44 protein-coding genes (1 of these 44 running past the window's edge) are annotated in these 57,671 nt (G+C 42.4%); 39 read left to right on the forward strand and 5 right to left on the reverse strand.

The window, feature by feature from the left end:
* Nucleotides 1-178: 178 nt before the first annotated feature.
* Nucleotides 179-1,840, forward strand: coding sequence for a putative bifunctional diguanylate cyclase/phosphodiesterase (locus tag BM398_RS10680; protein WP_092337664.1), 1,662 nt, complete (start codon nt 179-181; stop codon nt 1,838-1,840).
* A gap of 261 nt (nt 1,841-2,101) precedes the next feature.
* Here BM398_RS10680 and BM398_RS10685 read toward each other — a convergent pair whose 3' ends face one another.
* Nucleotides 2,102-2,989, reverse strand: coding sequence for a DegV family protein (locus tag BM398_RS10685; RefSeq protein ID WP_092337665.1), 888 nt, complete (start codon nt 2,987-2,989; stop codon nt 2,102-2,104).
* A 537-nt stretch (nt 2,990-3,526) separates the two neighbouring features.
* On the opposite strand from BM398_RS10685, the gene BM398_RS10690 reads away from it, so the two are divergent.
* The 8 genes from BM398_RS10690 (at nt 3,527) to BM398_RS10725 (ending at nt 12,247) form a co-directional block, all read left to right on the forward strand.
* The gene (locus BM398_RS10690; RefSeq protein ID WP_092337666.1) at nt 3,527-4,159 is read left to right on the forward strand and encodes a manganese efflux pump MntP; all 633 of its coding nucleotides are present in this window, start codon (nt 3,527-3,529) and stop codon (nt 4,157-4,159) included.
* A 20-nt stretch (nt 4,160-4,179) separates the two neighbouring features.
* Entirely contained in the window at nt 4,180-4,431 is a 252-nt protein-coding gene (locus BM398_RS10695) for a GIY-YIG nuclease family protein (protein WP_092337747.1), read from the forward strand.
* A 453-nt stretch (nt 4,432-4,884) separates the two neighbouring features.
* Nucleotides 4,885-5,907 carry a phenylalanine--tRNA ligase subunit alpha gene (gene pheS / locus BM398_RS10700; RefSeq protein WP_330390580.1) on the forward strand — a complete coding sequence of 341 codons (1,023 nt, stop codon included), beginning with the start codon at nt 4,885-4,887 and terminating at the stop codon, nt 5,905-5,907.
* 91 nt (nt 5,908-5,998) lie between these two features.
* Nucleotides 5,999-8,422, forward strand: a complete 2,424-nt coding sequence (gene pheT, locus BM398_RS10705; RefSeq protein WP_092337667.1) for a phenylalanine--tRNA ligase subunit beta — start codon at nt 5,999-6,001, stop codon at nt 8,420-8,422.
* Between the two features lie 29 nt (nt 8,423-8,451).
* Nucleotides 8,452-9,951, forward strand: coding sequence for an aminopeptidase (locus BM398_RS10710; RefSeq protein WP_092337668.1), 1,500 nt, complete (start codon nt 8,452-8,454; stop codon nt 9,949-9,951).
* Between the two features lie 28 nt (nt 9,952-9,979).
* Nucleotides 9,980-11,041 carry a tRNA preQ1(34) S-adenosylmethionine ribosyltransferase-isomerase QueA gene (queA, locus tag BM398_RS10715; protein ID WP_092337669.1) on the forward strand — a complete coding sequence of 354 codons (1,062 nt, stop codon included), beginning with the start codon at nt 9,980-9,982 and terminating at the stop codon, nt 11,039-11,041.
* 6 nt (nt 11,042-11,047) lie between these two features.
* A complete protein-coding gene (locus tag BM398_RS10720; RefSeq protein WP_092337670.1) occupies nt 11,048-11,812 on the forward strand; it encodes a metallophosphoesterase in 765 nt (254 codons plus the stop codon).
* Between the two features lie 84 nt (nt 11,813-11,896).
* On the forward strand, nt 11,897-12,247 hold the full coding sequence (locus BM398_RS10725; protein WP_051199198.1) for a PilZ domain-containing protein: 351 nt from the start codon (nt 11,897-11,899) through the stop codon (nt 12,245-12,247).
* A 66-nt stretch (nt 12,248-12,313) separates the two neighbouring features.
* Here BM398_RS10725 and BM398_RS10730 read toward each other — a convergent pair whose 3' ends face one another.
* Nucleotides 12,314-13,741, reverse strand: coding sequence for a right-handed parallel beta-helix repeat-containing protein (locus BM398_RS10730; protein ID WP_092337671.1), 1,428 nt, complete (start codon nt 13,739-13,741; stop codon nt 12,314-12,316).
* A 206-nt stretch (nt 13,742-13,947) separates the two neighbouring features.
* Between BM398_RS10730 and BM398_RS10735 the strand changes: the two genes are divergently transcribed.
* The 3 genes from BM398_RS10735 to BM398_RS10745 are packed head-to-tail and all read left to right on the forward strand — an operon-like array spanning nt 13,948 to nt 17,808.
* Nucleotides 13,948-15,444 carry a sensor histidine kinase gene (locus BM398_RS10735; protein WP_092337672.1) on the forward strand — a complete coding sequence of 499 codons (1,497 nt, stop codon included), beginning with the start codon at nt 13,948-13,950 and terminating at the stop codon, nt 15,442-15,444.
* Nucleotides 15,425-16,459, forward strand: a complete 1,035-nt coding sequence (locus BM398_RS10740; RefSeq protein ID WP_092337673.1) for an ABC transporter substrate-binding protein — start codon at nt 15,425-15,427, stop codon at nt 16,457-16,459. Before BM398_RS10735 ends, BM398_RS10740 begins: the two co-directional genes overlap by 20 nt.
* Nucleotides 16,460-16,497: 38 nt before the next feature.
* Nucleotides 16,498-17,808, forward strand: coding sequence for a response regulator transcription factor (locus BM398_RS10745; RefSeq protein WP_092337674.1), 1,311 nt, complete (start codon nt 16,498-16,500; stop codon nt 17,806-17,808).
* On the opposite strand, the gene BM398_RS10750 is transcribed toward BM398_RS10745, so the two are convergent.
* Nucleotides 17,796-18,812, reverse strand: a complete 1,017-nt coding sequence (locus tag BM398_RS10750) for a GntR family transcriptional regulator (RefSeq protein WP_092337675.1) — start codon at nt 18,810-18,812, stop codon at nt 17,796-17,798. The two genes, BM398_RS10745 and BM398_RS10750, sit on opposite strands and share 13 nt — an antisense overlap.
* 355 nt (nt 18,813-19,167) lie before the next feature.
* Here BM398_RS10750 and BM398_RS10755 point away from each other — a divergent pair, with 355 nt between their 5' ends.
* The 10 genes from BM398_RS10755 to BM398_RS10805 all read left to right on the forward strand — a co-directional run bounded on the left by BM398_RS10755 (nt 19,168) and on the right by BM398_RS10805 (nt 32,784).
* Nucleotides 19,168-20,289 (forward strand): ABC transporter substrate-binding protein, encoded by a 1,122-nt coding sequence (locus BM398_RS10755; protein ID WP_092337676.1) that lies wholly within the window; start codon nt 19,168-19,170, stop codon nt 20,287-20,289.
* Nucleotides 20,290-20,373: 84 nt separating this feature from the next.
* A complete protein-coding gene (locus tag BM398_RS10760) occupies nt 20,374-21,885 on the forward strand; it encodes a sugar ABC transporter ATP-binding protein (RefSeq protein ID WP_026654424.1) in 1,512 nt (503 codons plus the stop codon).
* Entirely contained in the window at nt 21,885-22,943 is a 1,059-nt protein-coding gene (locus BM398_RS10765; protein WP_026654425.1) for an ABC transporter permease, read from the forward strand. Before BM398_RS10760 ends, BM398_RS10765 begins: the two co-directional genes overlap by 1 nt.
* Nucleotides 22,940-23,971 carry an ABC transporter permease subunit gene (locus BM398_RS10770; RefSeq protein WP_092337677.1) on the forward strand — a complete coding sequence of 344 codons (1,032 nt, stop codon included), beginning with the start codon at nt 22,940-22,942 and terminating at the stop codon, nt 23,969-23,971. The genes BM398_RS10765 and BM398_RS10770 overlap by 4 nt, the downstream gene beginning before the upstream one ends.
* A 915-nt stretch (nt 23,972-24,886) precedes the next feature.
* Entirely contained in the window at nt 24,887-25,687 is an 801-nt protein-coding gene (locus BM398_RS10780) for a methyltransferase domain-containing protein (RefSeq protein ID WP_092337749.1), read from the forward strand.
* 37 nt (nt 25,688-25,724) lie between these two features.
* Nucleotides 25,725-26,138, forward strand: a complete 414-nt coding sequence (locus BM398_RS10785) for a hypothetical protein (RefSeq protein WP_139233812.1) — start codon at nt 25,725-25,727, stop codon at nt 26,136-26,138.
* Nucleotides 26,119-27,561: a hypothetical protein gene (locus BM398_RS10790; protein WP_092337680.1), complete on the forward strand. Its 1,443-nt coding sequence runs from the start codon at nt 26,119-26,121 to the stop codon at nt 27,559-27,561. The genes BM398_RS10785 and BM398_RS10790 overlap by 20 nt, the downstream gene beginning before the upstream one ends.
* Nucleotides 27,562-27,687: 126 nt before the next feature.
* Nucleotides 27,688-30,609, forward strand: coding sequence for a glycosyl hydrolase 115 family protein (locus BM398_RS10795; RefSeq protein ID WP_092337681.1), 2,922 nt, complete (start codon nt 27,688-27,690; stop codon nt 30,607-30,609).
* A gap of 121 nt (nt 30,610-30,730) precedes the next feature.
* Complete coding sequence (locus BM398_RS10800) at nt 30,731-31,915, forward strand: nucleotide sugar dehydrogenase (protein ID WP_092337682.1); 1,185 nt, start codon at nt 30,731-30,733, stop codon at nt 31,913-31,915.
* A 29-nt stretch (nt 31,916-31,944) separates the two neighbouring features.
* The gene (locus BM398_RS10805) at nt 31,945-32,784 is read left to right on the forward strand and encodes a metallophosphoesterase (RefSeq protein WP_092337683.1); all 840 of its coding nucleotides are present in this window, start codon (nt 31,945-31,947) and stop codon (nt 32,782-32,784) included.
* Between the two features lie 413 nt (nt 32,785-33,197).
* Here the strand turns inward: BM398_RS10805 and aroA are convergent, their stop codons facing one another.
* Together aroA and BM398_RS10815 are read right to left on the reverse strand one after the other, a co-directional pair.
* Nucleotides 33,198-34,529, reverse strand: coding sequence for a 3-phosphoshikimate 1-carboxyvinyltransferase (gene aroA / locus BM398_RS10810; protein ID WP_092337684.1), 1,332 nt, complete (start codon nt 34,527-34,529; stop codon nt 33,198-33,200).
* 23 nt (nt 34,530-34,552) lie between these two features.
* Nucleotides 34,553-35,647 carry a prephenate dehydrogenase/arogenate dehydrogenase family protein gene (locus tag BM398_RS10815; RefSeq protein ID WP_092337685.1) on the reverse strand — a complete coding sequence of 365 codons (1,095 nt, stop codon included), beginning with the start codon at nt 35,645-35,647 and terminating at the stop codon, nt 34,553-34,555.
* Between the two features lie 241 nt (nt 35,648-35,888).
* On the opposite strand from BM398_RS10815, the gene fusA reads away from it, so the two are divergent.
* The 17 genes from fusA to BM398_RS10900 all read left to right on the forward strand — a co-directional run.
* The gene (fusA, locus tag BM398_RS10820) at nt 35,889-37,979 is read left to right on the forward strand and encodes an elongation factor G (protein WP_026654430.1); all 2,091 of its coding nucleotides are present in this window, start codon (nt 35,889-35,891) and stop codon (nt 37,977-37,979) included.
* A gap of 277 nt (nt 37,980-38,256) precedes the next feature.
* On the forward strand, nt 38,257-39,009 hold the full coding sequence (locus BM398_RS10825; RefSeq protein WP_092337686.1) for a DeoR/GlpR family DNA-binding transcription regulator: 753 nt from the start codon (nt 38,257-38,259) through the stop codon (nt 39,007-39,009).
* 16 nt (nt 39,010-39,025) lie between these two features.
* Complete coding sequence (gene pfkB, locus BM398_RS10830; RefSeq protein WP_092337687.1) at nt 39,026-39,931, forward strand: 1-phosphofructokinase; 906 nt, start codon at nt 39,026-39,028, stop codon at nt 39,929-39,931.
* A gap of 28 nt (nt 39,932-39,959) precedes the next feature.
* On the forward strand, nt 39,960-41,873 hold the full coding sequence (locus BM398_RS10835) for a PTS fructose transporter subunit IIABC (protein WP_092337688.1): 1,914 nt from the start codon (nt 39,960-39,962) through the stop codon (nt 41,871-41,873).
* 14 nt (nt 41,874-41,887) lie between these two features.
* The gene (locus BM398_RS10840; RefSeq protein WP_092337689.1) at nt 41,888-42,151 is read left to right on the forward strand and encodes an HPr family phosphocarrier protein; all 264 of its coding nucleotides are present in this window, start codon (nt 41,888-41,890) and stop codon (nt 42,149-42,151) included.
* Nucleotides 42,152-42,167: 16 nt separating this feature from the next.
* Nucleotides 42,168-43,871, forward strand: coding sequence for a phosphoenolpyruvate--protein phosphotransferase (gene ptsP, locus BM398_RS10845; RefSeq protein WP_092337690.1), 1,704 nt, complete (start codon nt 42,168-42,170; stop codon nt 43,869-43,871).
* Between the two features lie 136 nt (nt 43,872-44,007).
* A complete protein-coding gene (locus BM398_RS10850) occupies nt 44,008-44,880 on the forward strand; it encodes a metallophosphoesterase family protein (protein ID WP_175531914.1) in 873 nt (290 codons plus the stop codon).
* A 192-nt stretch (nt 44,881-45,072) separates the two neighbouring features.
* Entirely contained in the window at nt 45,073-45,747 is a 675-nt protein-coding gene (locus tag BM398_RS10855) for a GNAT family N-acetyltransferase (RefSeq protein WP_092337692.1), read from the forward strand.
* A 73-nt stretch (nt 45,748-45,820) separates the two neighbouring features.
* Nucleotides 45,821-46,405, forward strand: coding sequence for a DJ-1/PfpI family protein (locus tag BM398_RS10860; RefSeq protein ID WP_092337693.1), 585 nt, complete (start codon nt 45,821-45,823; stop codon nt 46,403-46,405).
* Nucleotides 46,406-46,569: 164 nt separating this feature from the next.
* The gene (locus BM398_RS10865) at nt 46,570-49,545 is read left to right on the forward strand and encodes a glycoside hydrolase family 2 TIM barrel-domain containing protein (protein ID WP_092337694.1); all 2,976 of its coding nucleotides are present in this window, start codon (nt 46,570-46,572) and stop codon (nt 49,543-49,545) included.
* 226 nt (nt 49,546-49,771) lie between these two features.
* Nucleotides 49,772-51,157 (forward strand): argininosuccinate lyase, encoded by a 1,386-nt coding sequence (argH, locus tag BM398_RS10870; RefSeq protein WP_092337695.1) that lies wholly within the window; start codon nt 49,772-49,774, stop codon nt 51,155-51,157.
* Nucleotides 51,158-51,187: 30 nt separating this feature from the next.
* Entirely contained in the window at nt 51,188-52,273 is a 1,086-nt protein-coding gene (gene asd, locus BM398_RS10875) for an aspartate-semialdehyde dehydrogenase (protein WP_092337696.1), read from the forward strand.
* Between the two features lie 6 nt (nt 52,274-52,279).
* Nucleotides 52,280-53,656: an ATP-binding protein gene (locus BM398_RS10880; protein ID WP_092337697.1), complete on the forward strand. Its 1,377-nt coding sequence runs from the start codon at nt 52,280-52,282 to the stop codon at nt 53,654-53,656.
* Complete coding sequence (locus BM398_RS10885) at nt 53,649-55,802, forward strand: DNA topoisomerase (protein ID WP_092337698.1); 2,154 nt, start codon at nt 53,649-53,651, stop codon at nt 55,800-55,802. Before BM398_RS10880 ends, BM398_RS10885 begins: the two co-directional genes overlap by 8 nt.
* A gap of 32 nt (nt 55,803-55,834) precedes the next feature.
* Nucleotides 55,835-56,509: an LbetaH domain-containing protein gene (locus tag BM398_RS10890; protein WP_092337699.1), complete on the forward strand. Its 675-nt coding sequence runs from the start codon at nt 55,835-55,837 to the stop codon at nt 56,507-56,509.
* Nucleotides 56,510-56,695: 186 nt separating this feature from the next.
* A complete protein-coding gene (locus BM398_RS10895) occupies nt 56,696-57,388 on the forward strand; it encodes an iron-sulfur cluster assembly scaffold protein (protein ID WP_092337700.1) in 693 nt (230 codons plus the stop codon).
* A 22-nt stretch (nt 57,389-57,410) separates the two neighbouring features.
* A protein-coding gene (locus BM398_RS10900) for a GGGtGRT protein (RefSeq protein ID WP_026654450.1) crosses the window boundary here: on the forward strand, nt 57,411-57,671 show its start. 759 nt of this gene lie beyond the right edge of the window; only the first 261 of its 1,020 coding nucleotides appear in the window; the start codon lies at nt 57,411-57,413; its stop codon lies off the right edge, out of view.

Raw genomic sequence — 57,671 nt, forward strand, 5'->3', positions numbered from 1 at the left:
TAAAACCATTATGGAAGATTTAAGGCAAAAAACAACCCCAACCCCTCATGAGTGAGGGGCAGGGGAGTTGAAGTGCCACAGGCACTTTTTTATGCCTCTATTTGTATTGAAAAAACATAAATTTTTTATTAAAATTGTATTATATAAAACTGAAGAAAACCAATGAGGACGGGCATATATGAATTTTGAAAAGAGTTTTGAGAACTTTGTTCAGATACTTTCGGAAGAAGCCATTACCCCGGAAATATCGCCAAGTGCTATTGCGGATCTAGCCAAGGAATATTCTTTACGTTCTATTGTTTCTATAGTTTCTTATGCGAAGGGCTCAGATCATGAAGGTGAGCCTGACACCGTTATTCCTCTTTTTGGCCCTGTTCCTGAGGGTGAGCCGCCGGCATACTATTTTCAGAATAAGATGGCGGGGCAAAAGATTGTCACCTATAACATTTATCTTTATGGTGATAAACACTGGGATGATGAGGAGTACAAGAGTTTTTCGGTTCTTATAGATATTCTTTCTTTCCATATGGAGAGATTTCTTCTTAATACAGTTGTCAGAGAGAGCTCGCTGAAGCAGTATCTGACAGGTCTTCCCAATTCGGGAGGATTTTTCGTGTTCGCTAATAAACTCTGCGAGAGCGGAGATATAATGCTTTATGATTCCTTTTATTTTAATTTAAAGAGTTTTGGCCTTTACAGCAGGCGTTACGGGATTGCCGAGGGCGATGAGATTATGAAAAGATATGCCCGTAAGCTCAGAGCTTTTTTCCAAAAGGATGAGATAGTGGCTCATCTTGGAGGTGACAATTACGCTGCGCTTGTTAAGAAGGAGAGGACAAAAGAATTCCTGGAGTTTCTTTCGGGTGTTGATGTATACGGTGTCAGAAACGGCAAAGAGGAGCCGATAAAAATCGCAGCAGTGTGTGGTGTATATGCCGTCGATGATTCATTGAAAGACCCGGGGCAGCTCTTGTCGAGGTCTGCGATGGCTCTCAACTATGCCAAAAATGTGGCAAGTAAGCCGTACGTGTTTGTAAACAAGGCTATGAGTACGCGTATTTACAGGCAGAAGCAGATAGAAGACAGATATGAAGAAGCACTTGCAAGCGATGAATTCAGAATATATTTGCAGCCAAAGGTCGATACGGTAACAGGAGAGATTGTAGGGGCGGAGGCTTTATCCAGGTGGTTCTGTAACGGTATTGTTCTGTATCCTACCGAGTTTGTTCCAATCCTTGAGCAGGAGGGAATGGTCGCTTCGCTTGATATTTATGTGCTCAAAAAAGCCTGCGAATTCATTAAAGACTGGCAGAGCCGCGGAATACCCGCTGTTCCCATCTCGGTCAATTTTTCAAGGCGCGACCTAAGTTATAAGCGTATTGTAGATGAGATTGTTGAAGCGATAGACGCTTGCGGAATTGACAGGAAGTTTATCGAAGTTGAAGTTACGGAGACCGTGAGCGAAGATGAGAGGTCTCTTATGACGGGATTTTTGTCCAAACTAAGAGATGCGGGCATAAACACTGCCATAGATGATTTCGGAACAGGCTATTCGTCTCTTTCAACACTTAGAGACTTCCCTGTTAAAGTAATAAAGATAGACAGATCCTTTATAAGCAACGATAACCTCAATAAAAACGATGAGATCGTCCTAAAGAACATAATCACCATGGCAAATGAACTAGGAATAGGCGTTGTCACCGAAGGCGTCGAAAGAGAAGACCAGGTCGCTCTCCTAAAAGAAGTCGGCTGCCACATCGTCCAGGGCTTCCTCTACGACAACCCAATGCCTAAGCCTGACTTCGAGAAGAGATTAGAGAAGAAATATTACTCAGAGTAGATAGAATAAAAATAGATGTAAAATATAAAAAAAGCTCAGCGTACAAAAACTTAATCCTGAACGCTGAGTATAAGAGGTCTGTAAGGGATAAAAAATAAAGCATATGCAATATTTTGCGATTTTTTGTGCCACGGAAATGAGACCAAGTAATTGTGAATGCCTTTGCATTCGCGATTACTGCTTCGGGCTCATTGCAGTGTTTGGCACAACTTGAGCAAAAATTGCATATGCTTTAGTTTTTATTCCTTACAGACGACCGGTTTACTCAACACGTGTGTCTCCCCAGAAGAAGAGTGCGACTGTACCCGGGCCTGTATGACTTCCGATAGTTGTTCCGATATCGAATATCTTAATCTTACCCTTTGTTCCGGGAAGCTGAGCTTCGATCATATTGGCTACTGCTTGTGCATCGCCAAGGCAATCAGAGTGAGAGATGAAACAGCTGTCGCTGTAATCTGCTCTGTTCTCGCAAAGCTCAACCATTTTCTTAACCTGAGCTTTCATAACGGCATTTTTTCCCCTTACCTTTGCTTTTACGCTAAGATGTCCTTCTTTATCAATATTAAGAAGAGGGCAGATATTAAGTACATTTCCGATTGCGCCGGCGGTTTTTGAAACACGTCCGTTTCTCACAAGGTACTTAAGATCTGAAACAAAGAACCAGCTCTGAACATTGTTTTTGTGCTCTTCAGCCCAGTTATAGAGAGTATCAATATCTTTTCCTTCATCACGAAGATCTGCGAGCTTGTCTGCCAAAAGTCCGAGGCCTGCTGATGCACCGATGGAATCAATTACATAGATTTTGCGGTCAGGATATTTTTCTTTTAACTGCTCGCATGCGATGGATGCGGAATTGAATGTTCCCGATATTCCCGAGCTGAGTGCAAGATGAAGGATGTCCTTACCTTCCTTAAGGAAAGGCTCGAAGAAGTCTACATATTCTCCGATACTTACCTGAGATGTTCTTGTCATGGCGCCCTGAGCCATCATTTCGTAGAATTTCTTGAAAGGAATTGAATCTCCGAGATCGTCCGGATAATCTTTTCCGTCTATTTCAAAGTGAAAGTAAACGTATTTAATGTCTCTTTTATCAAAATGCTCACGCGAAAGATCTGCAGTGGAGCAAGTGCTAATAATATATTCTCCCATAGTGTCCCCTTTTTTGCTGTGATTAATACTTTAATATCATACAATAATAACCTTTTTGTATCAAATTAATTAAGGGTCAAATTGTTTATGCGAATTCATGGGAATTGTTTGAATTGTCTGAATATAAAAACAATTATAAAAAGATGATTGACAAAACTATAGGAGGATGGTATATTATAGTTACAATCACTTAAGAGATAAAACCTAAGTATCTGAGGTGGCTTAAGCTTCACCAAAGGAGAACGGATGGTTATCGGAACGGCTGACATCCACAGCTAGGGTGGCGATGCTTCACATGTGCCGAGGGATGTCGAGGTGCCGTTGCAGGAAGTGATTTGATATAAATAAAATTAAAAAGAGAGGACAGACCATTGGAAAACCAGACATGAGGGCGAGTGTTCATTAGTTTAATGGATGCTTGCCTTCAATTTTTTTGCGTTTTTTAGGAAACATTATCTTTAGATGTTTTGCCTATATTGTTGCTACTACGACTTAGGTTTGATATTATATAAAAATACTATTCTGTCGGAGATAATTATGGCAAATACAATATTATTTTTTGTAAACAGCGTTATGTTGGGACTAGGGCTCGCCATGGACGCTTTTTCTGTGTCACTGGCAAATGGATTTGCCGACACCAAAATGAACAGAAAAAGGAGGCTGGAAATATCCGGCGTGTATGCGGTTTTTCAGTTTATTATGCCGTTTATAGGATGGTTTCTGGTGCACAATGCCGCAAATATATTTAACGGCTTAAATGCGCTTATACCGTGGATAGCACTCTTTTTACTTGCATTCATAGGTGGAAAGATGCTGATTGAGGGATGCCGCGAAAGAAAGTGCTACAGCGGAAAGAATTGCGATACATGTAAAGAAACTGAGTGTCTTAATAAAGAAAACGGCTCTTTTTCCAAGACATTATCCAATAAAACACTTATGATCCAGGGCATAGCTACATCGATTGATGCTCTTTCAGTTGGATTTACAATCTCACAGTACGGCGTTCTTATGGTTCTTGTATGCGTTGCAATAATCGGCGCGGTTACCTGGATCGTATGCTACGCGGGACTTAAGCTCGGAATTAAATTCGGAACGAAGCTTGCGGGAAATGCGAAGATCATCGGCGGACTTATTCTGATAGGAATAGGGCTTGAGATATTCTTTGGATGAATTCATTTGGGAAAATAGAGATGAATTATACATATATTGTTGAATGCGCCGACGGCTCTTTATATTGTGGCTGGACAAATGATCTTGATAAGAGAATAAAAGATCATAACGCCGGAAAGGGCGCCAAATATACCAAGACAAGGCTTCCCGTTAAACTCGTGTATTTCGAGGAGTTTGATACAAAGGAAGAAGCCATGAGCAGAGAGTGGCATATTAAGCAGCTAAGGCGCGAGAAGAAGATGGAACTTATTGTTAAAATGAGCAAGTCTTGACAAATACGCCATCGCCAAATACAATAAGGTGTTGAATAAAGAATAAATGCTATGAAGGTGTGGGCTACGCCCAAGATGTTATGCTACATGGTTCAGAGAATGGAAGTCATCGGCTGTAAGCTTCCTACTACGGGTATATACGGAACATTCGCACCGGAGCAGTCCTTCTGAAGGCTATCTGTTTAGTATGCTTGTAGGTTGGACCGTGTTGTCTACGTTACAGATATAATGAGTGTCCGTACATAATTATATATGACGGGAACTTGGGTGGTACCGCGATAAATTCGTCCCATGTGTTAAGGTTTAGCACATGGGATTTATTATTTTGAGCAGAGCACTTAGCGAGGTATTGTCGAGCTTAGTGCGAGCCATGGGGATGTACTTAACGAGGTTCTTTCGAGTTTAGTACATATCCCAATACTGAAGCCAGATATTACAATTAGGAGGAAAAAAATGATTAGTGAACAGCTGGACAAAATCCGTGAAGAAGCCCTGAAGCAGATAAAAGGATCTGACGGACTCGAGAAATTAAATGAGATCAGAGTCAACTTCCTTGGTAAAAAGGGTGAACTTACAAGCATCTTAAAGAGCATGAAGGACGTTGCTCCCGAGGACAGACCAAAAGTTGGTCAGCTTGTAAACGAGACAAGAGAGGCAATCGAGAAAGTTCTTGAAGAGACCAAGAACAAAATGGAAGCTGCCGTTAGAGATGCCAAGCTCAAAGCTGAAGTCATCGACGTAACACTTCCCGCAAAGAAGAACAAAGTTGGACACTGTCATCCAAATACAATTGCTCTTGACGAGGTAGAGAGAATCTTTACCGGAATGGGATATGAAGTGGTTGAAGGACCTGAAGTTGAGAAGGATTATTACAACTTCGAAGCTCTTAACATTCCCGCAGATCATCCCGCAAAGGACGAGCAGGATACTTTCTATATTAACGGAGACCTTCTCCTTAGAACTCAGACATCTTCAACACAGGTGCATGAGATGGAAAAGGGCAAGCTCCCTATTAAGATGATCGCTCCCGGAAGAGTATTCCGTGCAGATGAAGTTGATGCTACACACTCACCTTCATTCCACCAGGTTGAAGGACTTGTTATCGACAAGAACGTTACATTTGCAGATCTTAAGGGAACTCTTGCAGAGTTTGCAAAACAGCTCTTCGGACCTGAGACAAAGACAAAGTTCAGACCTCATCACTTCCCGTTCACAGAGCCTTCTGCCGAGATGGACGTAAGCTGCTTTAAGTGCGGCGGAAAGGGATGCCGTTTCTGCAAGGGCGAGGGCTGGATCGAGATCCTCGGATGCGGAATGGTACATCCTCACGTTCTTGAGATGAGCGGAATCGACCCTAACGAGTACACAGGTTTTGCATTCGGTGTAGGACTTGAGAGAATCGCACTTTTGAAATATGAGATCGATGATATGCGCCTTCTTTATGAGAATGATATAAGGTTTTTAAACCAGTTCTAAGCTCTGGCGAAGCGGAACAATCCGTATATCGCTAAAACAGCGCAGCAACAAATATATCGATTATCTTTTTTACATAAATAGGAGAAAAAATATGAATTCATCAAAATCATGGATTAAAGCATATGTGCCGGATCTTTCATGCACCGATCAGGAATTCTTCGATGATATGACACTTTCCGGAACAAAGACTGAAACATATACAGCACTTGATAAGAATCTTGATAAGATTGTTGTCGGCCAGATCAAGACAATCGAGCAGCATCCCGATGCAGATAAGCTCGTTATCTGCCAGGTTGATATTGGCAAGGAGACAATTCAGATCGTTACAGGTGCAAAGAATATGAAGGAAGGCGATAAGGTGCCCGTTGTTCTTGACGGTGGACGTGTTGCCGGAGGTCATGACGGAAGCCCGAATCCCGCAGAGGGAATCAAGATCAAGGCAGGCAAGCTCCGTGGTGTTCCGAGTGCAGGTATGATGTGCTCAATCGAGGAACTTGGCTCAACAAAGGATTTTTATCCCGAGGCTCCCGAAGACGGACTTTATATCTTCCCTGAAGATACAAAGGTTGGCGCTGATGCCGTTGAGGTATTGGGGCTCCATGACACAGTATTTGAATTTGAAGTTACATCTAACCGTGTGGATTGCTACAGTATTCTCGGTCTTGCAAGAGAAGCTGCCGCTACATACAAACTTCCTTTCAAGGCTCCCGTAGTTAAGGTTAAGGAAGACGGAAAAGGAAACGTAAAGGATTTTATCGACGTTGAGATTAAGGATACAGATCTTTGCACAAATTACTGCGTAAGGGTTGCTACAGATATAAAGATCGCACCTTCACCCGAATGGATGCAGAGAAGACTTTCAAGCGTAGGAATCAGACCTATCAACAACCTCGTAGATATCACAAACTATGTAATGATGGAATACGGTCAGCCTATGCACGCATACGATCTTTCTACAATCGCAGGAAACAAGATTGTTGTTAAAAGAGCTAAGGATGGCGAGACTTTCGTAACTCTTGACGGACAGGAGAGAAAGCTCGACAGCGAAGTTCTTATGATCTGCGATGCTGAGAAGGAAGTAGGACTTGCAGGTATCATGGGCGGTGAGAACTCCATGATCACTGACGATGTTAAGACAGTTCTTTTCGAGGCTGCTACATTTAACGGACCTAATATCAGAAAGTCTGCTAAGAGAGTCGGACTTCGTACAGACGCTTCAGGATTCTTTGAGAAAGGACTTGATCCTGCAAATGCACTTGATGCTATCAATCGTGCTTGCCAGCTTATCAACGAGCTTGGATGTGGTAAGGTTGTTCCCGGCGTAGTTCAGGTAGGACTTCCCATCAAGCCTTTAAAGAGATTTGCGCTTGAAGCCGATAAGATCAACAACCTCCTCGGAACAGATATTTCCAAGGATGAGATGATAGAGATTCTTAAGAGAGAAGAAGTTGAGTATGACAAGAAGACTGATGAAGTTATCATTCCTTCTTTCCGTCAGGACCTCAACCAGATGTGCGATATCGCAGAAGAGATTGCAAGATTCTCAGGATATGACAAGATTCCTACAACTCTTCCCAAGACAAGCGCTACAACAGGCGGTATCTCATTCAAGATGAGAGTTGAGAAGAAGGCAAGAGAAGTAGCACAGTTCTGCGGATTCTCACAGGGATATACATATTCATTCGAGAGCCCCAAGGTATTTGATAAGCTTCTTTTACCCGAAGACGCAGTTGAAAGAAAGGCTATCAAGATTTCAAATCCTTTAGGAGAAGATTTCTCAATAATGAGAACAATTTCCTTAAACGGAATGCTTACAAGCCTTGCAACCAACTACAACCGCAGAAACAAGGACGTTCGCCTCTATGAAATGGGTAACATCTATGTGGCAAAGAGCCTTCCTCTTACAGAGCTTCCCGATGAGAGAATGCAGCTCACACTCGGATTTTACGGAGATGGCGATTTCTACAGCATGAAGGGTGTTATCGAAGAGCTTCTCGACAGCGTAAACATGCTTGATAAGGTTGAATACGACCCTAACGCAGGTAAGTCATTCCTTCATCCCGGAAGACAGGCAAATGTCATTTACGACGGCGAAGTTATCGGTTATCTCGGTGAAGTTCACCCTGCCGTATGCGATAACTATGACATCGATACAAGAGTTTATGTTGCCGTGATCGATATGCCTGAGGTTGTTAAGTACGCTAAATTTGATACAATATATACAGGAATTGCCAAGTTCCCTGCAGTTACAAGAGACATCTCAATGGTAGTGCCAAAGAACGTTCTTGCGGGTGATATCGAGAAGATGATCCGTCAGCGTGGCGGCAAGAAGCTTGAAGAATTAACACTCTTTGACATTTACGAAGGTTCACAGATCAAAGAGGGATTCAAGTCTATGGCTTATTCTCTTTTGTTCAGAGATAAAGAAAAGACAATGGAAGACGATGAGATCAATTCAGCAATGAAGAAAATACTTAAGGGCTTACAGGATCTTGGCATAGAACTTCGTTCATAAGAAAAAGATTTATTTAAGAGGTACACAATATGAATAAGAAGAATGTATGGACAACTTATAACCGTACACAGCTCAAGGAATGTGATAAGTTTGCAGAGAAGTACAAAAAGTTCCTTGATAATTCCAAGACTGAACGCGAGGCAATCGACACGATCGTAAATGAGATTGAGGCTGAGGGCTATAGAGAGCTTAACAAGCTTGTAAAGGAAAATACCAAGCTTAAAAAGGGAGATAAGGTTTATTCCGTGTGGATGAATAAATCCATCGTTATGTTTAAGATAGGTTCTGAGCCTTTGGAAAAAGGACTTAACATCCTCGGAGCACACATTGATTCTCCGAGACTCGATGTTAAGCAGAATCCTTTGTATGAGGATAACGGACTTGCTTATCTTGATACCCATTATTACGGCGGTATCAAGAAGTATCAGTTCGTGACCATCCCCCTTGCTCTTCATGGAGTTGTGGCTAAAAAAGACGGTACGACAGTTATCTTAAATGTCGGTGAAGATGAGGACGATCCGGTATTCTTCATTTCAGATATTCTCGTTCATCTTGCAAGCGAGCAGATGGGCAAGAAGGCTTCAAGCGTAATTGAAGGCGAAGCCCTTGATCTTGTTATAGGAAACAGACCCTTTGTTATCGAGGGAAAAGAGAAGTCTGAAGATAAAAAAGATGATTCTAAGCTTACAGAGGGCGAGCAGTACGCCGTTAAGGCAGAGAAAGAAGAAAAAGCTGAGGCCGGCAAGCTCTCAGGTGCTGTAAGAAGAGGAATCGTTGCACTTTTATACGATCTGTACGGAATCGAAGAAGAAGATTTCTTATCTGCAGAACTTGAGATAGTGCCTGCAGGAAAGAGCAGAGATGCAGGTTTTGACAGATCCATGGTGCTTGGCTACGGACACGATGACAGAGTATGTGCATATCCTTCTGCAGTAGCTCTTCTTGAGGCAGGAGACCTTAAGAGAACAGGATGCTGCATTCTCGTTGATAAAGAAGAGATAGGCAGTGCCGGTGCTACAGGTATGAAGTCAAGGTTCTTTGAAAATGCCGTTGCGGAGATTGTTGCTCTTGTAAACGGAAAATACGATGAACTTGTATTCAGAAGATGCCTTGCAAATTCAAGTATGCTTTCATCTGATGTAAGTGCAGCATTTGATCCTTGCTATGCTTCTGTTTTTGAGAAGAAGAATACTGCATATCTTGGCTTTGGCCCTGTGTTTAACAAGTATACGGGTTCAAGAGGAAAATATGCTTCAAACGATGCAAATGCAGAGTACATTGCAGCAGTAAGAAAGGTATATGACGATGCGAACGTATTGTTCCAGACTGCAGAGCTTGGTAAGGTAGATGCAGGTGGCGGCGGAACTATCGCATATATTCTTGCAGAATATGGCATGAATGTTATCGATTCGGGAGTTGCCGTTCTTAACATGCACTCACCATGCGAAGTGATCAGTAAGGCAGATCTCTATGAGTCTCTCAGAGGATATATCGCATTCCTTGAGAACATGGATTTTTGCAATGAATAAAAACGTTCTTTTTAGAAAGTAAGATATTATGTCAGAAACAACACAGATTGGATTATCAACCGCAGATTACTTCTTTGATCTGCCGCAGGAGCTCATAGCGCAGGATCCTCTTGAGAAAAGAGATGAGTGCAGGCTCCTTGTGATAGACAAAGAGACAGGAAAGACGCAGCATAAGATATTCAGTGATATCATTGATTATCTTGATCCCGGCGACTGCCTTGTTCTTAATAACACCAAGGTTATACCCGCAAGGCTCCTTGGCGAAAAGGAGGGAACAGGTGCGGCGGTTGAGATCCTTCTTCTTAAGAGAAAAGAAAATGATATCTGGGAAACCTTGGTTAAACCGGGCAAGAAACTTCGTCCCGGTGCAAGAGTTTCTTTTGGCGGAGGAATACTTACCGCAGAGATCCTTGATATAGTGGAAGACGGCAACAGACTCGTTAAGTTCTACTATGAAGGAATCTGGGAAGAAGTTCTCGACAGACTCGGTGAGATGCCTCTTCCTCCTTATATCACACATAAACTCAAAGATAAGAACATGTATCAGACAATCTATGCCAAATACGAAGGCTCCGCGGCAGCACCGACAGCGGGCCTTCATTTTACGGATGAGCTTCTTAAAAAGATCTCCGATAAGGGCATAGACATGGCCTTTGTAACTCTTCATGTGGGACTTGGAACATTCAGACCCGTTAAGGTGACCAATGTCAAGGAACATCACATGCACACCGAGTGGTACCAGGTTACCGCAGAGGCAGCAGAGAAGATAAACAGGGCAAAAGAAAACGGGCACAGAATTATCTGTGTCGGAACTACGAGCTGCAGGACTATAGAGAGCGCAGCTGACGAAAACGGCAGACTATCCGAGTGTAGCGGAGATACATCGATATTTATTTATCCGGGCTACAAGTTCAAGGTTCTTGACTGCCTTATAACCAATTTCCATCTTCCGGAGTCTACGCTTGTAATGCTTGTTGCAGCGCTTGCGGGAAGAGAGAATATTCTGGCGGCATACGAAGAAGCAATAAAGGAAAGATACAGATTCTTTTCCTTCGGTGATGCATGCTTTATAACTGACAGGATGGAGTAAGACAGCGTGGCAACTTACGTAATATCAGATCTTCACGGTCAATACAGATTATTTTTAAAACTGCTCGAAAAAGTAAAATTTTCGGGCGCTGACAAACTATATATGCTTGGAGATGCGATTGACCGCGGACCTGACGGCATAAAGATATTAAGACATGTAATGAATGCTCATAACATGCATTTCCTTTTGGGAAATCATGAGACAATGATGTTGCATGTGGCTGCTTCAGACGGAAGTGTCACTCCCAATCTCAATAAATTCCAAGGAAGAAGAGAAATCAACTGGCTTTTTCAGAACGGCGGCGCCATAACTTATCACAGATACAGGCTTCTTAGAAAGAAGGAGAGAAAAGAGCTTCTTAAATGGCTTAATTCCTGTCCTGTTTCAACAAAAGTTGAAGTGAACGGAACTACATTTTTCCTCACACATACCGCTTTTGTAAAAGAAATTATCGATACACCTTATAAAGATATTGATCCCGATGTTGCGCGTTACATTGTTTGGTATTCGCCGTTTAGGGAGGATATATATAAGAGCATTGATGACTATATCGCATGCAAACCGTGGGTATTTGTCATCGGTCACGTGCCAGCTTTTTATCTCGGAGATGATAAATGTGCTCGCCCGCTTTCATCGTATCGGGAAGAGAACGTTATAGACATTGACGGCGGATGTGCCGAGCCTGATGAGAAAGAACTAAAGGGCGGAATTATGTTACGACTCGACGATCTGGAAGAATTTACAGTTTCTTTTGCGGAACTTGAGAAGTAATAATGGCCGAAATAGTGTAAAGTAGTTGCTATTTTTTTCTAATAAGGTATTATAATAGTAACACTTTTTATCGGGGGTTTTATAATGGATAATAGAAGAAGAACCAAGAGACTGGATTTGGCAGGCGAAATACTTCTTAAGGAAATTGGCGGTGAGAGCTTCGAAACAGTAGAGATCACAATTACCGATGCATCAAGGGACGGTGTTGGATTCTCAACAAACAAGCAGCTTACAATCGGTGCTAACTACGAAGCTAACCTTACTATATGGACAAAAGAAGTCCTTCACGTATTCATTCAGATCGTAAGAGCATCGAAGAACGGAGATACATTCCACTATGGTTCGATGTTTGTCGGAATGCCCGAAGATATGAAGGCGCGTATTGATGTTTATTCAACTATTCAGGAATATAATGAAAAAAATGGCGAAAATTGATCGGATATGATTTTAAGGCTCAATGCAGTTGTGTACTGCATTGAGCCTTTTTATGCTTTGACATGATTATTTAATCTGTGTACCTGTTGAGCCGTACCCCTTAATGGCTTCGGGAGACTTAACTGTTACAACAACATTGGTATCCTTCGTGTCTTTGGAAGGAACGGAGATATTCTTGAATTTAAATGTTTTATTTTCTTTCATTACCTTAGGATAATCTTCGGAAATATCCTGATTAAACATATTGTCGACGATTGAGTTTCCGACACCTTCACCTAATTTACCGTAAGATTCTTCATCCTCGTAGTATACCTCGGCATCGCGGTCTGCTATAAAGAGGTTGTTTTTTATTACATTATCGGGATCTTTGGCAAGCTGAATGGCTACACAACTGTTTTCGGTATTATATACTGTGTTATTCATGAAAACGCAGCTTTCTGCAAAACCGTTTTCGTCTATATCCGAGCCGCCGATAACAATGCCTGCAAGGGCATCATTTTTGATAAGGGTATTATTGGTAACTATTATACCTGTTACAGTTCTGTCTTTATGCTCGGTTGCAACTTCGATTCCTATGTCACAGTTTGAAACATAGTTATCGAAAACTCTGATGCCTCGTCCGCCGTCAACATATATTCCGGCAGCGCATTTATCGCCTTCATATGTGACATTTCCTTTTGAAGAAATGTTCTTTACGATGTTCTCATAAATTCTTCCGTTACGGGCACGATCAAGCTCGACTGTTTCAGCAGGATCTTCCTTTTTTGTCTGTTCGAAACCGATCGCATCAATGCCGATGTTGTCGCAGTTATAAATGTAGTTGCCTGAAATCTCGAAATTATCTACATTTCCGTTTACTACAAGTGTTTCGCTGTTTCCCACTTTGAGATTATAAAGTGTGCATTTTTTTATCTTGAGATTGGTTATCGGATTATCCGGTGTAGCTTCCGCAAGTATGCCGTGTGCATTATATCTGTCGGTATCTTTGTTGAACTTTGAATCATATTTTCCGATTCCCATGTCGTGTACCGTGCAATTAACTATGCTGACATTGTCGGAACCGGGTGCTACATAGATTCCTTTCGGAACGATGCCGGATTTTTTGTTACTGTGTTTAAGGCCTGTTATTTCAAGACCGCTTATTGATACATCATCGGCTTCGATATAAACCATTGTGTCGGATAAATTTAGGGATTTGTCTTCAAGGTCCATGCCTTCTTCTGTAAGGACGGCGCCTTCGTCTGCTTTGATAGTCAGATCGGAAGTGGTGATACGAATCTGATCTTTATATTCACCTGCGTGAATTATGATCGTATCTCCGCTTTGAGCGCTTTCAAGAGCTTTTGATATAGCTTTTTCTTCATCGTTATTAACCTCGATGACATTGGATGACTGTCCTTCTGCTTTGATATTTAAGGAAAAAACGGATGTTGCTGCAGTGAATAATAATGCACTAAAAATGCATGGTATAACTAATGAATTTCTCTTTTTCATAAAGTTTGCCTTTCTGCCTGATTATAATGTTTTGTACTGCATGCGTGGATTAGCTAATCACGTTAATACGATAACACACTGTTACATAAAAGTGAATGAGAAAAGAACAAAAAATGAATATTAGTTTATTTGTATGCATAAATACGTAACATGACGATACACTCTTCATTGACCGGCCCATCCCTGACAAGTATACTGAATTTAGTATGAAAAATAAGCCCGATATCAATAAAACACGAGTTAAGAAGCCTCTCAAAAGAAGGCTGATCATATTGGCGGCAATGATAACCGTGCCATTCGTGCTGATCATTCTGTACATGATTTTTTCGCTTACAAATTACTCCGATGCCTACAACACAATCGTAAGTAATCTGACTGTTGCGAACAGTTACAATCTGACTTTTAAGGAGCAGATGGATGAGAGTGTGTACAGGATAATCGTTGGAAGAGATGCGTTTGGAAGCGGAGATGAGACTGATCCTTATGTGCTTGTTGCGAATATCCGTAAGGACTTTACGGAGCTTAAGACAATCACTACCGAGGTTAACAGTAGAACATGGCTTGAGACTCTTTTAAGAAACGTTGACACTTTGGAGAACAGGCTCGGCGATATCAGGAAAAGTGTAGAAGCGGGCGGCAATTACGATGAAGATGTCGAGATGCTTGATTCCAACATATATTCGCTGACAGAGCTTATTCAGGACAATATTCAGTACTACATCTATTATCAGACCAAGACCATTGAAGTCATAAACAAAGGCCTGTTAAAAGAGATGGAAGATCTTCTTGTACTTCTGGGAGTCCTTCTTCTCCTTGGAATACTGTGCACCGTCCTTACAACGGATAAGATTGCAAGAAGCATTGTTCAGCCTATCGATGCGCTTAGTTCTGCGACCAAGGAAATTGCGGAAGGAAACTTTTCTGTAAGAACGTCTTTTAATCTCGAGGATGAGATAACGCTTCTTTCCGAGAGCGTAGATGACATGGCGGCGCATCTTGAGGTACAGATGGAACAGATAAGAGAGGATGAAAAGAAAATGCGAATGGCGGAGGCAAGACTTCTTCAGGAGCAGATCAATCCTCACTTTTTATACAATACGCTTGATACTATAGTCTGGCTTATCGAAGACGGAAAAAGCCAGGAAGCCGAAGACATGGTTGTTTCTCTGTCCAAGTTCTTCAGGATATCTTTAAGCCACGGAAAAGAGTGGATAACCATAAGGGAAGAAGCCCAGCACATCCGAAGTTATCTTGAGATTCAGAGCGTGAGGTATTCCGACATACTGTGTTATTATATAGATATTGATGACAGTTTAAACAATTATAAGATCCTAAAGATGACGCTTCAGCCGCTTGTTGAGAATGCATTGTACCATGGCATCAAGAACAAGAGAGGTTCGGGACTTATAAGGATAACAGGCAGAATAGAGGACGAGCTCATTAGATTTGAAGTAAGTGATGACGGAGTCGGAATGGATGAAGAGGCACTTGACCATATCAGAAAAGAGCTGAACAAACCTGCAAAAGATACCGACACGGGATTTGGCATGGCAAACGTCAACGAAAGGATCAAGATGAATTTCGGCGACAGATATGGAATTTCAATAGAATCGGAACTTGGAAAAGGAACCACGGTATCAGTGGTGCTTCCGGCAATTTTGTTCGATAACGAAGAGGATAAGGATGCTGATAAAGAAATCTAAGATCGCAGCTCTTTTGACGGCGGTCGCGGTAGCGATAACGGGGTGCGGGCCGTTTACCGGATTTTCTGTATATGATGTCACGTCGGGAGACAGCGGTATTGAGACGATGTCTGATGATGCGCTTATAAGTGTAGGATTTTCGCAGCTTGGAAGCGAATCGACATGGAGAAGTGCGAATACCGAATCAGTGAAGGCGGCGCTTTCTACGAATAACGGCTTTTTTCTCATTTATGACAATGCAAGACAGAAGCAGGAAAAGCAGTTTAAGGCGGTCAGAAGTTTTATATCTCAAAGAGTTGACTATATAGTTATATGTCCCGTGATTCAGGAGGGATGGGATGTTGTTCTTACAGAAGCAAGAGATGCAGGGATACCTGTTATCCTGCTCGACAGAAATATTTCCGTAAATGATGAATCAATGTACACGTCTTTTATTGGGGAGGATATGTACGCTGAAGGGGCATCGGCAGGGAAATGGCTGGAAGAGCATCTTGAGAAACAGGGTAAAAGCGAGGACGACATCAATATCGTTGTAATTGAGGGTACAAGCGGATCTTCCGCGCAGGAAGGCAGAGCCAGAGGTTTTGGCGCCATTGCGGCAAGAAACATGAACTGGAAAATGATTGCATCCGCAAAAGGAGAATTTACTCAGACCAAGGGAAAGGAGACCATGGCAAGGCTCCTTAGAGAGTTTGATGACATAGACGTGATAGTATGTCAAAATGATGATATGGCTTTCGGAGCCATTGAAGCTTTGAATGAAGCAGGGGTTAAGACAGGCGGCGCAGGAGATCCTATCCTGATATCTTTTGACGGAACAAGGAAAGCGCTGGAACTTGTCAAAGAAGGTGTTATAAATGTCGATGTAGAGTGCAATCCCAATTCGGGAGAGCTTCTTGCGCAGATTATAAATGGTCTTGAAGCGGGAAAAGAAATAAAAAAGACCTATTACATGGAAGAGAAGGTATTTACAAAAGAAAATGTCGATGAGTACATCGAAGACAGGAATTATTAGGTAGTAATTGTAGTATGAAATAATGGGAAGGGGTTACTATGCTGAAGGTTTTTCTTGTGGAGGATGAAAGTGTTGTAAGGGAGAGCCTCCGAAACAACATTCCATGGAAGGAATACGGGTTTAACTTTGTTGGGGAAGCAGGAGACGGAGAGATGGCGCTGCCGCTTATAAGGAAAACGGCGCCGGATGTTCTTATCACGGATATTAAGATGCCGTTTATGGACGGCCTGTCACTCAGTCATATCGTGAAAAAAGAGTTCCCATCGATGCGCATTATCATCATGAGCGGATACGATGATTTTGAGTATGCGAAAAGAGCTATCAAAGAGGGCGTGGATCAGTACATCTCAAAGCCGATAACGAAGTCGGGAATGAAAGAGGTTCTTGACAGCGTAAAAGAGAAGATAGAGAAAGAGCGCACTCAGCAAGGGTATCTTTTGCAGTATCAGATGGAAACGCAGGAGTACGAGCAGCTTCAGAGAAGGGAATTTTTTGAGAAGGTTCTGACGGGAAGAATGCCGGTAAAAGATATTTATGTTGAAGCGGGGAAACTATCGCTTGATATCACGGCTTCCGCGTTCAGTCTGATTCTTTTTTCCATAAAAGATAAAGAGAAGCCTATTGAAGAGATTGGCTCTGTCGAGTATTGCAAAGCGCTTGAGGAGCTTATGAGTTATTTCATCAGGTTTCCTGCGTATATTTTGTCGAGATGGTCTCTGAACACTTATATAGTCGTTGTTAAGGGGGAAAAAGATATCGTCGCAGATTATGTTGACAGAGGTATTTCCAAGATCACGGAGATCTGCGGGGGCAAAGATGACAAAATAGAATGGTACGCTTCGGCGGGCGAGGCCGTTGAGAGATTCAGCGCGCTTGAAAAGTGTTTTAACGCTGTAAACCATGCATTTGCCTGCAGATTTTTTGTTCAGGATACGCATATCCTTACGGAAGAGATTGCTGCAAAATATGAGTCATTGATAAAGGATGCTCCTGTCGAGATTGAAGATGAACCGACTGATAAGCGTGGAAATAAGCTTATAAGCGATGCGATAGCATATATAGATGAAAATTACATGAATGAGAGTTGCTCGCTAAGTGATGTTGCGGAGGCACTTTCTGTAAACAGCAGTTATCTCAGCGCGATATTCAGTAAGGAGATGGATACGACGTTTGTGAAGTTCCTTACCGCAAAGCGTCTTGATAAAGCAAGAGAACTTCTTGTAAAAAAGAGAATGCACACGGCCGATGTTGCGGCTGCTGTGGGATATAAGGATTCACATTATTTCAGTTTTGTATTCAGGAAGACGTACGGAATGTCTCCCAAGGAGTACAGAAATCAGAACAGCTGATAAGGAAGGACAATCGAAATTTTTGGTTGTCCTTTTATTATTGATACGATCTTTTCTGCTATTGCAGGCGCGAGTGGACTTCTGGGGTGTCCAAAGCTTTTTATGCGAAAAGAGTTTACTTGTGAAAGATAGCTGTTATCAAAGCTGTATATTTTTTTATCGCCGTTATTTATCAGGTTCATATTTCTCAACTGTTTTACATACGGATAAGCATATTCATCGCTTCCAAATATCAGGGCATCGCTTGTTTCGCAAAGCTCAGCAATATCAGATTGTGGTTCGCCTTCAATGATATATCTGCTCTTGTCAAAAGGTAAACCTAAGTCTCTGAGTGCTGAGATGAATCCGTAGAGCATGGAAGATTCCTGAGGATTGCCGTTTCTAAATATGCCGGAGATTTTAACAGATCCGGTTGAGTGAAGGTGTGAGACTAGGCTGTATGCGGCGTCGTATGTTCCTTCCGTGACGGAAGGGAAGCTTTCCATATTTCTGTAAGTGCCGTAGAGGAAGATGACGGCGCAGCCTTTTTCTTCAAGCATCTTGTAAAGGCCTGAGTTTGGGTTGGCCATAAGTGAGAAGCACTCGGAGAGAATCGCAAGCGGCGGGTTTTTGAGAAGATCTTTTAAAATAACGCTTTCCTTGTAGAAGTCGGCATGTGTTTCAAATACAGAGACAGACACGGGGATATCAGCTGCTGAAGAAAGATTTCTTTCTATGTCGTAGATAAGCGTGGGGTATATGTAATCGTCGGGACGCGTAAGAAGAAGGCAGATCTGATTTCTTCTAGGGTTTGGATTTAGCCCTGTAAGGCGGTATCCGCTTCCCTGGCGTGAGGTTATGAGCTTTTCTTCTTTTAGCTCAGCCATTACCTTGCGTATGGTATGTCTGCTGCATGAGTATTTATCACAGAGTTCTTTTTCCGTCGGAAGGGACATGTTTCCCGATACCAATCGTTCGGATATATCTGCTTTTATTTTTTGAGTAATATTTTCTGCCTTAGTCATTTTTTTCCTCTAAATATTTAATAAATTCGGGTAAAAAAATTTGTCTTCTTGGTAATATGAAAAATATTCAACATAAAATTCTGCTTGCTTATTAAAATTATCAGATAATTTTCAAGATAAATTTAAGCGTTCTGCCAAAAAAATCCATCTTAATACAAAGAAATTCAACCAAAAAATTTCTGTATAGCAATATATTAAGAATTTGTACTTTTTATAAAAGTATAACATTTGAATTTGTATTGTCAAAATATAGAAACTTGTGCATGTTGCATCTTAATTCTATGAAGCGACCCTTGTTATGGGTACAATGTGTATATGAAACCATTATATATATCGTAAATGGAGGGTACAAAGTATGAAGAAGAAAGTATTGGCAACTATTATGGCTACAGCAATGTCAATTTCGATGCTTGTAGGATGCGGCGGATCAGGCGCAGCAGATACAACGGCAGCTCCCGATGCTACAGATGCAACGGAAGCAACGGCAGATACAGCCGATGATACCGGAGCAGCACCGGCAGCAGACGGAGAGTCAATAACAGTCGGATTTGCACAGGTTGGACACGAGTCAGATTGGCGTACAGCTTCAACAAATTCAGTTAAGGCAGCTCTTTCCAGTGAGAACGGCATCGATCTTCAGTTTGTAGATTGTGATAACGATTCGGCAGCACAGCTTGAGGCAGTTCGTAACTTTATCGAGCAGGACGTTGATTACATCGTTATCGACCCTATCGTATCAACAGGTTGGGATACAGTACTTACAGAGGCTGATGATGCAGGCATTCCTGTTATAGTAATTGACCGTACGATCGATGATTCAGATAAATATGTTTCATGGGTAGGCTCTGAGTTCACAAACGAAGGTCTTGCAGCAGGTGCATGGCTTAAGGCTTACGCAGAGGCAAAGGGCATCAAAGAACTTAATATCCTTGAGATCACAGGTACAACAGGTTCTTCAGCTGAGATCGGACGTACAAAGGGATTCCATCAGTTCGTAGATTCAGAAGGATGGAAGCTTCTTGATTCACAGACAGGTGACTTCACACAGGAAGGCGGACAGAAGGTTATGGAGTCTTACTGCAAGTCATATGCAGGCAAGTTCAACGTTGTTATCTGCCAGAACGATAACGAAGCATTCGGTGCTATTGATGCAATGAAGGCAGCAGGTGTTTCATACGGTGTTGACGGCGATGTAATCGTTATCTCATTCGATGCTTGTACCGCAGGTCTTCAGAAGGTTCTCGACAAAGAGATTAACGCAGACTTCCAGTGCAATCCTCTTCAGGGACCTGATTGCCTTAAGATAATACAGGCTCTTCAGGGCGGACAGACAGTTGAGAAGCAGACATTCATGGATGAGCCTTGGTTCGTATCAGAGGATGTTCTTAAGGATATTTCTTACAAGAACAATTCAGGCAAAGATGTAACAGAACCCCTTATCGTAGTTGATAAAGCAACTGTTGATGAAGCGTACTGATTATAGAGATTTGATCATAGAAAAACTTATAGGGTAGTTCGCGAGAACTACCCTAATTATTCAATAAGAGAAGGGTATTATTTTATGGAGCAGAATGAACTTATTGTTATGCGTGACATAGTGAAAGCCTTTCCCGGTGTCATAGCACTCAATCACGCACAGCTTACACTTCATAAAGGCGAGATTCACGCACTGATGGGCGAAAACGGCGCAGGAAAGTCTACCATCATAAAATGTCTCACGGGCGTGTACGAGCGTGATGCCGGCGAGGTTTACGTGCAGGGTGTGGAAGGAAATGTTTTTAACCACTCTACAGAGGATGCACAGAAAGTAGGAATTGCAACGGTTTATCAGGAGGTCAATCTTTGTCCGAACCTCTCTGTTGCAGAAAATCTTTTCATCGGACGCGAACCTGTTACCAAGTTCGGTACCGTAGATTGGCGTTCAATGAATAAGCGGGCAAAAGAGATAATGGACAGCCTTGGCATATCTATCGATGTGACACTGGCTTTGGAGAATTACTCACTTGCTATCCAGCAGATGATAGCTATCGCAAGAGCAGTAGATATGGAATGTAAGGTACTCATTCTCGATGAGCCGACATCGTCTCTTGATGATAACGAGGTTGAAAAGCTCTTTGACGTAATGAGAGATCTTAAGGCAAAAGGAGTAGGAATCATATTCGTTACCCATTTCCTCGAGCAGGTTTATGCAGTCTGCGACAGGATCACGGTTATGAGAAACGGAAGCTTTGTAGGAGATTATTCTATAAGCGAACTTCCGAGAGTTAAGCTGGTAGCTGCCATGCTCGGTAAGGATTTTGACGATCTTGCGGCTATCAAACCCGAGGGTAATGTTGAGATAAATCCCGAGATCATGCTTAAAGCCGAAGGACTCAGCCATAAGGGAACAGTAAAGCCTTTTGACTTTGAGATTCATAAGGGCGAAGTAGTCGGAGTCACAGGTCTTTTGGGAAGCGGTCGAAGCGAGATGGTGCGCTGCATCTACGGTGCAGACAAGGCTCAGACCGGTAAAGAGTACATGAAGGGAAAAGAGATCAATATAAAGGCACCTATCGACGCAATAAAGGAAGGCATGGCATATCTTCCCGATGACAGAAAAGCCGACGGATGTATCGGTGATCTTTCGGTAAGAGATAACATAATTCTTGCACTTCAGGCAAGAAACGGAATGTTTAAGAAAGTATCAAGAGCAAAACAGATTGAGATTGCGGACAAGTTTATAGATATGCTTCAGATCAAGACTGCGAGCAGAGAAACACCTCTTTCACAGCTTTCGGGCGGAAATCAGCAGAAGGTTATTCTTGCAAGATGGCTGTGCACTCATCCTGATTTCCTCATTCTCGATGAGCCGACAAGAGGTATCGACATCGGAACAAAGACAGAGTTCCAGAAGCTTATTTTGCAATTTGCTCAAGAGGGAATGAGTGTAGTATTCATTTCATCTGAGATAGAAGAGATGCTTCGTACCTGCACCAGAATGTGCGTTATGAGAGACGGCGAAAAAGTTGGGGAAATCGACGGCGAGATGACGCAGGAGAGTGTAATGAGTGCGATTGCGGGAGGTGAGAAGTAATGGATAAAATAAAGAAACTAACGAAGCAGCAGTTATTTTTGCCCTTCTTCTGCCTTCTTTTGGTTCTTCTTATAAATTTGATAAAGAATCCGGCATTTTTTAGCATCGGTATTCAACATGGAGTGTTGTATGGAAGACTTATAGATATATTGAACAGAGGAAGTGAGATAGCGATTCTTGCAGTGGGGCAGACACTTGTAGTTGCGGTGTCGGCAGGAACTGATATCTCGGTAGGTTCTGTTATGAGTTTATCGGCTTGCGGAACTTGTATGATGCTTGCGGGATATGGCGTTAACTCGACCACAGAACTTGCAGTTCCGATGGGAGTGGGAATCCTCTTCGGAATTTTCCTCGGCGGTTTGTGCGGTGCAATGAACGGTGCACTTGTAGCTAAATTAAAGATCCAGCCTATGGTTGCTACACTTATTCTTTTCACAGCGGCGAGAGCCATCGGACTTCTTATGTGTAACAACCAGATCACATACATCAGATACGAGCCTTATAAGTACCTTGGTAATTTCATACCGGGCTGTCCTATTCCGACGGCTATCTTCGTTACGATCGTTGTTATAGCGGTTGTGATGTTACTGCTAAAAAAGACTGCACTTGGATTGTACGTTCAGTCTGCAGGTATTAACAGCAGAGCTGCCAGAATCTCCGGTATAAATTCAGCGATGATATGCTTTGTCTGCTATGTGATCTGCGGTCTTTGCGCAGGAATTGCCGGAATGGTTGCAAGTAGCCGTATCTATTCCGCGGATTCAAACAACATAGGACTTAACTACGAGCTTGACGCCATCCTTGCGGTAGCGCTCGGTGGCAACTCACTTGGCGGAGGTAAATTCAATCTTGCCGGTTCGGTAATTGGAGCATATACAATTCAGGCTATCACGACAACCCTTCTTGCTATGGGTGTTTCGACCGATCAGGCGCCTGTTGTTAAGGCTATCATAGTTGTGATCATCGTAGTTGTTCAGGCACCTACATTTAAAGAGTGGATCGCAAACACTGAGGCAAAAAGAAAAGCACTTAAGACGGAAGGAGGTCAGGAGGCATGAAGAGTTTAAAGAAATTCAGCGGAAACACGCTGCTCCTTTTGATCACCATAGTCCTTTTTGTTGTGATGTATGCGGCAGGATGTGTTGTTTACTCGGCTAAAGGATTTACGCATGTACAGACTTTTTTAAATCTACTTATTACCAACGCGGGACTTATCTGCGTTGCATGCGGAATGACATGTGTAATGCTTACGGGCGGAATTGATATTTCCGTAGGATCGCTTGTAGCTATGGATTGTATGATACTTGCTTACGGAATGGGCGTTAAGGGGTGGCCCTGTATTCCGCTTATCATACTTATACTTGTTATTGGACTTGTATTCGGTGCTGTACAGGGATTTTTGATCGGTTACCTCAAGATTCAGCCGTTTATCATTACCATGGCGGGAATGTTCTTTGCAAGAGGTATGACGGCGGTTATCTGTACCGATCAGATTTCAATCACACAGCAGATGAATCCTACGTTTTACAAATGGGCAAATGCCAAGATCAATCTTCCGAAGTTTCTCGGATATGTAAATAAAAAAGGCAAGACGGTAGTTCCTTTTATCAGACCTACGGTAGTTATCGCACTTTTGGTTGTGGCACTTATTTTCTTCATACTTAAATATACAAAGTTTGGAAGAAGTCTGTATGCGGTTGGCGGAAACCAGCAGTCGGCTACAATGATGGGACTTAATGTTAAGGCTACAAAGATGAAGGCTTACATGCTTTCCTCATTCCTTTGCTCTATCGGAGGAATCTGTTACTGCCTCAACACTATGTCAGGTTCTGTTCAGCAGGCACTCGGTTTCGAGATGAATGCGATCGCATCAGCGGTCATCGGTGGAACGCTTCTTACAGGCGGTGTCGGAAATGTTATAGGAACGCTCTTTGGTGTTCTCATAAACGGAACGATTTCGACGCTTGTAACAACTAACGGAAAGCTTTTATCAAGCTGGAGTAACATTATGACGGCAGCGCTTTTGTGCTTCTTCATAATTTTGCAGAGTCTGTTCGCTTACTTCAAAAACAGGAACAGCAGATAATTGTATTGTGTGGAGCCCTCGCGGAGATTTCATTCACCCGCGGGGGCTTTTTATAGCGGACGACCTGTATGGCTATTTGGCGTAGCCGACCGGCGGTATCAGTTTGGAAATGCTTGTGTTCGTCTGCGCAGTGATTTTCATAATTTCATAAAACCCGAAAATGCCTCCTTTCGACGTTGCTCAGAGAAGTCGGCATTTTCGGGTTTTATTCAATTTGAAAATCATCTTGCTCGTCCGAATCTTCGCATTTCCAAACTGATATCGCCCGGCCGGCTATGCCAAATGGCCATACAGGTCTGCTTCGTTTATAGAAAAGGCTCCCTGCGCTGATTCTGAGGACTGTGCGCTGGCGAGAGGGATATATTCTTGAAAGTGGTTACTGGCATGGGGGTATATATAGGATTAATGCGGATGTAGAAGCTAAGGAAGGTGGACATGACCTTTTTAGAAATAATATTCGAAAAAGTCATGCAATAAGTGATAATTGGAATGCTTGGAAAGAGATTGGTATGACTTTTTAAGAAATAATACTCAAAAAAGTCATGCAAAAAGCGATAATCGGAATGATATGGAGGGTCAGGACATGACTTTTTAAAGTCAAAACTTTCAAAAAGGTCATACATAAAGTGAAAATCATAAAGATACAGAAGAGAATCCATGACTTTTTAGAATGAATTTGTAAGAAAAAGTCATATCGCAAGGAAAAAGTGCTTCAACGAGATTTTTTCAACTGCCGGTAGAAATGCTTGGCTAAACTAAACAGATAAGTTATAGGATATCCTGAGTGCATGAAGTATTATGTATTTAACAAAAGCGTCTGGAAAACACGCATTTAGCTGTGGAGGCGTGCAGATTTGATTATATTCAATAATGCAATTATGGAGGAGAAAATAGATGAATATAGGAAATGTGATTATGACAAAAAGAAAAAAGCTTGGATTAACACAGCAGGCGCTTGCTGATAAACTTCATGTGTCATTCCAGGCGGTATCAAAGTGGGAAAAAGGCGTGAGTTATCCGGAGATAGAATTGTTGCCGATAATAGCAGGAGTGCTGAACACTTCGTCGGATGCGCTACTTGGTTATGAATTCAAAACTCACGGTTATTATGATGACAGATACAAAGAAGATGAGTATTACTGGGGAATACAACCAAATGAAACTTGCTATGAAATCATGAAGATGAAACCTCCTGTTAAAACGCTGAAGGTGCTTGATATAGGATGCGGAGAGGGAAAGGATGCTGTGTTCTTTGCAAGGAACGGATATGAGGTGACAGCGTTTGATCTGTCAATCGACGGCATAGAAAAGGGAAAGCGGCTGGCAGAAAAGTTCGGCGTGAATGTAGATTTTTTTCAGGCGGATCTTAATGATTACAGATTGAAAGAGAATTATGACATTATCTTTAGCAGCGGTGTATTTGACTACATGAGACCTGAGCTGAGAACAGGTATAACTGAACACTTAAAAGAACACACCAACGAGGAAGGATTAAATGCGATAAAGGTTTTTGTAGATAAACCTTTTATTGAAGTGAATGACAAGAAGAAAAAAGTAAATCGCTATCCGTGGAAATCAGGTGAGATATTTACGTATTATCATGACTGGGAAATATCCCGGATGGATGAAGTGATTTTTGATTGTAACAGTGGAGGCATACCGCATAAGCATTGTATAGATATTATGATTGCTAAGAGATATGATAAAAAATTATAATCTGTATATGTTTGCAAGCGTTGGGAGAAAAGAAAAAGTGATCTTGAAAAAGGAAAAAGCAACAGTCGTAGGCATTATCTTGCTGATTTTATCAATAAGTACAGGATGTGGTCGGGATAAGGATATGGCTACAGTGGGAGCGACAACCGGGGAAGAAATTGCCGGGCAGGAAGCAAGCAGGGAGGAATTCTTTCCGATTTGCACCGATCACATATTATTCTCAGTAAATGAGAAAGGCGAAAAAGTAGGGGAGTTCCACGAAGACAAGGTAGCGGAGATCCTTGGTGTGGATAAAGATGAACGGATGAAAATGCTTACCTGTTCCGATAAGGTTGTCATATGTTCGTGTTATGACTCGGAAAAGGAAGGACAGATTTATTATGCTGTTAATGAAGGCTCCGGTAAGAGTGTGGAATTAAAGGGAGTTTCCTATGCAACACCATATATATAGCATAGTGGATTATTACAAAGGGGACTTTTATTTTACATATGATGACAAGGAGCTTATTTGCTCTATAGAAGACAGTCTTGAATATGTGGTAAAAGAGGCAGATCTGGCTGATTTTTATGATAAGCTCGGGAATAAAACCGTCATTAGGCCTCGGGAAGATAGAAGCATATCCACTACGAGGCTTTTGGATGAGGTGGGATATGCCCTTGCATCAAGTGAGTACCAAAGGGAGTTTGTTATGATACAAAAAGACGGGACAGTCACAGAGCTTCCACAGCTTGATATTTCAAAAAATCATGTTCTGAAAGATTATGACAATAAGGGAATAGTCTACGATGTTGGTGTTAATGGTGATAAGGTGTGTTGTATCAAGCTTGATACTATGGAAGAAAATGTGATCCCTCATATAACCCCGGGAACAACTTGTTATCCCATGAAAAATGGCAAGCTGTGCTGCTTTAGCTCATCAGATCAGGATAAAGATGCAGATGTAAGGGCTAAGTATACTTATCATGTATATGACGTAGAGAGTAACAGTGATTATGTGCTTGCTGAAACAAATAAGCGTCCGGGAACCGCATATTATACTGGAATTGGAAATGATTTATGTGTTTGCGGAGACAATATCTTTATTATAGATGTTGCCGATGATAAGAAAAAATGGTTCAGAGTTGACAAAGAAGGTGACAATACCTTGTTAACTGACATGGACCTTACTATAGAGACTATAAATTCCCTTAAATACGGAACCGTGAAGTATGAGGATGGTACATATAATTGTCCTTCATGTAGGAAAAAGTTTGGTACTTTTTACAAGGAATATTTTATTTTAAGCAAAGAGTATTCCGAACATGCTGAAGATATCAATACTGATTTAAAAGAAGATTTTACATATGCAAAATCTGAAGAAATAGAAAATGGATTAGAATGGAGTTCACATAAATGTGAAGTTAATTCGGATAAAGATGAGATATACGAGCTTGAATTTGATACAACGGTGAATGATGTAGATATCATAAATGACAGATATCTTGCCGTAGATATGGAACGTGAGTATTGGTGTATGAGAGGAGTTCCGCCTCAAGAAGATAATTATCAGCTTTTATATGACCTTGAAACCGGAAAAAGACTTCATAATAAAGATATTTTTAAGGGAAGCGAGGATGAGTTCAAAGATATAGTTGCAAGAGCTATAAGAAATTTCGCAGAGAAAGAGATTCAGGAAGATGCCAGAGGAGATCTTGATGAGATTTATCAATATGCCTACGAGGGTATAAGTATTGAGACCGCCGACCTTAGTTATGAAAAAGATTATGTGATTGTTAGTTATGCGGGTGAGGGATTGCCTTATTCAAGGTATCCGTTTTGTATCGAGATTTCTTATCAGGATCTTTTAGGAAAAGATACATTGGAGATAGATTAGGCAGAGTAAATAAATATTCACATTAAAGCCGTCAACTTAAATATTGAATAGGACCATGCTACGTGATAAGATGCAAATAATTAATTTGTATATATATACAAGGTAACTAAAAAGGATGGACTATTTATGGATTTTATTATTTCAAAGGCTAAGATTGAAAATGGCGGAAATGCGATCATTTATGATAAAGATGCATTGAGCGGCATCAAGAAGATTGCTGCGAAGATTTCCGGTGATATGGAGGCGGTTTTTGGAAGTGCGCCCCAAGTACATGAGGAAAAGGCTTCAGAAAGTCCTATATATGTAGGAACTGTCGGCGATGCGCTTATAGCAGGACTTGGCGTTGATATATCTGATATTGAAGGTAAAAGAGAAGTCTATAAGATTACAGTTGTAGGTGATGCTCTTGTTATTGTTGGAAGTGATAAGCGTGGAGCAATCTACGGAATGTTCAAGCTCTCCGAGATGCTCGGTGTATCTCCTTTTATAGATTGGCTTGATGTAAAGCCCGTTAAAACAGATGAATTCAAAATACCTTCTGATTACTGCATGATCTCAAAAGAGCCATCAGTCAAGTTTAGAGGATTTTTTATTAATGATGAGTGGCCGGCTTTCGGAAATTTCTGCAATAAGAGATTCGGCGGCTTTAATGCCAAAGTATATGAACATGTTTTTGAACTGTTGTTAAGACTTAAGGGCAATTATCTGTGGCCTGCTATGTGGACAGCTATATTCCCTGATGACGGTCCGGGACTTGAGAATGCGATTCTTGCCGATGAGCTCGGAGTGGTAATGGGAATGAGCCATCATGAACCGTGCTTAAGACAGGGAGAAGAGTACAAGTACCTTAGAGGCAAGGATTCTATATATGGTGATGCATGGAATTTCCTTACCAACGAGAAGGGTATAACACGTTTCTGGGAAGACGGTCTTAAGAGAAGCGGTAAGTTTGAGAATGTGATTACCGTCGGTATGAGAGGCGAAGCTGATACCGCTATCATGGGAGCGGAGGCTACTTTAAAGGATAATATCGATCTTTTAAGGAAAGTTCTTTCAACTCAGAACAGACTGATAAGGGAAAATGTAAATGAGAACCTCGACGAAGTTCCGAGAATGCTTGCGCTTTATAAGGAGGTAGAACCCTATTTCTACGGCGATGAGAATACGGAAGGTCTCATGGGCGATCCTGAATTGGATGGCGTAACACTTATGCTCTGTGATGATAATCACGGAAATTTAAGAACCGTTCCCACAGAAGAGATGAGAAGCCATAAGGGCGGATACGGAATGTACTATCATTTTGATTATCATGGTCTTCCGGTGTCATTTGAATGGTTTAATACATCGCATCTTTCCAAGGTCTGGGAGCAGATGACGACAGCCTATGACTTTGGTATAAGAGATCTTTGGATTGTCAATGTCGGGGATGTCTTCAGTAACGAATATCCTTTGGGATACTTCCTGGATTTGGCATATGATTTTGACCGCTATGGAACTTCTAATCCAAAGAGTGCAAAAGAATATACAAAGCTTATAGTTAAGCAGAATTTCGATGGCAAGCTTTCTGCGGCTGACATGGATAAGTGCGCGGAGCTTCTTGAAGGCTATACAAGAATAACTTCAAGCAGAAGAACTGAGGCTATGAACGATAAAGTCTATGCGCCTTTTGCTTATAATGAGACATTTGATACGCTTGAAAAAATTGAGAATCTCATGGCGGATGCCGATGAGCTTTTGAATAAGCTTGAAGGCAATACAAGATTTGTTTTCTATGAACTTATATGGCTTCCGCTTACCGCAAATCTCAATGTTCAGAGGATGTGGCTTCTTACAACTTTGAACCATGCTTTTGCAGAGCAGGGAAGTACTTATGCCATGACTCTTGCAAAGAAAATAGATGAATGCATTGCATATGACAGAAAGATTGTAGATGAACTTCATACGATTGAAGACGGAAAGTGGTACGGAATGGGTCTTTCAGAGCACATAGGATTTAATGACTGGTGCGAAGAAGGATGCAAGTACCCTGTGATCCATACTTTTGAACCTGCAAACAAAGAAAGACTGATAGTTTCGGTAAAGGGCTCTGACTTTTACACGGAAGGAAAGTTCTGGACGGGACATGTTGGCGCTGTAGATACATTCCTTGATCCTTCGAAGAATGAGGCTGAACTTATTCTTTCAACTGCGGGAAGAGTAGATTGTAGTTATGAGGTTGAAAATCCCAATGCGTTCTTTACCGTATCGGAGGAAAAAGGCATTGTTGGGCCTAATACTATCAAGATCTTAAAAATCAGACTGGACAGGGAAAAGTATAAAAAGGGTGATGTCACACCTGAAATATGCATTCACTGTTCTGACGGCAATGTGGTAATTAAGCTTCCTGTAAATACTTTGTCCGATATCGGATGCGGTGAAAAAGCCGACGGCACGTTCTACTGGCTTGGAAAAACACTCGACATGAACGAGAAGATGATAGATGCACCTCTTCATAAGAGAACATGGCCAGGTAAGCTTGAGCTGATGAACTATATCTCAATCGATGCTGCGGACTATGCAAATAAAACCGATTCAGTAAGCGGAAGTTTTGAAATTATAGAAGATTACAGCAGAGGCCTTGATGCGGTTAAAGCATATCCACAGGATGTTATTTTTGGAAAAGACAAAAAGGATTATCCGGGGCTTACTTATAAAGTTAAAGTTCCTTCAGAGGGCGATTACAAAGTTAAGCTCTATGTCAATCCGAGCAACCCGTACTCAAGGGATAATGTGATATACTTCGGAATCGGCGCGAATGACGGAGAAGTAAATAAAATAAATATGATCGAGCCTGATTTTGCTGTTGGCGACGGAAATCCGTATTGGTCTTTGGTTGTTACAGAAAACAAGCGAGTTGTCGAAGCTGATCTAAAACTTAAAGCCGGTGTCAATGATATCAATGTTTATGCGATTGATCCAAACTTCGTTGTTCAGAAATTGGTGATATATAAAGCAGGAGAGGAACCTTCACCGTCTTACCTTGGCTCGAAGGAGACATTCAAATTCTGAAACAGCAGCTATAATGTCGCATACAATTTGCTTTACCCGCCGTTTTTTATTAAAATGGTTCAGGAGTGTTTTTTGCTCTAAAAGACTTTAGAAAAATACTGAGGATTCAGAGGTAAATAGAATGAAGATAGCTGTTGTTGGAACAGGATATGTGGGACTTGCGATGTCGGTTCTTCTGGCACAGTACAATGATGTTATTGCGGTTGATATTGTTCCTGAGAAAGTTAAGATGATAAATTCGGGAATCTCACCGATAGTTGATAAGGAGATAGAAGAGTATCTTAAGAAAGGGAATTTAAGACTTACAGCAACTTGCGACCTTGCACAGGCTGTTAGGGATGCCGAGTTTGTTGTGGTTTCAACTCCGACAAACTACGATGAGAAGCTCAATTATTTTGATACTTCTTCTGTTAAGAGCGTTATTGATAAGGTGAGAAAAGAAAATCCGGATGCGTATATCGTTATCAAATCAACCATTCCTGTTGGATACACCGAGTCGGTGATGGAAGAGTATGACACCGATCATATTCTCTTTTCACCCGAGTTCTTGAGAGAGGGACGTGCGCTTTACGATAATCTCTATCCTTCAAGAATTATTGTGGGCTATGATACTGATTCTGAGGAAGCGGAAGAGAGAGCTGAGATGTTTAAGAGTCTTCTTGTTCAGGGAGCTTTGAAAAAAGATATCCCGGCGCTTCTTATGAATACGACAGAGGCCGAGTCAGTTAAGCTTTTTGCCAATACATATCTTGCACTCAGAGTTTCGTTCTTCAATGAGCTTGATACATATGCTGAAGTCAGAGGCCTTAACACCAGAAACATAATCGACGGTGTCTGTCTCGATCCGAGAATCGGAGATTTCTACAACAATCCTTCGTTTGGATACGGCGGATATTGCCTTCCTAAGGATACCAAGCAGCTTCTTGCAAACTATGAGGATGTTCCGAACAACCTTATCACTGCGATCGTTGATGCGAACAGAACGAGAAAAGATTTCATTGCGGACAGAGTATGGGCACTTCACCCCAAGAAGGTCGGTGTCTACAGGCTTACAATGAAAGCAGGTTCCGATAACTTCAGACAGTCCGCTATTCAGGGCATTATGAAGAGAATCAAATCACGCGGCATCGAGTGCGTTGTATATGAACCCGCTCTCAAAGAAGACAGCTTCTTTAACTCAAAGGTTGTTCGTGACCTCGACGAGTTCAAGAGAGAGTGCGACTTCATAATCGCAAACAGAATCACACCCGATCTTCAGGATGTAGTCGATAAGGTATATACAAGAGACCTTTTCGGAAACGAGTAATTTAGTTGGTTTATAGAGTTTGTAATGTAATGATAGATTTTTTTAAGAATAATAAGAAAAGAATTATGAAGGTGATGGCGGTCATTATTATAATAATGATCGCCTCAACTATATGGTATGAAGTACCTGTTACTGAACATATTTCCATAAGCGGTGAAGGAAAAGTGAGTTCGCCGATGAGGCTTGCTTTAGTCACGGATCTCCACTCCTGCTATTATGGCAAGAAGCAGTCGAAGCTTGTAAAGATGATAGATAAAGAAAAGCCGGATGCGATTCTTTTGTCGGGAGATATATTTGACGATAGATTGCCACAGACTAACGCGAGGGTATTTATCGAGGAAGTTTCAGGTAAATATCCTTGTTTCTATGTTACAGGTAATCATGATCTTTGGAGTAAAAAAGAAGTTGAGATAAAAGAATATCTTACATCAAAGGGAGTTATGGTTCTTGAAGGAAACGCGCATGCGATCAATATCGGTGGGAGTGATATTGATATATGCGGTGTTGACGACCCTACATATATGACGCAGGAAGAGTGGGAGTCACAGCTTGATGGGGCAAAAGATTCATCCAATCCTGATAATTACAGAATCCTTTTATCACATAGACCTGAGAAAGTCGATACCTACGAAAAGTATGATTTTGATCTTATCGTTTGCGGTCATGCGCACGGTGGTCAGTGGAAAATCCCGTTCACCCAAAGAGGCGTTGCTGCCCCGAATCAAGGATTACTCCCTGCATACGTTGATGGTTTGTATGAACTAAAGAACGGTTCTGAAATGATAGTAAGCCGTGGTCTTGCACGTGAGCGTATGCCATATCCCAGATTTTTTAATCATCCTGAAATTGTGATGATTGATATTAAGTGACTGGGGCAGTATAAGTTCGTGTTTCACATAGTTTTTGTGATGCATAGCTATTCGTGAACAGCCCGTCTTTGAAGGCATCAGTCTGAAAATGCGTAGTTATGTAGACTACACCAAATGGCTGTAAGGCAGATTTTCGCAGTATTTACAGATGTTGCAATATTCAAGAGTGATAAAAAACTTAGTTTTTCATTCTGTTTTCGCTCCAATTGTTTGAGCCCATTTATGGGCGAGTTTTGGAGCGAAGAATGAAAAGCTCAGTTTTTTATTGCCTTGAATATCAACATGTGTAACTACCAGAAAATCTGCCTTACAGCCATTTGGTGTAATTTACAAACAATGGCATTTTCAGACTGATGCCTTCAAAGATGGGCGTCATAAAAGGCAGCCACACTTAATTGTGTGACTGCCTGATTTTATCTGGTCAGTGACTTCAGGTCTTCGAAGAAGGTCGGGTATGAAATTGAGACGCATTCCGAATCCTGGATGACCGTAGGACCTTCGGCGACGAGCGATGCGATTGCAAAGCTCATTGCAAGACGGTGATCGGCATGACAGTTTATGTTAGCTCCAAAGAGAGGCTTGCCGCCGCGAATGATCATTCCATCGTCTGTTGCTTCGGCATCACAACCCATTGCTGTGAGGTTTTCGACAACTGAAGTGATACGATTTGATTCTTTTACTTTGAGCTCCGCAGCGTCGCGGATAACAGTCTCACAATCTGCTGTTGCTGCAAGAACTGCAACTACGGGAAGTTCGTCGATCATAGTCGGAATGTCTTTTCCTCCGATAATGAACTTGCCGCTTTCGTTTCCGCAGAGCTTACTGTATCTTACAAGGATGTCGGCTCTTGCTTCCTGAGAATTATCTTCGTTAAGGAGAGTGATGTCTGCTCCCATTTTTTTCAAAACATTTATTATACCTGCGCGGGTCTTGTTTACGCCTACGTTCTTGATAAGAAGCTCTGAACCCGGCACTACGAGCGCCGCTGCGATAAAGTATGCGGCAGATGAAATATCGCCCGGAACATTGATGTCGATTCCTTTAAGCGGGCGTCCGGGATGAAGAATGGCAGATGCCGTTCCAAGATCCGTAACTTCGTTGTGGATGTCCGCACCGAAAGCGGAGAGCATTATTTCTGTGTGATTTCGTGAAAGAGCGGGCTCGCGAACAATCGTGTCACCTTCTGCGTAAAGTCCTGCTAGGATAATCGCAGATTTTACCTGTGCTGAAGCAACGGGGCTTGTGTAATCGATGCCCTTAAGCTCTTTTCCGCCTTCGATATTAAGCGGAGCGCAGCCGTTTCCGCGGGCTGATGATATGGATGCACCCATGAGCGTGAGCGGATCGATAACTCTTTTCATCGGGCGCTGCTCAATTGAAGAATCGCCTGTGATCGATGTATCGAAAGGCTGTGCCGCAAGGATGCCTGACATAAGGCGAGTCGTTGTTCCGCTGTTTCCCGTATAAAGAGTCTCGATGGGAGCGGTGAGACCGTGCAGGCCTTTTCCGTGAACGGTAATCTTCTTGGCATTTCTGTATTCGTCCTCTTCGCGGTCAATAGATATTCCGAGCTTTCTGAAGCAATCGATGGTTGAAAGACAGTCTGCGCTTTCAAGAAATCCCGTGATCGTTGTGTCGCCCTCAGCGAGAGCGCCGAACATAATGCTTCTGTGAGATATTGATTTGTCACCCGGTACGGTAACTTCCCCTCTTAATGGACCTCTGGCTTTTTCTAATGTAGTCATGTAAGTCTCTCTCTCCTTGTTTTTTACAGATAGATGTTATAACCGTTATTTTCAAGAACTTTGCCTGCTTTATCAAGGCCTTCCTGATCGTGGAGCTCGATTCTGAGTGTACCGCGCTCGTATTCCCTGTTGTGCACGATACCGATGTTTTTGATGTTTATCTCATTGTCGGATAAAAGAGTCGCAACCTTGGCAAGTCTGCCGGGATGATCGTCAATCTCGACTTTGATAGCGTAAACCTTTTGGATAGGTCCGCTTGACGTTGTGATAAATGACTCCCTGTATTCCCTTGCTTTTGAGAAGAATTCGAAGAGCTTCTCGCTGTCTTTTTCATCGATGGCAAGTTTGATATCGTACAGAGAATCGATGTATTTGGATAAAAGATCCGAGATATTAGCTGCGTTTGTAGTGCAGATCTGCTGCCACATAACGGGAGAAGATGAAGAGATTCTCGTTATGTCCTTAAATCCGCCCGCGGCAATCGTCTTCATGAGTTCATCTTCCGAATCGTTGTCTTTTACAAGGTTGACGAGCGAAGCGGATATCACGTGCGGAACGTGGCTTATCGCAGCCGTGATGTAGTCGTGCTGTCTGTATTCCACAACAAGCGGGATAGCACCGATCATCTTTACCAGGTCATAATATCTTTTTATCCTGTCTTCATCAGTGACGCTTGTCTTAGTCAGAATGTAATAAGCGTTTTGCAAAAGAGAAGATTTCGAGTTGTTAAATCCAATCCTCTCGGTACCTGCCATTGGGTGGCCGCCGATAAACTGATCCTCGAGTCCGAGCTCTTTTATCTTCTCATGTATTCCGTTCTTGACACTTCCGATATCGGTAAGTGTTGTCTTCTTATTCAAAAAAGGAAGGAGCTTTTGGATGTTATCATTGTTGCACTCAACAGGAGCGCACAAAAAGATATAATCGCAATCGCTGAATTCTGCGCCGATCTCATAAAGGGGAGTGTCGATTATCCCTTTGGCGTGAGCGGTGTCCACGGTTTCTCTGTGCGGAGTGTATGCGATTATCTTTGAAGACGGCTCATTTTCCTTTATCGCCCTGGCAATCGATCCGCCGATAAGCCCGAGGCCTATAAAACCATAGGTCATATTGTTCATAAAAGGTAGAACCCCCTAAAATCATGTATTCTTGTGAAAAAACTATAACACTTTAATGTGCGAAAAGCAATTATGAAGGCTTACTATAAGCGGTGGAAAAAGATGAGATGACTTTTGTGCATAATCGCTCAGAATACTTGTTTCGGGTACATAATTTTAGTAAAATATACTTATAAGTCTTTGGGGATCTGTATCATATCTCATACATAATACCCAAATTTGAGCGACTGGAGGATAAGATATGAACGTTTACACAACTGATAAGATTCGTAACGTGGTACTGCTCGGACATGGTGGAGCCGGAAAGACAACCTTAGCTGAAGCAATGGCTTATCTTGCCGGTATTACATCAAGGATGGGGACTGTGGAGGATGGAAATACTCTGAGTGACTTTGATAAGGAGGAGCAGAAGAGGCATATTTCTATAAGCACATCGGCAATTCCGCTCGAGTGGGACGGACACAAGATCAACCTTTTGGATACTCCCGGATTTTTTGATTTTGTCGGGGAGGTTGAGGAAGCAATCAGTGTAGCGGATGCTGCAATTATCGTCGTTTCGGGAAAAGCCGGAATCGAAGTCGGAACAGAAAAAGCATGGGAACTTTGCGAAAAGTACAAGATCCCTCGCATGGTATTTGTTTCCGATATGGATATAGATGATGTTTCCTACAGACAGGTTGTGCAGGATATGACCGATAAGTACGGCAAGAAGATGGCTCCTTTTAACCTGCCTATCCGTGAGAACGAGAAGTTCGTAGGATACGTTAACGTTATTCAGGAGAAAGGTTTCAAGTGGTCGGGAAAAGAAGTCGTTGAGTGCGAAGTTCCCGATTACAATCAGCAAAACCTTAAGATATGCAGAGATACTCTAATTGAGACCGTAGCTGAGACTTCGGAAGAATTTATGGAAAGATACTTTAACGGTGAAACTTTCTCCGAGTCTGAGATAAGAGCAGCGGTAAGGACTAATGTGTGCGACGGAAGTATTGTTCCCATTGAGATGGGTTCAAGTACGCTTTGTCAGGGTATCTACACACTTCTTGACGATATCGTTAAGTACATGCCAAGCCCTGAGAACCGCAAGATGGCAGGCATCAACACCAATACAAATGAGATCTTTGAAGCGGACTTTGACTTTTCCAAGCCAAAGACAGCTTTTGTATTTAAAACAATGATCGATCCTTTCATAGGTAAGTACTCGCTTATAAAGGTAAGATCGGGCGTCCTTAAACCCGACGATGTGATGTTCGTTGCGGATAAGGATATGGAACTTAAGATAGGTAAGCTCTATGTGCTTCAGGGAAACAAGACAACAGAAGTATCGGAACTTCATGCGGGCGACCTTGGCGCACTTCAGAAGATCGATGTTGCGACGGGAGATACTCTTTCTACCAAGGGGACACCCATACAGTATGCAAAGATGGATATTTCACAGCCGTACACAGTTATGAGATATCATGCCCAGAATAAGAGCGATATTGATAAGATTGCGCAGTCTCTTGCCAAGATTGCTGCGGAAGATCAGACCGTTAAGGTTGTCAATGACGCCGAGAATCGTCAGACGCTTCTTTATGGAATGGGCGATATGCACCTTGAGGTTATCCAGAATAAGTTAAAAGATGTATATAAGGTTGCAATAGACCTCACTAAGCCCAAGGTTGCATTTAGAGAGACGATAAGAAAGAATTCCGATGTGGAATATAAATATAAGAAGCAGACCGGCGGACACGGACAGTACGGACATGTTAAGATGCGCTTTGCTCCTTTGGGAGATCCGACGGTTCCTTATACATTCGATCAGGAAGTTGTCGGCGGAGCTGTTCCTAAGAACTTCTTCCCCGCTGTTGAAAAAGGAATTGCTGAGTCGGTTCAGAGAGGCCCTCTTGCCGCATATCCCGTTGTCGGTGTTAAGGCAACTCTATATGACGGATCGTATCACCCGGTTGATTCGTCCGAGATGGCGTTTAAGGTAGCAGCTTCCAATGCCTTCAAAAAAGGCTTCATGGATGCGACACCTGTTCTTCTTGAACCTATAGTATCTCTTAAAGTTACTGTTCCCGAGAACTATACGGGTGACGTAATGGGAGATCTTAACAAGAGAAGAGGAAGAGTGCTCGGAATGAATCCTTCGCTTACGGGTAAGCAGGTTATCGAGGCCGAGGTTCCGCAGATGGAGCTCTACGGATATTGTACACAGCTTCGTTCTATGACGGGCGGAAGCGGAGAGTACGAGTATTCGTTTAACAGATATGAGCAGGCTCCTTCGGATGTTCAGGCAAAAGAGGTTGAGGCTAGAGCCGATAAGGTTGCGGCAGCCAATGCTGAAGAATAAAGTTGACAGTTAAATAAAAATAATGACATAGAATTTGAAAAGGGCAGTTATCTCGTGGATTGCGGGATGACTGTTCTTTTCTTTTTTGTGTGTTAAAAAAGAGGATGAAAGAACTCAATCAAAAATTAACAAAAAGTTAAGTTCAAAAATGTATAGATTGAACGAAAATGATTATCTGTGATTATTTACGATTGAATATGATTGCAAATTGATTTTTTGAGTGCTATATTTTAATCAAGAAATCACAAATTAACATTTTTGCTCAAGGAGATTATGAATGCTGACTGAAGAGAGAAGAGCACGTATTGTTGAGATTGTAAATGAGAAGAAAGCGGTTTCCGTTAATGAGCTGATAGAGCTTCTGGATACATCTGCAGCGACAATTCGCCGAGATATAAGCGCACTTGACCGTTCACGTAAACTGATCAAGGTATTCGGAGGAGCGACCGCATTATCTTCAAGGGATGTAGATACCAAAGAAGATGCGGTAAAGATGAAGGCTCGCAAGAACGTGCAGGAAAAAGACAGCATAAGTAAGTTTGCTGCAGAGCTGATAGAAGATGATGATTTTGTTTATATAGATGCGGGTACGACAACACTTGCAATGATCGATTATCTGACCAATCACAATGCAAAGTACATCACAAACGGTGTTGTTCATGCAAGACGTCTTATGGATAAAGGATTTGAGACCATAATGATCGGAGGAAGGCTCAAAGCTTCAACGGAAGCGGCAGTCGGACCCGATTGCGTTGAGTTTATTCGCAAATATCACTTTACGAAAGCTTTTATGGGTACAAACGGAATCTCGGTTCACGCAGGCTTTACAACACCTGATGTTGACGAAGCGATGATAAAGACGGCAGCAATTGAGCATGCGTACAGGTCTTATGTACTTGCGGATCATACCAAGTTTAATAAGGTCAATTCCGTGACTTTTGCAGACATAAAGGAATGCAGCATTATTACAGACAGACTTACGGCAAAAGAATATGTGAACCACACAGAGGTACTTATCTGTTGCAAGTAAAGATGGAGGATTATTGATGATTTATACGGTTACTTTTAACCCGGCGCTTGATTATGTAGTAAGAATGGACGGAGATCTGCTTCCCGGCATGACTAACCGCTCTACAAGTGAAGAGTACTACTATGGCGGGAAGGGCATAAATGTATCCATGGTATTGTCGGAACTTGGATTTAAGAGTACGGCTTTAGGATTTGTGGCAGGCTTTATAGGACGCGCCATTGATGATGGCGTTAAGGCAGCAGGCATTGATACCGATTTCATTCAGCTTAAGGAAGGAATCTCCCGGGTCAATGTCAAGATTAAGGCAGTAGCTGAAACAGAGATAAACGCTCAGGGACCAAAGATCGATGAAGAGTCGCAAAAAGAGCTTTTTGACAAGCTCTCTAAGCTCAAAGAAGGAGATCTTTTGATACTGGCGGGATCTATCCCGAGCTCACTTCCGGATGACGTATATGAAAGAATTCTTTCAATGCTTGACGGAAAAGGAATAGAGTTCGTTGTTGATGCGACAAAAGATCTGCTCACAAATGTTCTTAAGTATCATCCGTTCCTTATTAAGCCCAATAATTTTGAACTTGGTGAGATCATAGGGAAGACACTCAAAACGGATGATGAGATATATGAAGGCGCGGTCCGTCTTCAGGAGATGGGAGCAAGAAATGTTCTTATCTCGATGGCGGGTGACGGAGCGATGCTGGTTGATGAAAATGGCTTGAAATATCGCATCGGAGTTCCTAAGGGAACAGTCAGAAATTCAGTTGGTGCGGGAGATTCTATGGTGGCAGGTTTTGTAGCAGGTTATTTAAAAACAAAGAATTACGAAACTGCCCTGAAAATGGGAACGGCTGCAGGTTCGGCAACGGCATTCTCGGATGGCCTTGCAAAGGCTGCAGATATTGAGAAGGTTTTAAAGGAACTTTAAACATGTAATTTGTTTTTTAGGAGGTATTATGAGAATTACAGAGTTTATCGATCCCAGGGGGATCAAACTTCAGACAAAAGTGTCTGATCAGAATGAAGCAATCGACCAGCTTATCGCACTTCATGAATCGGCCGAAAATCTTATAGATGTATCGGGATTTAAGAAAGCAATCCTTGATCGCGAGGCTAAGGGTTCTACAGCAATCGGAAACGGAATTGCGGTTCCGCACGGTAAATCAGCATCGGTTAAAAAAGCAGGACTTGTGGCAATTACTTGTCCCGATGGTGTTGATTATAAGGCGCTTGACGGAAAGCCGAGCAATCTTTTGTTCATGATAGCCGCACCTGAGAACGGCGCAGATACACACCTTGAGGTACTTTCAAAGCTCATGGGAATGCTTATGGACGGAGCGTTCTGCAAGAAACTTGTAGAAGCTAAGTCTGTTGATGAGTTCCTTAAGCTCATTGATTCAAAGGAAACAGAGAAAGATGCGCAGAGCGGAGCAGCTAAGTCTGAAGCATCTTCTAAAGCAGGTAAAAAGATTGTTGCCGTTACAGCTTGTCCTACAGGTATTGCACATACATTTATGGCTGCCGAGGCTCTTGAGCTTAAGGCAAAAGAACTCGGAATTACATTTAGAGTTGAAAAAGACGGTTCAGGCGGAGCAAAGGATCCTCTTACTTCAAAAGAGATAGAAGAGGCAGATGCCGTAATCGTTGCATGTGATAAAAATATAGATATGAGCCAGTTTGACGGCAAGAAGGTTGTTTTGGCATCAACAAAGGACGCCATTCACACTCCCGAAAAGCTTTTTGAAAAGGCTGAGACAGCTTCTGTATATCACCATACGGGAGCAGTTGTTAAAAAGTCTGATGACGCAAATGAGTCAGTGGGACGTAAGCTCTACAAGCACCTTATGAACGGTGTTTCACATATGCTTCCGTTCGTTATTGGCGGCGGTATTCTTATCGCCATCGCATTTTTGCTTGATGATTATTCAATAGATCCAAGCAGTTTCGGTACAAACACACCCGTAGCTGCATGGTTTAAGACAATAGGCGGAGCGGCATTTGGATTCATGCTTCCGATACTTGCGGGATTTATCGCTATGTCAATTGCGGACAGACCGGGTCTTGCCGTTGGTTTTGTAGGTGGATACCTTGCATCAACGGGCGCAACGTTTGCAAATCCCGGAGGAGATATCCCTTCTGCATTCCTTGGAGCACTTGTTGCAGGTTTCGTATCGGGTTATCTGGTTCTCTGGCTTGAAAAGATATGTAACAAGCTTCCGCAGTCTCTTGAGGGAATAAAGCCTGTTCTTATCTATCCTCTTGCGGGAATTACAATGGTAGGTCTTGTTATGTGCGCTATCAATCCTATAGTCGGTGCGCTTAATAACTGGATTTCAGGCGTGCTTACAGGTATGAGCAGCGGTTCTATAATCGCACTCGGTATCCTTCTCGGAGCAATGATGGCAACAGATATGGGTGGCCCTCTCAACAAGGCAGCATACGTATTTGGTACAGCAGCTCTTGCTCAGCAGAATGAGACAGGCTGGATGATCATGGCAGCAGTTATGGTAGGCGGTATGGTTCCTCCTATCGCGATTGCTCTTGCTACACTTATCTTCCCTAAGAAGTTTACAGTAGCAGAGAGAAAAGCAGGTCCCGTAAACTTTATCATGGGATTCTGTTTCATCACAGAGGGTGCTATCCCTTATGCGGCAGCTGATCCCTTCCGTGTAATTCCTTCACTTATGGTTGGATCGGGTGTTGCGGGTGCTCTTTCAATGGCATTTAAGTGCACACTTATGGCGCCTCACGGCGGAATCTTCGTATTCCCTGTAGTAGGCAACTGGGCTCTTTATCTTGTTGCACTTGCAGCAGGCTCAATTGTAAGCTGCATTTTGCTCGGAGTACTTAAGAAGACAGTTGAAGATTAAAAGGAGAAAAAATAATGGTTTCAAAAACAGTAAAGATCGTAAATGAACAGGGAATGCATATGCGTCCTGCGACAGTTTTCAGTCAGGCTATGATGCACTACACGGCAGAGGTTAATCTTTGCGCAAACGGTTCAAAGTATGACGGAAAGAGTGTAATGATGCTTATGGCGGCTTGCATTAAGTGCGGCGCTGAAGTTGAGATCACTTGCGACGGTCCTGATGAAGAAGAGGCTCTTGCAAAAGCTGTAGAACTCATTGAGAGCGGACTTGGAGATTGATTGGAGGTTGGAATCTATGTATAAAGGCATAGAAGCATCCAGAGGAATTGGCATTGGCAGTATCTGCCTTATTACGGATCATGATCTGTCATTTGAAGCTAAACATATAGAAGATACAGAAGCAGAGAAAAACAGGCTGGGCGCGGCTGTTGAGGCTTTAAAAGTCAAGACGGCCGCCATGGCTGAAAATATCAGAAAGAACATAGGCCCCAAGGAAGCGGAGATCATGGAAGGTCATATTGCTATGATGACCGATCCTGCGTTGTCAGGTGAGATGAACAAGATGATCGATGCGGGGCAGTGTGCGGAGGCTGCGGTTACTGCGGTCTGCGACATGTTCATCGGCATGTTCTCCAAGATGGAAGATGATATGATGCGTCAGCGTGCGTCTGATATCTCGGATGTGAAGACAGGGCTGTTAAAGGGACTTCTTGGAATAGAAGATGTTGATATAAGTAAGGTTCCTCAGGGAACTGTGCTTGTAGCGCATGACCTTACACCTTCCATGACTTCACAGATAGTAAAAGAGAATGTTGTCGGAATCATCACTGAAGTTGGCGGAAAGACTTCACATTCCGCTATTCTTGCAAGGGCGCTTGAGATTCCTGCAGTTATTTCGGTTCCCGGTATAACGGAACAGGTAAAAGATAAAGACACGGCCGTCGTTGATGGCACAGAGGGTGTTGTATATATCAATCCCGACGGGGAGATAGTTTCCAAATATGTTATCAAGAGGGAAGAATATATACGCGCACAGGCTGAGCTTGAGAGTTTCAGGGGGAAAGAAACTCTTACGGCGGACGGAAAGAAAGTCGAGCTTTTCTGCAATATAGGTACGCCCAAAGATGCCAAGAAAGCGATAGAGTGTGACGGCGAGGGTATAGGTCTTTTCCGCTCGGAGTTTCTGTTCATGGATAAGTCGCATCTGCCTTCCGAGGATGAGCAGTTCGAGGCTTACAAAGAAGCTGTTGAGATCATGAATGGCAAGACTGTCATCATACGTACTCTTGATATCGGCGGAGATAAGGAAATACCGTATCTTGGGCTTGAGAAGGAGGAGAATCCTTTCCTTGGTTACAGGGCAGTAAGATATTGTCTTGCAAATCCTGAAATTTACAAGACACAGCTTCGCGGAATCCTTCGCGCAAGTGCGTTTGGTAAGGCCAAAATCATGGTACCGCTTGTTACCTGTGTCGATGAGATACGTGCGGTAAAAGAGCTTGTTGAAGAATGCAAGAAAGAGCTTAAGGCCGAGGGAACCTATTTTGATGAAAAGATAGAAGTCGGATGCATGGTAGAGACGGCAGCAGCTTCGCTTATAGCCGATATGCTTGCAAAAGAGGCGGATTTCTTTTCAATAGGAACCAACGATCTTACACAGTACACTATGAGTGTCGATCGCGGAAATGCCAAGGTTGCATATCTTTATTCGGCATTCCAGCCTGCGGTTCTTCGCTCGATAAAGAATATAATCGAAGCCGGAAAGGCAGCAGGAATTCCTGTGGGAATGTGCGGCGAGGCGGCAGCAGATCCGCTTATGATACCGCTCCTTATTTCTTTCGGACTCGATGAATACAGTGTAAACTCAGTCCTCGTACTGACCGCACGCGGCATCATCTCGAAGTGGTCAAAGGCCGATGCGGATGCTTTGGCGAAAGAAGTGCTTGCGCTTTCTACGGAGGCAGAAGTTGTGGCAGCGCTTAAGGCAGCAGCAAGATAATATTGAAACTTGTGATGCTGCATAATATTGTAGCTTCGTTGATGTGATGCGTTGATTAGAGCAATCATTCGAAATGGATGGTTGCTCTTTTTGTGGTATAGTGGAAATATGTTTGATTATTAACGGAGGAGATAACATGACTATTGCAGTATTATCAGACATCCACGGAAATCATGTTGCACTTGAGAAGTGCTTAGATTATTTGAAAAATAAGGATATAGATACATATTGTTTTCTTGGAGATTATACGGGAGAGTTTCCGGGCATAGAGAAGGTGATGGAAACTCTTTATGATCTTAAGAAAAATAAAAATTGTTTTTTTCTGAGAGGAAATAAAGAGAACTATCAATTGGAAGATCTTGGAAAGGCGCATCCTGAGTGGGATGCTTATCCAAGTACTATAGGATTGCTTCGTTATGCAAATGCTCATCTTACCAAAAAGGATGTTGAGTTTTTTAACAGCCTTCCCATTACAATGACAATTAAGAATGAAGGCTTGCCTGATATTGTGATTTGCCATGGCTCGCCAAGGAAAGTAAACGAGAAATTTGCGATCAATGAGCAGAGCTTGAATGAAGTTGCCTATGAGACAGATGCGGATTACATTGTCTGTGGTCACACTCACATTAAGATGGAAAAGGAATGTGGCACAACGCATATTTGGAATCCCGGATCGGTGGGAGCTTCTATTGATGTGCCGTATAGTCATCGGTTTATGCTCTTGCACGGTGTCGGAGGTAAATGGGAGCCTGAGTTTGTTTCGCTTGAGGCAGATATTGATCTTATAATTTCAGAAATGAAAAAAGCGGGATTGTATGAGACGGCGCCTTATTGGACAAAGTTCACGGAACTTCTTGTTACGGGCAAGTGCGGTAAATATACGCATGCAGGTTTACTTGGAAGAGCAATGGATCTTTGCAACAGGAAGTATGGAAAATGCGATTGGCCGCAAGTTCCTGAGGAGTGCATGGCTGAAGCGTTTGATGAGATATGTGGAAGTTTGAGCTAAGACACAAAAATAACCGCCCATTGTCACGGCCATGACTGAGCGGCTATATAACAGCTTAAAATGGTGACTAACCGTCTATCGGTAGCACTTTTTTATCATATTAGCATTGAGGCAAATAATAGTCAATCGGTGTGTGTTGATGCTTTATATTAAAATTAAGAACTAAGAATATATAGATGAGGAATTTTAGCTATGGATTTAACTACAATTGAAAATTTGAATATAGATCGCGTGATTAGGCGCGGAACGGCCCAGATAATCGAAAGAGCAGAAGATGTGATATTGCTTAAGGATACGGAGAGCAAGGCGCTTATGCTGGCTTGTGATGATGTGGCAAAAGGAATTGAAATCTTAGAGCGGAATAACGGAGAAGAGAAGCCGCTTATAATGATATCTAACGCGGAACTTGGTCGTAAGGCTGCCGAGAAATTTGGGTATGAAGGTGTTATGGAGTGTTATCAGATGGCGTATCTGTTAAAAGAGCTGCCGACAGCAGATGATGTGCTTGAGTATAGGATTGCAACAATGGAAAATTTTCCTCTGATATCACAAGAATATAAACTTGTAAGTGAAGACGAGCTAAAAGAGCTTATCGAACGAGAAAATATCATCATGGGATATGAGAACGGCGAAGCTGTTGGCTTTATCGGAGAACATATGGAAGGAAGCATTGGGCTCTTGCAAGTGCTTGAAAAGCATAGGCGAAAGGGCTATGGGATTTCACTTGAAAAAGAAATGATTCGCCGAACAATCGCTAAAGGTTATGTACCTTTCGGCCAGGTGGTTGTTGATAATACAGCATCATTGGAACTTCAGAAAAAGCTTGGCTTAACCAAGTCTGAGGGAACTATATTCTGGATGTGGTAAAGAGGGAGAAGAAGCAGGCACAAGGCCTGTGGTTTTTAAGCTGGAACAAATTCTAGATTAATAGGAGCGAGAGATGAAAATATTACTGTTTTGTTGTAAGGGATTTGAAATGCTTGAGTTTGCGCCGTTTTATGACGTGGCGGGCTGGGCGAAGAGCGAATATGGCTATGATGTTGAGCTTGAAACTTGCGGATTTGAGTGCGAGGTATCAAGTGCATTCTGGGGAACAAAGATTAATACTGATAAACTCATAGATGAAATAAATGTCGATGATTATGATGCGCTCGCAATTCCGGGAGGAGATCATAATTACGGATTCTTCGAAGAAGCTTATGATGAGAGATTTCTTGAACTTATACGTAGGTTTAACGATAGCAAGAAAACCATCGCGAGCATTTGCGTAGGTGCACTTCCTATAGGAAAGAGCGGCGCGCTTGCCGGAAGAAAAGGTACAACATACCATCTGTGCGATGCATACAGGCAGAAAGAGCTCGCGGGATTTGGCGTTAATGTGATAAACGAACCTGTCGTGATCGATGACAATATAATAACATCTTACTGTCCGCAGACGGCTCCACAGGTTGCTTTTGAACTGATTGAAAGACTTATCGGAGAAGATAAAACAAACGTTATAAGATCAGGTATGGGATATATCTAAGGGAACAAATAGTCGCATCCATAGCGGAGAGCTTTTTATTTGATAGGGATTTTCTATCAAATGAAATAGCGTTTCATTACACTTAATGTCGAAAAAAGTTTATATTTAGTGTATGATTAAATGATTAGCGAATCACGTTTTTTAGATAAAAAGGAGACAAGTGTATGAAGAGACTCTTTAACGAAGGTTGGAAGTTTTGGAAGTCTGAATATGGCACGGGATACGAGACTGCCGTAAAGAGTGCGGATGAGTTTTCGGGTGTCTTGCTTCCACATGATTGGATGATTGAGGATCCTCATAATCTGTATAGCACCAATACCGGGTGGTACTGCAACAAGTTTGAAGTTGCGGATCCGGATAAAAAGACATTTTTTATATTTGACGGTATCTATGTGGACAGCATTGTATATATAAACGGACAGGAAGCCGGAGAGTGGAAGAACGGATACACGCAGTTTGTGCTTGATGTCTCTGATTATGTGAAAAAAGGCGAGAATGATATTTATGTAGGCGTTAGATGCAGGTACCCCAGCTCCAGATGGTACTCGGGCGCCGGCATATACAGAAATGTTTGGATAGATGAACTGGACGACACATATATACCTGAGAACGGTGTTTATGTGCACTCTGAGAAAGAGAAAGATGCTTTCAAACTCACAATACAGACTGAGGTTATTGGTGTAGATGCTGACGAGGCAGAAATCTCGTACAAACTTACAGATGGTGAAGGCAAAGAAGTTGTATCGGCCGGAATTCAAAATATTGATAGCGAAGAAAAATCGGATGCAGTGCATGAAAAGAGAAGTTTGACCGGTTTCAGCGAGATTTCTTTTTCCATAAACAATCCAAAATTATGGAGCCCTGAGAATCCAAACCTCTATAAACTTGAGGTTGCATTAGCGATAGAAGGAAAGTGCATTCAGAAAAAAGAGATTAATATCGGTTTTAAGGATCTTAAGTTTGATCCTGCAGAAGGCCTTTTTGTAAACGGAGAGTATACCAAGCTTAATGGTGTTTGCATACACCACGATCTCGGTGCATTTGGAGTTGCTTTTAACAAGAATGCAATGAGAAGACGTCTTTATCAGTTCAAAGATCTTGGAGTGAATGCAATAAGACTTACGCACAATGTATATGCTCCGGAACTTCTTGACCTTGCGGATGAGATGGGATTCCTTGTCATTTCGGAAGCGTTTGATATGTGGGAGAAAGCAAAGACCGAGTATGACTATGCGCAGTTCTGGGAAGAATGGCATGAGAAAGATGCGGAGAGCTGGGTAAAGCGCGACAGAAATCATGTGAGTGTTCTCATGTGGAGTATCGGAAATGAAATCTATGACACTCATGCGTCAGAGCGCGGTGTGGAGATAACAAAAGAGCTCAGAGGGCTCGTCAGAAAATTTGATCCTTTAAAGAATGCCCTTGTTACATCGGGTTCAAATTATATGCCGTGGGAAAACGCCCAGAAATGTGCAGATGAACTGGAAGTTGTAGGCTACAACTATGCAGAGAGACTGTATGAGAAACATCACGAGAAGCATCCCGACTGGATCATATACGGAAGTGAGACTTATTCACTGGTTCAGAGCAGAAACGTATATCATTTCCCGCTTGGTGAAAAGATATTGATGGATACGGATCTTCAGTGCTCGTCTCTTGGAAACAGCACGACCGGTTGGGGCGCCGAGAGCTTTGAGTATGCAATCTGCAATGACAGAGATCTTAAGTATTCGCTTGGCCAGTTTGTCTGGACGGGCTATGACTATATTGGCGAGCCTACGCCTTATCAGACCAAGAATTCATACTTTGGACTTATTGATACTGCAGGATTTCGAAAGGATGCTTATTATGTATGGAAATCAGCGTGGGTGAGCTGCGAGAAAGATCCGTTTGTACATGTATTTCCGTACTGGGATTTTAATGAAGGGCAGCGCATAGATGTAAGAGTGGCAAGCAATTGCTGCAAGGTGGAGCTGTTCCTAAACGGAAAGAGCCTCGGCGCGCAGGAACTTAGTAATAAACCCGGAAGCGGAAATCATATCATGGCTGATTACAGCGTGATATATGAAAAAGGAACACTTGAAGCAGTGGCATATGATGAGACCGGAAATGTGATTGCAAGGGATGAAAGGAAATCCTTTGGGGATGTGGCTTTGCTTAAAATAAAGGCAGATGCGGAGAATACATTCGGCGATCTTGTTTTTGCGGAGATAAGTGCTTATGATGCTGACGGCAATCCTGTAGAAAATGCAAATGATTATGTGCACGTTTCTGTAAAGGGCGGAAAGCTGATCGGGCTTGATAACGGTGACAGTACCGATTATGACAGATACCAAGCCGATACCAGAAGACTTTTTGGCGGAAAACTTCTTGCAATTGTAAAGGCTGACAAGGAAGGGACTCCGGTTAAGGTTGATGCAGAGCTGTCGCAAAAGACAGATATCAGGTCGATCAAGCTCTTTTCCGAAAGGGGACAGAAATTAAGTCCTGATGTGAAGACAACTGTTGTTACGGCAGAAATCTTCCCTGCAAGTGCAACTGCGCTGGATCTTAAATTCAGGGTGCTCAACAGAAAAGGAAAAGAAACAAAGCTTGCAACGGTAAGTGTAGACGGCAACAGAGCTGAGATCACTGCGGTTTCGGATGGCTGTTTTAAACTTAGGTGCGAAGCATATAACGGCGCAGATTCGGCGAAAGTAATCTCAGAGCTTGATTTCTCGGCCAAGGGAATCGGAGACTTTGTTGCAGACGGCACTGAGAAAGAGCTTAGAACCTACACGGAAATAATTGCTCCTGATGCAGACTCAATCTACGGCGACAGCTTCTTGAGACTAAATGATATTGTGCAGGGCATTGGAAACAATGTCACTGTGGGATTTGGCGTTCTTGATTTCGGAGACGAAGGAGCAACCTGCATTGATATAACCGGAAGAGCCATAAAGGGTGCCAATACAATACATCTTCGTTTCTATGATGAAGAGAGCGGAAATGAAGAGAGGGAAATACTTGAGTTTCCAAAGAGTTCCGATTATACGACAAAGACTTTTTCTATAGGAAAAAGAACCGGAAAATGGGATGTGTCGTTCATCTTCCTGCCTGGAAGCTATTTCGACTTTAAGTCGTTTATTTTCAGAAAATGATTGCAGATTGAAGTAATGCTTATTACGTAAATCCTGCGTACAATAATGGCTTATATGACTACAAAATGTCCGTGTATCGCGGACATTTGTTTTTTTATACAATAAAACAACTTAAACCAATTAAGATTTGAGCAATATTATACATTGTTTTTGAAAGTCTCTTATGTTAAGTTGTGATTATAATTTTTTGTACTTTACTATGAAAAAGTGGGAAGGATAAATAAATATGGCACAGCTTTGGGGAGGCAGATTCACCGGCAGTATCAATGAACTGGCTTGGAATTTTAATGCATCCATCAGTTTTGACAAGAGGTTTTTGGAACAGGATGTAAGAGGCAGCAAGGCACATGCAACTATGCTTGCCAAACAGAACATCATTTCCGAAGAAGAGAAGAAGCTCATAACTGAGGGACTTGATTCTATATTAGAGGACGTTAAGTCCGGGAAACTTGAAATTACCAGCAAATATGAGGACATTCACAGTTTCCTCGAGGCTAATCTTATAGACAGGGTCGGAGACGCAGGAAAAAAGGTCCACACGGGACGAAGCAGAAACGATCAGGTCGCTCTTGATATGAGACTTTATGCGAGAGGCGAAGTTGAGCACATGGCAGATCTTTTGAACAATATGCTCGTTACGCTTCTTGATATTATGAAAGCGAACACCGAGACTTATATGCCCGGTTTTACGCATCTTCAGAAAGCACAACCCGTTACACTTGCACACCACGTAGGTGCATATTTTGAAATGTTTAAAAGAGACCTTCTCAGGATGAAGGATATAAGAGAGAGGATGAACTATTGTCCGCTCGGAGCCGGAGCGCTTGCGGGAACGACATATCCGCTTGACAGAGATTATACGGCGCAGCTCCTTGATTTCTACGGACCGACATTAAACAGCATGGATTCCGTATCGGACAGAGATTATCTTATTGAATTCCTTGCAGCTCTTTCAACTGTAATGATGCATCTTTCGAGATTCAGCGAAGAGATCATCATCTGGAATTCAAATGAATACAGATTTGTGGATATTGATGACGCTTATTCGACAGGAAGCAGCATCATGCCGCAGAAGAAGAACCCCGATATTGCGGAGCTTGTAAGAGGTAAGACCGGAAGAGTTTACGGAGACCTTATGTCGCTTCTTACAACCATGAAGGGAATTCCGCTTGCATACAACAAGGATATGCAGGAGGACAAAGAGGCTGCGTTTGATGCCATCGATACGGCTTCAAATTGCCTGACTCTTTTTACCGACATGTTAAGGACACTTAAGTTCAACAAAGAGAACATGGAAAAGAGTGCGATGATGGGCTTTACAAATGCCACTGATGCGGCAGATTACCTTGTTGTTAAGGGGATGCCTTTCAGAGATGCACATTCCGTTATCGGAAGACTTGTTCTTCATTGCATAGACAAGAAGTGTGCGATAGACGATCTTAAGTTAGATGAACTTAAGAGCTTTTCGGAGCTTTTTGACGAGGATATCTATGATGCGATCAGTCTTGAAACTTGTGTAAACAAGAGGCTTACGGTCGGAGCACCGAGCCCTGTAGTAATGAAAAAAGTAATTGATGTTAATGAAGCTTTTTTAAAAGAATTTAAGCTTTAATATATTTTAGGAGAATCTTAGGAGGACATTATGAGCGAGAAATTGAAGGTTGCAGTACTTGGCGGAACAGGAATGGTAGGACAGAGATTTATTGATATTATCAAGGATCATCCCTGGTTTGAAGTTACAACAATTGCTGCAAGCCCCAGAAGTGCAGGACAGACATACGAAGAGGCTGTAGGAAACAGATGGAAGATGGACGGACCTATTCCTGATTCTATCAAGAATATCGTTATCAAGGACGTTACTGATGTAAAGGGAGTTTCAGAGGACGTTGACTTTGTTCTTTCAGCAGTAAACATGTCAAAGGACGAGATCAAGGCTATCGAGGAAGAGTATGCTAAGACAGAGACTCCTGTAGTTTCTAACAACAGCGCACACAGATGGACTCCCGATGTTCCTATGATCATCCCTGAGATCAACCCTGAGCATATGGATGTTATCGAGTTCCAGAAAAAGAGACTCGGAACAACAAAGGGATTCATCGCAGTTAAGCCCAACTGCTCAATCCAGAGCTATACACCCGCTCTTACAGCTTGGAAGGAGTTCGAGCCTTATGAGGTAGTTGCTACAACATACCAGGCTATTTCAGGAGCAGGAAAGAACTTTGATGAGTGGCCGGAGATGGTTGGAAATGTTATTCCTTTCATTTCAGGTGAGGAAGAGAAGTCAGAGAAAGAGCCCCTCAGAATCTGGGGTAAGGTTGAGAATGGTGTTATCGTTCCTGCCGATGACGTTAAGATCACATGCCAGTGCATCAGAATTCCTGTACTTTACGGACATACAGCAGCTGCTTTTGTTAAGTTCAAGAAGAATCCTACAAAGGAACAGCTTATCGAGAAGCTTGAGAAATTCTCAGGACTTCCTCAGCAGCTTAATCTTCCCAGCGCTCCCAAGCAGTTTATTCAGTATATGCAGGAAGATAACAGACCTCAGATCACACTTGACGTTAACTATGAGAACGGTATGGGTGTAAGCATCGGACGTATCCGTGAGGATTCTGTTTATGATTGGAAGTTTGTAGGTCTTTCACACAATACACTTCGCGGCGCTGCAGGCGGAGCGGTTGAGTGTGCAGAGCTCTTGAAGGCAAGTGGATATATTAACAAAAAGTGATAGGTTATGGAAGAACAGAGGCAGGATGATTTAAATTTTTTAAACAGATACTATGAGAGTGGTTTGTCCAATATTCTTGTTGTCTACGGACACAGGAATATTGAACAGGACTCCTTTCTTTTGAAATTCATGGAAAACAGGAAGAGTTTTTTTTATTCGGCGCGCTCTGCGTCGTCAGGAGAACAGCTCAGACTGTGGACCGATGAATTAAAAAACGATGGGATATCTGCGGGAAAAATAGAAAGTTATTACGATCTGTTTAGTGCCTGTGCAGATTCCGCGGGAAGAGCTCCTGTTATTTTTGTGATCAGAAATTTTGAGAACATATTAAAGGCAGATGCGACGTTCATGGATCAGCTGACAGGTTATCTTGAAAAGAACGGCAAGTTCAAACAGGTTCTTGTTCTTCTTGTAAGTTCGGATGTCAACTGGGTTGAAAACAGTATGGTGGCAAGCCTTGGGAATCTTGCGGCAAATATAGCGGGATTCAGAAAAATCAAACCGCTTCCTTTTTCTGCACTCAGGTCTTTTTATCCCAATATGTCTTACAAGGACGCTGTGCTGACTTATTCGGTACTTGGCGGACAGACAGGGCTTTGGAGATATTTTGACGATTCACTTTCATTTAAAGAGAACGTTTGTAAGAATATTTTAAACAAGAATTCTTTTCTCTACGGCGAAGCTTTGAGACTTACGTCGGAAAACCTCAGGGAGACTGCGGTCTATCACACGATTCTTTCCGTGATGGCACGCGGTATCAACAAGCTCAATGATATTTATCATGAGACGGGATTCTCAAGAGCAAAGATTTCTGTTTACCTCAAGACTTTGATAAATCATGATTTTGCTTATAAGGCATATTCATTCGGAAATGTCGGAAGAGAAAATGTAGTGAAGGGAGTGTACAAGATTGCCGATCCCTTCCTGGATTTTTACTTCAGATTTATCTTCCCGAATGAAAGTAATCTTATGCGGATGCCTGCCGAAAGATTTTATGATATATTTATATCTGCAGGAATTCAAAATTATGCTACGGAACATTTTAAGTCCGTTTGCCGCGAGTATATCTTGCACAGCGAAGAGAGAGGTCTTTTTCCTTTTGAGATCGAAGACGAAGGAGAATGGCTCGGTAAAGAGGGTAACCTCGATATTATTGTCCAGAGCGATGTGGGAGATACGGCAATCGGAATGTGCTGTTGGCAGAGACAGGCTACACATGATGACCTATTAAGCATAGAGTCCTGCGCAAAAAAAGCAAGACTTGAGGGAGATTATTACTATCTCTTTTCGACTGTGGGATTCGATGCGTGGTTGCAGGATGCGGCCATGAAGCCCGATAGTAAGATACGGTTGATTGGGATAGACGAACTTACGAATGGCTAAACAGGTTTATATAGCGGAAAAACCGAGTGTTGCCCAGGCTTTTGCCTCGGCAATGAAAATAAATTTTACCAGGAGAGATGGTTATCTTGAGTCAGATACCGCCATTGTTACATGGTGTGTCGGACACTTGGTAACCATGAGCTATCCTGAGGTCTATGACGAAAAATACAAAAGGTGGTCTTTGGACACACTTCCATTTATTCCGGAAACTTTTAAATATGAGGTTATCGGAAATGTCTCAAAACAATTCAAGATTGTAAAAGAACTGCTGAACAGAGAAGATGTAGACACGATATATATCTGTACCGACTCGGGGCGAGAGGGTGAATATATATATCGTCTTGTTGATATGCAGGCAAATGTAAAAGATAAGAAGCGAAAGAGAGTATGGATTGATTCCCAGACGGAAGACGAGATTTTGCGCGGAATCAGGGAAGCGAAGGATGACAGCGAGTACGATAATCTCGGAGCATCCGCGTTCCTTAGGGCAAAAGAGGATTACCTTATGGGTATCAATTTCTCGAGAGCTCTTACCTTGAAATATGCGTATTCTATCAAGAACTATCTCAATATAGATAAGTGCGTTGTATCCGTGGGACGTGTAATGACCTGCGTTTTGGGTATTGTCGTTGAAAGGGAGAGGGAGATAAGAGAATTTGTTAAGACTCCTTTTTACCGCGTTATTTCAAAGGTTGATATTGCGGGTAAAAAATGCGACGCGGAGTGGAGAGTAACTGATGACTCCAAGTATAACGGCTCTTTTGACCTGTACAGTGAGAAAGGTTTTAAGACCGAGGAGGGCGCGAATAAGCTGATCGCATCGCTTGGAGAGACTCCGGTCAGTGCGTCCGTACTTAAATGTGAGAAGAAAAAAGAAGCCAAGAATCCGCCTCTTTTGTATAATCTTGCGGAGCTTCAGAATGACTGCTCAAGGTTTTTTAAGATAAGTCCGGATGAAACGCTTGCGGTTGCACAGGAGCTTTATGAGAAGAAGCTTACGACTTATCCCAGAACGGATGCCAGAGTTATGTCATCGGCTATTGCAAAGGTGATCGATAAGAATATCAACGGACTTTCTGCATATGCTCCATGTGCGATATTTGCAAAGGCGATATTGCAGCACGAGGCGTATAAAGGGATTGAGAAGACTAGGTACGTAAACGACAAGGCAATCACCGACCATTATGCGATTATTCCTACGGGACAGGGACTTTCGGCGCTTCAGGGGCTGAGTCCTACATCCGCCAAGGTTTATGAGATAATAGTAAGGAGGTTCCTGGCTGTCTTTTACCCGCCTGCGAATTATCAGAAGGTTGCGCTTGAACTTGCGATGGACAATAAGGAAGAAGAGGGCAAGAAAGAGCACTTTTTTGCAAACTTTAAGATACTTACCCAGAAGGGTTATCTTCACGTGATGGATTACTCGTTCTTTAAGGATAAAGATAAGGGTAAAAAAGCCGACGATGAAAAAGAAAACGAAGGTGAGGATGAGACAGTAACAGATGAGGAGCTCTTTGAACACCTTCAGAAGCTTAAGAAGAACGATGTTCTGAGTGCTGAATCTTTTGAGCTTAAAGAGGGGGAGACGACTCCGCCCAAACGTTATAATTCCGGTACGATGATCCTTACAATGGAGAATGCGGGACAGTTTATCGAGGATGAGGAGCTACGAGCACAGATAAAGGGCTCGGGAATCGGAACGAGTGCTACGAGAGCCGGAATTCTTACAAAGCTTGTCAATATAAAGTATCTTAATCTTAATAAGAAGACGCAGATAATAACACCGACGCAGCTCGGGGAGATGATATATGAGACGGTTGCATGTTCCATGAAACCGATGCTCAATCCCGCACTTACCGCAAGCTGGGAGAAGGGACTTACGGGCGTTGCGGAAGGCAGTATTTCCGAAAAAGAATATATGGATAAGCTTGATGATTTTGTCAGCAAGAGGACAAATCTTGTAAAGCAAAATGATTACAGAAGGCTGCTGCTTTCAAGGTTTGACTATGTTTCGACCAATTATAAAAAGGCTGAGACAAAGAAAAGTTCAGCCAAGAAGACTACGAAAAAGAAGGCGGCAAAAGAGGCTACAGCAAAAGAGACTACGGTAGAAGGCTCAAACGAAGCATCAACCGGTAATGAATAAATTATATAAAAACATGGTAACGGAGGCGTAAAATGGAAGAATTTAAGATTTCTAATATGTATGATCTTAATGAGACAATTGCGGCAGATTATATGAAGACTAAGGAGTATCCGTGGGAACTTCTTGCAGGGATCAAGGACTATATCATAGAGCTTGGAAATAAGCTTCCTGCAGATAAGTTTGAGAAGCGCGGTGAGAATGTATGGATTGCAAAGAGCGCAAAGGTGTTTGACTCTGCTTACATCGGCGGACCCTGCATTATCGATGAGGATGCGGAAGTAAGACAGTGCGCATTCATAAGAGGAAGCGCAATTGTCGGAAAAGGCGCGGTTGTAGGAAATTCTACTGAGCTTAAGAATGTTATTCTTTTTAATAAAGTTCAGGTTCCTCATTACAACTATGTCGGAGACTCTATTCTTGGCTTTAAGTCTCACATGGGAGCAGGTTCGATCACATCAAACGTAAAGAGCGACAAGAAGCTTATTGTTGTAAAGAACGGTGCAGACGATAAGGTTGAGACAGGCCTTAAGAAGATGGGAGCAATGCTCGGAGACAACGTTGAAGTCGGATGTAATTCTGTTCTTAATCCCGGAACGGTTATCGGCAGATGGTGTAATATTTATCCGCTTTCATCGGTAAGAGGATGCATTCCTGCGCATCATATCTTTAAAGATAAGGACCATATCGTTAAGAAGATCGAAGAATAAATATTCCGTTAAAAATATAACATTGGCATTGAAATATACATGAATTTATGCCAAAATAAGTTTTGGCGGATTGTTGTTCGCCGTCTCTGACCGTGCCCGGCTAGCACATTTTTTATGGTCAGTCTAAATTACAGGTAGTTAGTAAGTAATGGTTCATTACTTTACAATATGAAAGGAGATTTTCACATGATTTACTCAACAGAGGTAAAGAATATGTGTCCCGTAACACAAGGGGTACATCATGGCGCTGCGCCTATTCCTGAAGAGGCTAAGTGGGTTCAGTCCAAAGAGGTTAAGGACATTTCCGGCTATACACACGGTATTGGTTGGTGTGCACCTCAGCAGGGTTGCTGCAAGCTTTCACTTAATGTTAAGGAAGGTATCATTCAGGAGGCACTCGTAGAGACAATCGGATGCTCAGGAATGACACATTCAGCAGCTATGGCATCTGAGATTCTTCCCGGACTTACAGTTCTCGAAGCTCTTAACACAGACCTTGTTTGTGATGCTATCAATACTGCTATGAGAGAGCTCTTCCTTCAGATCGTATACGGAAGAACTCAGTCTGCATTCTCAGAGGACGGACTTCAGATTGGTGCAGGTCTTGAGGATCTTGGTAAGGGTACACGTTCAATGGTTGGTACAACTTACGGAACACTTGACAAAGGACCTCGTTATCTTGAGCTTACTGATGGTTACATCACAGAGGTTGCTCTTGATGAGAACGACGAGATTATCGGATACAAGTATGTTAACTTCGGCAAGATGATGGACTTCATCAAGGCCGGTGATGACGCTAACACAGCAATGGAGAAGGCTAAGGGTCAGTACGGACGTGTTGCTGATGCTGCTAGATTCATTGATCCCAGAAAAGAGTAATTAAGGTAAGGAGGAATTTAAAATGGCTTTATTTGAATCATATGAAAGAAGAGAGCCCCAGATCCTGGCTTGCCTTAAGGAGTATGGGATTTCTTCAATAGAAGAGTGTAAAGATATTACAATGGCTGCAGGCATCGATGTTTACAACCTTATCGAGGGCATTCAGCCTATCTGCTTTGAGAACGCTAAGTGGGCTTACACAGTAGGTGCCGCTATCGCAATCAAGAAAGGATGCCGCAAGGCTTCTGAGGCTGCTGCTGCAATCGGTATCGGTCTTCAGGCT

This window comes from Butyrivibrio sp. M55 (assembly GCF_900116865.1).
Classification (GTDB): Bacteria; Bacillota; Clostridia; order Lachnospirales; family Lachnospiraceae; genus Butyrivibrio.

Bases quoted from the DNA above. Each gene is read 5' to 3' on its own strand.
- BM398_RS10680 (WP_092337664.1), top strand. From the start codon at position 179: ATGAATTTTGAAAAGAGTTTTGAGAACTTTGTTCAGATACTTTCGGAA.
- BM398_RS10685 (WP_092337665.1), bottom strand. From the start codon at position 2,989: ATGGGAGAATATATTATTAGCACTTGCTCCACTGCAGATCTTTCGCGT.
- BM398_RS10690 (WP_092337666.1), top strand. From the start codon at position 3,527: ATGGCAAATACAATATTATTTTTTGTAAACAGCGTTATGTTGGGACTA.
- BM398_RS10695 (WP_092337747.1), top strand. From the start codon at position 4,180: ATGAATTATACATATATTGTTGAATGCGCCGACGGCTCTTTATATTGT.
- pheS (WP_330390580.1), top strand. From the start codon at position 4,885: ATGATTAGTGAACAGCTGGACAAAATCCGTGAAGAAGCCCTGAAGCAG.
- pheT (WP_092337667.1), top strand. From the start codon at position 5,999: ATGAATTCATCAAAATCATGGATTAAAGCATATGTGCCGGATCTTTCA.
- BM398_RS10710 (WP_092337668.1), top strand. From the start codon at position 8,452: ATGAATAAGAAGAATGTATGGACAACTTATAACCGTACACAGCTCAAG.
- queA (WP_092337669.1), top strand. From the start codon at position 9,980: ATGTCAGAAACAACACAGATTGGATTATCAACCGCAGATTACTTCTTT.
- BM398_RS10725 (WP_051199198.1), top strand. From the start codon at position 11,897: ATGGATAATAGAAGAAGAACCAAGAGACTGGATTTGGCAGGCGAAATA.
- BM398_RS10730 (WP_092337671.1), bottom strand. From the start codon at position 13,741: ATGAAAAAGAGAAATTCATTAGTTATACCATGCATTTTTAGTGCATTA.
- BM398_RS10735 (WP_092337672.1), top strand. From the start codon at position 13,948: ATGAAAAATAAGCCCGATATCAATAAAACACGAGTTAAGAAGCCTCTC.
- BM398_RS10740 (WP_092337673.1), top strand. From the start codon at position 15,425: ATGCTGATAAAGAAATCTAAGATCGCAGCTCTTTTGACGGCGGTCGCG.
- BM398_RS10745 (WP_092337674.1), top strand. From the start codon at position 16,498: ATGCTGAAGGTTTTTCTTGTGGAGGATGAAAGTGTTGTAAGGGAGAGC.
- BM398_RS10750 (WP_092337675.1), bottom strand. From the start codon at position 18,812: ATGACTAAGGCAGAAAATATTACTCAAAAAATAAAAGCAGATATATCC.
- BM398_RS10755 (WP_092337676.1), top strand. From the start codon at position 19,168: ATGAAGAAGAAAGTATTGGCAACTATTATGGCTACAGCAATGTCAATT.
- BM398_RS10760 (WP_026654424.1), top strand. From the start codon at position 20,374: ATGGAGCAGAATGAACTTATTGTTATGCGTGACATAGTGAAAGCCTTT.
- BM398_RS10765 (WP_026654425.1), top strand. From the start codon at position 21,885: ATGGATAAAATAAAGAAACTAACGAAGCAGCAGTTATTTTTGCCCTTC.
- BM398_RS10770 (WP_092337677.1), top strand. From the start codon at position 22,940: ATGAAGAGTTTAAAGAAATTCAGCGGAAACACGCTGCTCCTTTTGATC.
- BM398_RS10780 (WP_092337749.1), top strand. From the start codon at position 24,887: ATGACAAAAAGAAAAAAGCTTGGATTAACACAGCAGGCGCTTGCTGAT.
- BM398_RS10790 (WP_092337680.1), top strand. From the start codon at position 26,119: ATGCAACACCATATATATAGCATAGTGGATTATTACAAAGGGGACTTT.
- BM398_RS10795 (WP_092337681.1), top strand. From the start codon at position 27,688: ATGGATTTTATTATTTCAAAGGCTAAGATTGAAAATGGCGGAAATGCG.
- BM398_RS10800 (WP_092337682.1), top strand. From the start codon at position 30,731: ATGAAGATAGCTGTTGTTGGAACAGGATATGTGGGACTTGCGATGTCG.
- BM398_RS10805 (WP_092337683.1), top strand. From the start codon at position 31,945: ATGATAGATTTTTTTAAGAATAATAAGAAAAGAATTATGAAGGTGATG.
- aroA (WP_092337684.1), bottom strand. From the start codon at position 34,529: ATGACTACATTAGAAAAAGCCAGAGGTCCATTAAGAGGGGAAGTTACC.
- BM398_RS10815 (WP_092337685.1), bottom strand. From the start codon at position 35,647: ATGAACAATATGACCTATGGTTTTATAGGCCTCGGGCTTATCGGCGGA.
- fusA (WP_026654430.1), top strand. From the start codon at position 35,889: ATGAACGTTTACACAACTGATAAGATTCGTAACGTGGTACTGCTCGGA.
- BM398_RS10825 (WP_092337686.1), top strand. From the start codon at position 38,257: ATGCTGACTGAAGAGAGAAGAGCACGTATTGTTGAGATTGTAAATGAG.
- pfkB (WP_092337687.1), top strand. From the start codon at position 39,026: ATGATTTATACGGTTACTTTTAACCCGGCGCTTGATTATGTAGTAAGA.
- BM398_RS10835 (WP_092337688.1), top strand. From the start codon at position 39,960: ATGAGAATTACAGAGTTTATCGATCCCAGGGGGATCAAACTTCAGACA.
- BM398_RS10840 (WP_092337689.1), top strand. From the start codon at position 41,888: ATGGTTTCAAAAACAGTAAAGATCGTAAATGAACAGGGAATGCATATG.
- ptsP (WP_092337690.1), top strand. From the start codon at position 42,168: ATGTATAAAGGCATAGAAGCATCCAGAGGAATTGGCATTGGCAGTATC.
- BM398_RS10850 (WP_175531914.1), top strand. From the start codon at position 44,008: ATGACTATTGCAGTATTATCAGACATCCACGGAAATCATGTTGCACTT.
- BM398_RS10855 (WP_092337692.1), top strand. From the start codon at position 45,073: ATGGATTTAACTACAATTGAAAATTTGAATATAGATCGCGTGATTAGG.
- BM398_RS10860 (WP_092337693.1), top strand. From the start codon at position 45,821: ATGAAAATATTACTGTTTTGTTGTAAGGGATTTGAAATGCTTGAGTTT.
- BM398_RS10865 (WP_092337694.1), top strand. From the start codon at position 46,570: ATGAAGAGACTCTTTAACGAAGGTTGGAAGTTTTGGAAGTCTGAATAT.
- argH (WP_092337695.1), top strand. From the start codon at position 49,772: ATGGCACAGCTTTGGGGAGGCAGATTCACCGGCAGTATCAATGAACTG.
- asd (WP_092337696.1), top strand. From the start codon at position 51,188: ATGAGCGAGAAATTGAAGGTTGCAGTACTTGGCGGAACAGGAATGGTA.
- BM398_RS10880 (WP_092337697.1), top strand. From the start codon at position 52,280: ATGGAAGAACAGAGGCAGGATGATTTAAATTTTTTAAACAGATACTAT.
- BM398_RS10885 (WP_092337698.1), top strand. From the start codon at position 53,649: ATGGCTAAACAGGTTTATATAGCGGAAAAACCGAGTGTTGCCCAGGCT.
- BM398_RS10890 (WP_092337699.1), top strand. From the start codon at position 55,835: ATGGAAGAATTTAAGATTTCTAATATGTATGATCTTAATGAGACAATT.
- BM398_RS10895 (WP_092337700.1), top strand. From the start codon at position 56,696: ATGATTTACTCAACAGAGGTAAAGAATATGTGTCCCGTAACACAAGGG.